Source organism: Blautia sp. KLE_1732_HM_1032, from assembly GCF_025147905.1.
In the GTDB taxonomy this organism is placed as follows: domain Bacteria; phylum Bacillota; class Clostridia; order Lachnospirales; family Lachnospiraceae; genus Blautia_A; species Blautia_A fusiformis.
This window is the reverse complement of record NZ_CP102266.1, coordinates 897,174-954,844: the sequence shown is the minus strand read 5'-3', so window position 1 is coordinate 954,844 and position 57,671 is coordinate 897,174. Positions and strand designations below refer to the sequence as shown.

49 protein-coding genes and 2 pseudogenes (1 of these 51 only partly in view) are annotated in these 57,671 nt (G+C 43.9%); 2 read left to right on the top strand and 49 right to left on the bottom strand.

What is annotated here, in order from left to right; all coding sequences use genetic code 11:
* From NQ489_RS04650 to NQ489_RS04620, 7 genes are all read right to left on the bottom strand, one after another.
* Positions 1 to 1,294, bottom strand: the 5' portion of a protein-coding gene (locus NQ489_RS04650; RefSeq protein WP_021652140.1) for a response regulator. Its footprint begins 323 nt before the window's first position; the window shows 1,294 of its 1,617 coding nt (coding positions 1-1,294); its start codon is at positions 1,292 to 1,294; its stop codon lies off the left edge, out of view.
* 248 nt (positions 1,295 to 1,542) lie between these two features.
* Positions 1,543 to 2,544: an aldo/keto reductase gene (locus NQ489_RS04645; protein ID WP_021652139.1), complete on the bottom strand. Its 1,002-nt coding sequence runs from the start codon at positions 2,542 to 2,544 to the stop codon at positions 1,543 to 1,545.
* A gap of 45 nt (positions 2,545 to 2,589) precedes the next feature.
* Positions 2,590 to 3,519 (bottom strand): 1-phosphofructokinase, encoded by a 930-nt coding sequence (pfkB, locus tag NQ489_RS04640; protein WP_044961880.1) that lies wholly within the window; start codon positions 3,517 to 3,519, stop codon positions 2,590 to 2,592.
* A gap of 1 nt (position 3,520) precedes the next feature.
* Entirely contained in the window at positions 3,521 to 4,573 is a 1,053-nt protein-coding gene (locus tag NQ489_RS04635; protein WP_021652137.1) for a galactitol-1-phosphate 5-dehydrogenase, read from the bottom strand.
* Positions 4,574 to 4,575: 2 nt separating this feature from the next.
* Positions 4,576 to 6,093 (bottom strand): xylulokinase, encoded by a 1,518-nt coding sequence (xylB, locus tag NQ489_RS04630; protein ID WP_021652136.1) that lies wholly within the window; start codon positions 6,091 to 6,093, stop codon positions 4,576 to 4,578.
* A complete protein-coding gene (locus NQ489_RS04625; protein ID WP_021652135.1) occupies positions 6,093 to 7,118 on the bottom strand; it encodes a LacI family DNA-binding transcriptional regulator in 1,026 nt (341 codons plus the stop codon). Before NQ489_RS04625 ends, xylB begins: the two co-directional genes overlap by 1 nt.
* A gap of 33 nt (positions 7,119 to 7,151) precedes the next feature.
* Positions 7,152 to 8,003 (bottom strand): class II fructose-bisphosphate aldolase, encoded by an 852-nt coding sequence (locus NQ489_RS04620; protein WP_015527310.1) that lies wholly within the window; start codon positions 8,001 to 8,003, stop codon positions 7,152 to 7,154.
* A 347-nt stretch (positions 8,004 to 8,350) separates the two neighbouring features.
* Here NQ489_RS04620 and NQ489_RS04615 point away from each other — a divergent pair, with 347 nt between their 5' ends.
* Positions 8,351 to 8,797 (top strand): RbsD/FucU family protein, encoded by a 447-nt coding sequence (locus NQ489_RS04615; RefSeq protein WP_021652133.1) that lies wholly within the window; start codon positions 8,351 to 8,353, stop codon positions 8,795 to 8,797.
* Between the two features lie 117 nt (positions 8,798 to 8,914).
* Here the strand turns inward: NQ489_RS04615 and NQ489_RS04610 are convergent, their stop codons facing one another.
* From NQ489_RS04610 to glf, 3 genes are all read right to left on the bottom strand, one after another.
* On the bottom strand, positions 8,915 to 11,818 hold the full coding sequence (locus NQ489_RS04610) for a C1 family peptidase (protein ID WP_049947009.1): 2,904 nt from the start codon (positions 11,816 to 11,818) through the stop codon (positions 8,915 to 8,917).
* A gap of 39 nt (positions 11,819 to 11,857) precedes the next feature.
* Positions 11,858 to 12,730, bottom strand: a complete 873-nt coding sequence (locus NQ489_RS04605; protein ID WP_021652130.1) for a hypothetical protein — start codon at positions 12,728 to 12,730, stop codon at positions 11,858 to 11,860.
* A 122-nt stretch (positions 12,731 to 12,852) separates the two neighbouring features.
* Positions 12,853 to 13,968 (bottom strand): UDP-galactopyranose mutase, encoded by a 1,116-nt coding sequence (gene glf, locus NQ489_RS04600; protein ID WP_326929015.1) that lies wholly within the window; start codon positions 13,966 to 13,968, stop codon positions 12,853 to 12,855.
* A 196-nt stretch (positions 13,969 to 14,164) separates the two neighbouring features.
* On the opposite strand from glf, the gene NQ489_RS04595 reads away from it, so the two are divergent.
* Positions 14,165 to 15,103 carry an Rpn family recombination-promoting nuclease/putative transposase gene (locus NQ489_RS04595; RefSeq protein WP_021652128.1) on the top strand — a complete coding sequence of 313 codons (939 nt, stop codon included), beginning with the start codon at positions 14,165 to 14,167 and terminating at the stop codon, positions 15,101 to 15,103.
* 67 nt (positions 15,104 to 15,170) lie between these two features.
* Here the strand turns inward: NQ489_RS04595 and NQ489_RS04590 are convergent.
* The 39 genes and pseudogenes from NQ489_RS04590 to cls all read right to left on the bottom strand — a co-directional run bounded on the left by NQ489_RS04590 (position 15,171) and on the right by cls (position 57,551).
* Positions 15,171 to 16,078 (bottom strand): annotated as a pseudogene (locus NQ489_RS04590) (sugar phosphate nucleotidyltransferase).
* A gap of 8 nt (positions 16,079 to 16,086) precedes the next feature.
* Positions 16,087 to 16,290, bottom strand: coding sequence for a 4Fe-4S binding protein (locus NQ489_RS04585; protein WP_021652125.1), 204 nt, complete (start codon positions 16,288 to 16,290; stop codon positions 16,087 to 16,089).
* Between the two features lie 6 nt (positions 16,291 to 16,296).
* Positions 16,297 to 18,165 (bottom strand): glutamine--fructose-6-phosphate transaminase (isomerizing), encoded by a 1,869-nt coding sequence (glmS, locus tag NQ489_RS04580; protein ID WP_021652124.1) that lies wholly within the window; start codon positions 18,163 to 18,165, stop codon positions 16,297 to 16,299.
* Positions 18,166 to 18,259: 94 nt separating this feature from the next.
* Positions 18,260 to 19,645: a phosphoglucosamine mutase gene (gene glmM / locus NQ489_RS04575; RefSeq protein WP_021652123.1), complete on the bottom strand. Its 1,386-nt coding sequence runs from the start codon at positions 19,643 to 19,645 to the stop codon at positions 18,260 to 18,262.
* A 5-nt stretch (positions 19,646 to 19,650) separates the two neighbouring features.
* Positions 19,651 to 20,436, bottom strand: coding sequence for an acyltransferase family protein (locus NQ489_RS04570; RefSeq protein ID WP_021652122.1), 786 nt, complete (start codon positions 20,434 to 20,436; stop codon positions 19,651 to 19,653).
* Between the two features lie 139 nt (positions 20,437 to 20,575).
* Positions 20,576 to 22,192: an IS66-like element ISRgn2 family transposase gene (locus NQ489_RS04565; protein ID WP_021650231.1), complete on the bottom strand. Its 1,617-nt coding sequence runs from the start codon at positions 22,190 to 22,192 to the stop codon at positions 20,576 to 20,578.
* Between the two features lie 150 nt (positions 22,193 to 22,342).
* Positions 22,343 to 22,687, bottom strand: a complete 345-nt coding sequence (tnpB, locus tag NQ489_RS04560) for an IS66 family insertion sequence element accessory protein TnpB (protein WP_009246070.1) — start codon at positions 22,685 to 22,687, stop codon at positions 22,343 to 22,345.
* Positions 22,681 to 23,094, bottom strand: a complete 414-nt coding sequence (tnpA, locus tag NQ489_RS04555) for an IS66 family insertion sequence element accessory protein TnpA (protein WP_198013380.1) — start codon at positions 23,092 to 23,094, stop codon at positions 22,681 to 22,683. Before tnpA ends, tnpB begins: the two co-directional genes overlap by 7 nt.
* 110 nt (positions 23,095 to 23,204) lie before the next feature.
* Positions 23,205 to 23,351 (bottom strand): hypothetical protein, encoded by a 147-nt coding sequence (locus NQ489_RS17945; protein ID WP_442863929.1) that lies wholly within the window; start codon positions 23,349 to 23,351, stop codon positions 23,205 to 23,207.
* Between the two features lie 133 nt (positions 23,352 to 23,484).
* Positions 23,485 to 24,459 carry a Coenzyme F420 hydrogenase/dehydrogenase, beta subunit C-terminal domain gene (locus NQ489_RS04550; RefSeq protein ID WP_021651292.1) on the bottom strand — a complete coding sequence of 325 codons (975 nt, stop codon included), beginning with the start codon at positions 24,457 to 24,459 and terminating at the stop codon, positions 23,485 to 23,487.
* Positions 24,460 to 24,461: 2 nt separating this feature from the next.
* A complete protein-coding gene (locus NQ489_RS04545; RefSeq protein ID WP_021651291.1) occupies positions 24,462 to 25,874 on the bottom strand; it encodes a lipopolysaccharide biosynthesis protein in 1,413 nt (470 codons plus the stop codon).
* Positions 25,875 to 25,887: 13 nt separating this feature from the next.
* Positions 25,888 to 26,997, bottom strand: a complete 1,110-nt coding sequence (locus NQ489_RS04540; protein ID WP_021651290.1) for a polysaccharide pyruvyl transferase family protein — start codon at positions 26,995 to 26,997, stop codon at positions 25,888 to 25,890.
* Positions 26,994 to 28,292, bottom strand: a complete 1,299-nt coding sequence (locus NQ489_RS04535) for an O-antigen ligase family protein (RefSeq protein ID WP_021651289.1) — start codon at positions 28,290 to 28,292, stop codon at positions 26,994 to 26,996. The genes NQ489_RS04540 and NQ489_RS04535 overlap by 4 nt, the downstream gene beginning before the upstream one ends.
* Positions 28,289 to 29,248, bottom strand: coding sequence for a glycosyltransferase family 2 protein (locus NQ489_RS04530; protein ID WP_044961433.1), 960 nt, complete (start codon positions 29,246 to 29,248; stop codon positions 28,289 to 28,291). Before NQ489_RS04530 ends, NQ489_RS04535 begins: the two co-directional genes overlap by 4 nt.
* A gap of 20 nt (positions 29,249 to 29,268) precedes the next feature.
* A complete protein-coding gene (locus tag NQ489_RS04525; RefSeq protein ID WP_021651287.1) occupies positions 29,269 to 30,090 on the bottom strand; it encodes a glycosyltransferase family 32 protein in 822 nt (273 codons plus the stop codon).
* Positions 30,091 to 30,121: 31 nt separating this feature from the next.
* Positions 30,122 to 31,192: an acyltransferase gene (locus NQ489_RS04520; RefSeq protein WP_198013387.1), complete on the bottom strand. Its 1,071-nt coding sequence runs from the start codon at positions 31,190 to 31,192 to the stop codon at positions 30,122 to 30,124.
* 11 nt (positions 31,193 to 31,203) lie between these two features.
* A complete protein-coding gene (locus NQ489_RS04515; protein ID WP_021651285.1) occupies positions 31,204 to 32,181 on the bottom strand; it encodes a glycosyltransferase family 2 protein in 978 nt (325 codons plus the stop codon).
* Between the two features lie 4 nt (positions 32,182 to 32,185).
* The gene (locus NQ489_RS04510; RefSeq protein ID WP_021651284.1) at positions 32,186 to 33,202 is read right to left on the bottom strand and encodes a glycosyltransferase family 8 protein; all 1,017 of its coding nucleotides are present in this window, start codon (positions 33,200 to 33,202) and stop codon (positions 32,186 to 32,188) included.
* Between the two features lie 18 nt (positions 33,203 to 33,220).
* Positions 33,221 to 34,156 (bottom strand): NAD-dependent epimerase/dehydratase family protein, encoded by a 936-nt coding sequence (locus NQ489_RS04505; RefSeq protein ID WP_021651283.1) that lies wholly within the window; start codon positions 34,154 to 34,156, stop codon positions 33,221 to 33,223.
* Between the two features lie 15 nt (positions 34,157 to 34,171).
* Positions 34,172 to 34,735: a dTDP-4-dehydrorhamnose 3,5-epimerase gene (gene rfbC, locus NQ489_RS04500; RefSeq protein ID WP_021651282.1), complete on the bottom strand. Its 564-nt coding sequence runs from the start codon at positions 34,733 to 34,735 to the stop codon at positions 34,172 to 34,174.
* 2 nt (positions 34,736 to 34,737) lie between these two features.
* The gene (locus NQ489_RS04495) at positions 34,738 to 35,109 is read right to left on the bottom strand and encodes a hypothetical protein (RefSeq protein WP_021651281.1); all 372 of its coding nucleotides are present in this window, start codon (positions 35,107 to 35,109) and stop codon (positions 34,738 to 34,740) included.
* Between the two features lie 169 nt (positions 35,110 to 35,278).
* Complete coding sequence (gene rfbG / locus NQ489_RS04490) at positions 35,279 to 36,340, bottom strand: CDP-glucose 4,6-dehydratase (RefSeq protein ID WP_420314486.1); 1,062 nt, start codon at positions 36,338 to 36,340, stop codon at positions 35,279 to 35,281.
* Positions 36,341 to 36,345: 5 nt separating this feature from the next.
* Complete coding sequence (gene rfbF / locus NQ489_RS04485) at positions 36,346 to 37,125, bottom strand: glucose-1-phosphate cytidylyltransferase (protein WP_021651279.1); 780 nt, start codon at positions 37,123 to 37,125, stop codon at positions 36,346 to 36,348.
* 692 nt (positions 37,126 to 37,817) lie between these two features.
* A pseudogene (locus NQ489_RS04480) lies at positions 37,818 to 38,078 on the bottom strand (UDP-glucose 6-dehydrogenase); the annotation flags it as partial.
* Positions 38,079 to 38,465: 387 nt separating this feature from the next.
* Positions 38,466 to 39,701 (bottom strand): zinc ribbon domain-containing protein, encoded by a 1,236-nt coding sequence (locus tag NQ489_RS04475; protein WP_044961428.1) that lies wholly within the window; start codon positions 39,699 to 39,701, stop codon positions 38,466 to 38,468.
* 151 nt (positions 39,702 to 39,852) lie between these two features.
* The gene (locus NQ489_RS04470; protein WP_021652266.1) at positions 39,853 to 40,962 is read right to left on the bottom strand and encodes a tyrosine-type recombinase/integrase; all 1,110 of its coding nucleotides are present in this window, start codon (positions 40,960 to 40,962) and stop codon (positions 39,853 to 39,855) included.
* A 348-nt stretch (positions 40,963 to 41,310) separates the two neighbouring features.
* Positions 41,311 to 42,327, bottom strand: coding sequence for a UDP-glucose 4-epimerase GalE (gene galE / locus NQ489_RS04465; protein ID WP_015527335.1), 1,017 nt, complete (start codon positions 42,325 to 42,327; stop codon positions 41,311 to 41,313).
* A 92-nt stretch (positions 42,328 to 42,419) separates the two neighbouring features.
* Complete coding sequence (locus NQ489_RS04460) at positions 42,420 to 43,343, bottom strand: sugar phosphate nucleotidyltransferase (protein ID WP_021652265.1); 924 nt, start codon at positions 43,341 to 43,343, stop codon at positions 42,420 to 42,422.
* Positions 43,344 to 43,486: 143 nt separating this feature from the next.
* Positions 43,487 to 44,842, bottom strand: coding sequence for a sensor histidine kinase (locus NQ489_RS04455; protein WP_021652264.1), 1,356 nt, complete (start codon positions 44,840 to 44,842; stop codon positions 43,487 to 43,489).
* Entirely contained in the window at positions 44,839 to 45,513 is a 675-nt protein-coding gene (locus NQ489_RS04450; RefSeq protein WP_044961949.1) for a winged helix-turn-helix domain-containing protein, read from the bottom strand. Before NQ489_RS04450 ends, NQ489_RS04455 begins: the two co-directional genes overlap by 4 nt.
* Before the next feature lie 158 nt (positions 45,514 to 45,671).
* On the bottom strand, positions 45,672 to 47,492 hold the full coding sequence (locus NQ489_RS04445; RefSeq protein WP_021652262.1) for a Na/Pi cotransporter family protein: 1,821 nt from the start codon (positions 47,490 to 47,492) through the stop codon (positions 45,672 to 45,674).
* A gap of 286 nt (positions 47,493 to 47,778) precedes the next feature.
* The gene (gene greA / locus NQ489_RS04440) at positions 47,779 to 48,279 is read right to left on the bottom strand and encodes a transcription elongation factor GreA (RefSeq protein WP_015527340.1); all 501 of its coding nucleotides are present in this window, start codon (positions 48,277 to 48,279) and stop codon (positions 47,779 to 47,781) included.
* Complete coding sequence (locus tag NQ489_RS04435) at positions 48,276 to 48,419, bottom strand: hypothetical protein (protein ID WP_158526432.1); 144 nt, start codon at positions 48,417 to 48,419, stop codon at positions 48,276 to 48,278. Before NQ489_RS04435 ends, greA begins: the two co-directional genes overlap by 4 nt.
* On the bottom strand, positions 48,416 to 48,949 hold the full coding sequence (locus NQ489_RS04430) for a CarD family transcriptional regulator (protein ID WP_022427065.1): 534 nt from the start codon (positions 48,947 to 48,949) through the stop codon (positions 48,416 to 48,418). Before NQ489_RS04430 ends, NQ489_RS04435 begins: the two co-directional genes overlap by 4 nt.
* 216 nt (positions 48,950 to 49,165) lie before the next feature.
* Complete coding sequence (locus NQ489_RS04425; protein ID WP_021652257.1) at positions 49,166 to 52,180, bottom strand: translation factor GTPase family protein; 3,015 nt, start codon at positions 52,178 to 52,180, stop codon at positions 49,166 to 49,168.
* Positions 52,181 to 52,264: 84 nt separating this feature from the next.
* Positions 52,265 to 53,134: a patatin-like phospholipase family protein gene (locus tag NQ489_RS04420; RefSeq protein WP_021652256.1), complete on the bottom strand. Its 870-nt coding sequence runs from the start codon at positions 53,132 to 53,134 to the stop codon at positions 52,265 to 52,267.
* A 121-nt stretch (positions 53,135 to 53,255) separates the two neighbouring features.
* On the bottom strand, positions 53,256 to 54,812 hold the full coding sequence (locus NQ489_RS04415; protein ID WP_021652255.1) for an ABC-F family ATP-binding cassette domain-containing protein: 1,557 nt from the start codon (positions 54,810 to 54,812) through the stop codon (positions 53,256 to 53,258).
* Between the two features lie 223 nt (positions 54,813 to 55,035).
* The gene (gene bsh, locus NQ489_RS04410; protein ID WP_021652254.1) at positions 55,036 to 56,025 is read right to left on the bottom strand and encodes a choloylglycine hydrolase; all 990 of its coding nucleotides are present in this window, start codon (positions 56,023 to 56,025) and stop codon (positions 55,036 to 55,038) included.
* 17 nt (positions 56,026 to 56,042) lie between these two features.
* Positions 56,043 to 57,551 carry a cardiolipin synthase gene (gene cls, locus NQ489_RS04405; protein ID WP_227945641.1) on the bottom strand — a complete coding sequence of 503 codons (1,509 nt, stop codon included), beginning with the start codon at positions 57,549 to 57,551 and terminating at the stop codon, positions 56,043 to 56,045.
* Between the last annotated feature and the right edge of the window lie 120 nt (positions 57,552 to 57,671).

The window sequence follows — 57,671 nt, the reverse complement described above, 5'->3', positions numbered from 1 at the left end:
GTCCGCTGGAGCTGTTTGCATCGGAAAGTGTCTGGAAAATCTCTCCGATATGATTCCTGACCAGTTCAACAGCACTGTCAAAAGAATTCTGCTCCGTAACCTGCTGCAGAAGTGCTTCTCTTTTGGAAAAAAGCCTGTTGTCCGGAACCATATCCTCACAGGTCTCATCTGCTGCACGGATGATCTGCTGAAGATACACGCAGGCACGACTCTTATCCACCCGCGCTTCCTTGATCTCAGAAGAGATCTGTTCCAGAATATGCTCTGCGTTTTCCTTTTTACCCGCTTTCAGAGCAGCTGGCAGCTTCTCTACATAAGCTTTAATGGAAAGATTTTTTTCCTCCAGCTGTTCTTCCATATCAATAAGAAGGCTTCCTCCAAGAAGATAACGATATTCAATAGCTTTCTCTGCAAGTTCATGGGATGCACGAAGCTCCTGCTGAGTTCTGGCCCAGCTTCCCACACCGATAGAAATATCCAGCGACATCAGTTCCTTCAGCTTATCCTGGATCGTCCTGCAGATCTCCATGATCTTGTGTTCAAACTCTCTGGTACGGTTTCCCATGAAAAGAGCACCGACCTTGTTATTTCCGGCCTGATATGCCACTCCTGCTTTTTCTTTGCTGATGATCTCATCACTGATATTAAAAAGGACAAAAGACATCAGTGCACTCTCCTGGCGTTTCTCCGCAGTAAGCTGACTGCCGTCCGAATACAGATCCAGATCAAAAACAGCCACACGATAACATGCTGCCTCAAGATCGATTCCCAGTGCTGCAAGCTCTTCCAGACTTTCCTGCCGTGTCTTGATATTATCCACAAAGCCTTGCAGCGCTCTGGAACGGATCACAATGGCGTTTTTCTGATAATTCTCGGAAGTCTGTGTCAGACGTTCCAGCTTCTCTTTTTCTTTTCTTTGCTGGTCCACCTTCTCCTTCATTTTTCCGATAACATTTCTGAGTTCCATGGCGGTCACCGGCTTCAGCATATATTCACTGACACCATACTGGATCGCCTTCTTGGCATACTCGAATTCTCCGAATCCGCTGAAGATCACGATCACGATGTCCGGATAATTATCATGGAGAAAACGGCTCAGTTCCATACCATCCATATATGGCATAAGGATATCTGTAAGCACGATATCCACCGGATGGTTCTGTACAAATTCCGCTGCTGCTTTCCCGTTATCACAGTCTCCTACCAGCTCACAGTCCATTGCTTTCCAGTCAATATTCTCCCGGATCGCATCTCGAACAAGTATCTCATCATCTACCAGTAAAATACGATACATAATTTCTGTTGTCCCCCTCTGATCAGTTTCTGTTGTTTTTATTGCACATCCCCCTGACAGATCCTTCCCCCCGTCTCTGTCATTTTCATTGGTAAGATTACTGTCCTTTCTGTGAACAATAACTGTTAATTCTTTTTATATGTTAACATGTTTGGTTAAAATTTACAACGGAGTTTCTTAGTCCAAATTAAATACAAAGAAATCCCGCATCCAACATATGGAACACGGGATTTTCCTGCATATTTTTATTATTTTACGATAACGCCATCCTCATCCCAGAGGTCATGCCAGTCATTTGCACCATGCCACAGGAATACCTGGCCTTTTACAAGACGGTTGCCTTTTTCCAAAGTTGCGATGGTTGCCATTTCCTCATCTGTAAGTGGATCCTCTGTGACACATTTCAGGTTGCTTGCATAGTTGTGGACAGAGAACGGAATGGAGATCTCGCCTCTCTGATGTGCCCATTTCAGAGCGATCAGAGCCGGGTGAACCCCATGTGCTTTTGCGATTGCCTGCATTTCCGGTACTTCCAGATCTGCAACATCCTCCGGGCAGATATCTCTCTCCGGTCTGCGTGGAGAACCGATTGGCATATAGCCTACCGGCTGGATGTTATGCTCTACCAGATAATCATAAAGCTCCTGCTGCTGGAAGCATACATGAAGCTCAAGCTCACAGGTTGCAGGTTTGATCTTCATAAGCGGAAGAACTGCCTCAAGCTTCGGAATGGTCATATTGGAAATACCGATGTAACGAATCTTTCCTTTTTCTACCAACGCCTCACACTGGCGGTATGTATCCATAAACTCCTCCACACTGAAGGGTTTGGAATCCGGATTTCTGGAATCCACATCACATCCCGGTGCATGATAGTTCGGGAATGGCCAGTGGATGAAATACATATCCACATAATCGCACTGAAGATCCTTAATGCTCTTGTCACAGGCTTCCTCTACTCTTCTGTGCATGTCGTTCCATACCTTTGTCATGATAAAAAGATCCTTACGCTCTACAACACCTTCGTCAAAAGCGTCCTTAAATACCTGGCCGATCTCATGCTCATTTCCGTAGCATGCGGCACAGTCAAACATACGGTAGCCACTGCGGATCGCGCCTGCAACAGCTGCAGATACATCCTCTGCGGATACACGGTCGGAACCGAATGTTCCCATTCCGACACACGGAACCTGCTCGCCGGAAGGAAGTGTCACTTTCGGCACAATTGCCGGATTGATAACTTCTGCCATCTTTACATCTCCTTTTTTATAAAATTTTTTTATTATAAGCTTATCTTATAAACGCCTGATCTCGATCTTCGGAAGAAGAGCCTCCATATCCTCCATCACAAAGAAGCCCGTTTCCTCGCGCATGGCTGCCGCCGCTGAGATCGCACTGGCTCTTTGCAGAGTCTCTTCCAGGGAAAGTCCCTCACTTAATCCAAGGGCAAAGCCTGCGATCATGGAATCTCCGCAGCCTACGGTATTTACCGCATCGATCTTCGGAACCACCGCACGGAAAATCCCTTCCTCTCCGACTGCCAGGGAACCATCTGCTCCAAGCGAGACCGCCACGATCTCCACACCACCGGCATGGATGGCTTTCGCTGCTTCAATGACATCGTTGATATCGTCACAATGCTTGCCTGTCAGCATACGGATCTCATCAATGTTAGGCTTGATCAGTGTCGGTGCTGCCTTGATCCCCTCTTCCAGAAGCTTGCCGCTGGTATCCAGGATCACCGGTTTTCCGGCGTCTTTCACAATCTTCACAAGGCGCTGGTAGGCACTTCCGTCAAGTCCCTTCGGCACGCTGCCGGACATCGCCACAACAGAAGCGTCTTTTACAAGCTGGCGGAATTTTTTCTCAAAGCCCTCAAAATCTACCTCTGTCAGTGTAAATCCCGGCTCCAGGAATTCGGTCTGTACATGATTCACCTCATCCCAGATGTTGATACAGGAGCGGCTCTCCGCCTCTACATGGTAAAAAGCACTCTTAATGCCAAAGGGTTTCAGGGCAGCTTCTATATAATTGCCTGCGTGGCCGCCTACAAAGCCGGTGGCAACCACTTCAGCACCGTAAATGGACGCCGGCTTGGAAACATTCAGTCCCTTTCCGCCGGGAACGTAGGTACATTCACGCACACGGTTCACTTCGCCCACTTTAAAATCATCCACTACATAACGCTTGTCAATGGCAGCGTTTAAGGTTACTGTCAGGATCATATCAGTCTTCCTCATTGGAAAGAAGGATCTTTCCTTTTACAAGGCCCGGTGTCTTGAACAGCTGGAAGGCCTCCTGTGCCTGGCTCATCGGGATTTTCTTATAGATGAAGCCCGGGTCAAACTTCAGCTGGCCAGTTGCAAAATAATGCGCCGTCAGATCCCACTCACGTCCCGGATATGGGGCACTGTAGGACATCCAGGAACCGGTAAGCTTGAACTCCTTACGGTTCATGTTCTCCCACTCCTTCGGTGTAAAGGCAAGGTTTTCATGAGGAGTACCAATGAAGCATACATGTGCCTTGTTTGCTGCAAGCTCAAATGCCATATGCATGGTAGGAACCTGTCCGGCTGTCTCAAATACGAAGCCGTAGCCCTTTCCACCTGTAATGGCCATGGCTTTTTCCATATATCCCTCTTCCTTTGTGTTGATCACTTCATCTGCGCCGAGACGCTTTGCAAGAGCAAGTCTCTCATCGCTGATATCAAAGACCACTACCTTCTTGGAGCCGAAGATCTTTGTCCACTGCATGGTGAACATACCAACTGTACCGCCGCCAAGGATCGCCACATACTCACCGCCGTGGTAATCGTTCTGGAATACACCGTGGATAGCTACGGTTGCAGGCTCAAACATGGCTCCCTGCTCATATGGAACATTATCTGCGAATGGTACTGCATTCTGCTCAGGAACCACTACATAATCTGCGTTTGCTCCCTGCTCTCTGGAACCGATGAAGCTGTAATGCTTGCAGAGAGAGAAATTACCCTTCTGACAGTCGTCACATTTCATACAGGGAAGAAGTGGTGCACCGGATACACGGTCGCCGACCTTCACCTTGGTAACGCCTTCTCCCACTTCCACCACATCGCCGGAAAATTCATGTCCAAGCACGATGGGATAAAAATGTACGCCGTGATTTAATACACGCGGGATATCAGATCCGCAGATCCCGGAATATCTTACCTTGATCTTCACATGGCCCGGTGTTACCTGGGGTTCTTCCACATCCTGATATTGAACATCCTCATTTGCTACTACTACTGCTGCTTTCATGATCACTTTTCCTCCTCATTTCTCATCATAGGTTCAAGAGATTTATAGAGATTTAAATAGGTTTTATAGGTTTTCTCATAAACGTCCCGGTTTTCCGGGTTCGGTTCATGTCTTCTTGTTTCCTTTACCGTAAGACGGATGGCCTCATCATAATCCTGATACATTCCAACACCAACACCTGCCAGAATCGCTGCACCAAGTGTTGTTGCCGTATCAGAGGACGGCACTACGATGGGTTTTCCTGTGATATCGGATTTGATCTGTGTCCAGAGAAGAGAATTTGCAGAGCCTCCCATTGCACGGAGAACTTCCACATCTGCTCCTGCTTCCTTTGCCACCTCAAGGTTGTGTTTCAGAGAAAGTGCTACGCCTTCCATACAGGCACGTACCATATGTCCCTTGGTCTTGGCAAAATCCAGTCCGTAGAATACGCCCTTCGCATTAGGATTCCAGATTGGGGAACGCTCACCGGACATATATGGAAGAAATACCACTCCGTCACTACCTGGTGCGACCCTTTCCGCGATCTCATTGAGCTGGTTCAGAGAAGAGCCTTTTTCCCCTGCTACAGAGCGCTCATAATCTGCAAACTCACGTTCAAACCAGCGCATGACACCACCACCTCCGGTGGTTCCTCCCTGAAGGAGCCACTGTCCCGGAACCACGTGATAGCCAAGGATCAGTCTGGGATCTGCCTTGTACTCATCCATGCAGATGCTCATTCCGCCGGCCTGTCCTCCTTGCTCCTGTGTTTCACCCGGATGGATCACTCCGGCCCCCAGTGTTCCGCATGCCGCATCCAGACCACCGGCAACAACCGGTGTTCCCACAGCAAGGCCGGATTCCTCCGCCGCCTTCTCTGTAACAGTTCCCACAACATGATCACAGGCACAGATCTCAGGAAGAAATTCCATGGGAATCCCAAGCTTTCTGCACATATCCTCATCCCAGGCTGCCTTTCTCATGTCAAAGCAATGCAGGCCATAGCCCTGGGAAACATCCTGGCTCATCACACCCGTCAGCTTATATGCAATGTAGCTGTTAGACTGCAGGATCTTGTGGATCCTTTGGTACACCTCCGGGAGATTTTCTTTATACCAGAGGATCTTTGCAGTTGTGTAGGACGGCTGAAGGGAATTACCGGATACTTCAAAAATCTGCTCTGCCCCGATCTCTTCATTCAATCTGTCACAGATAGACTGTGCTCTGGTATCCATCCAGATCGGAGTGTTTGTCAGTACATTTCCGTCCTTATCCACGGCAATGGCTGACCAGCTCTGGCCGTCAATACCGATGCCTGCGATCTCCTCAGGTGCTATCCCCGCTTTTTGGATGGCCTTCTTTACCGCCTGACAGACAGCACTCCACCATTCTTCCGGATTCTGTTCTGCCCAGCCCTCCTTCGGATAGTAAACCGGATAATCGCCGTTGGCCGCAGCCACAACCGTTCCCGATTTTTCAAAAACCGCAACCTTACAGGCACTGGTGCCGATATCAATACCTAATAAATATGGTTTCATTATAGCTTCTCCTTCTCGTCCAGCACACGGACGGATTTTCCCATGATGATCTCTGCGCCAAGCTTCTCCGTGATCGGTTCTGTTTCTTCACTTGCAGCCCCTTCCAGCCGTTTCAGCATGATTCCCGCCACTTCTCCGGCAATCCCCTGTGTAGGTTGTGCCACAATGGTAAGCTTGGGATTGCATGCTCTGGCAAACTGCAGATTGTCAAAACCGATCATAGACAGCTGTTCCGGGATCTTAAGACCCAGCTCATTCATCCCGATCACCGCCCCCATGGTCATCTCATAGTTGGTAACAAACACGGCCGTCATATCCGGATTGTCCGCAACAAGCTTCTCAATTCCCTGCACACCGCCCTGAATGGTATAATCGCCGTGATAGATCAGAGATTCCCGTACCGGTATATTTTCTTTTTCATATGCATTGCGGTACCCCTGGAGACGTTCCTGAGCTGTGGAAATTTCCTCCGGTCCGCCAATGATCCCGATCTTACGGTGTCCTGCCTGAAAAAAAACTCTCATTGCGTCCTCAGCCGCCTTCTCGTTGTCTACAAGAACACTGTCACAGGAAAGCTCCCGGATCCTGCGGTCAATGAGTACGATGGGCTTTCCGGTTTTCTGGAATTTTTTCAGATGATTGCCTTCCGCATCCACCGGCATGCTGATGATCCCGTCCACACGCTTCCGGCTTAAAAACTCCACTGCATCCAGCTCCAGTCTCTTATCGGTACGGCAGTCACAGACAATAGTCGCATATCCGTGACTCCTTAAGACATCCTCCATTCCTGTGATGATCTCCGCGCAAAAGGTATTGTTAAGCTCCGGGATCACCACGCCGATGGTCTTGGTAGCATTAGTCTTAAGCCCTCTGGCCACCTCATTGACCTCATAATGCAGCTCCTGAATGGCCTCCTCGATCTTTATTCTGTTTTTTTCTCTTACGTTTCCGCCGTTAAAATAAGAAGAAATCGTTGCGAGCCCAAGTCCGGTCCGCCTGGCAATATCTTTCATGGTTGCTGCCATACTGATCACTCCGTTTCTGTTTTTTACAGAAGATCATTCTGCCTTTCCATCACAGCCGCAAACCTTCATACGCGCCTCAACCAGCTCCTTCACTGCCTGGATCGCTTTCTTTCCGTAGGCTTTCGGGTCGATGGTGTTCTCATTCTCTGCAAAGGTCTCCTTCACTGCCCTGGAATATGCAGCACGAAGCTCTGTTGCAAAGTTAACCTTGCAGATACCACGTTTTACACAGTCGCTGACATCCTCATCACTGAGTCCGGATGCCCCGTGAAGAACAAGGGGGATATCTACAACTTCACGGATCTCGCTTAAGCGTTCCTTGTCAAGAACCGGTGTTCCCACATAGAAACCATGTGCGGTTCCGATGGCCACTGCCAGGGAAGTAACACCTGTACGCTCCACGAATTCCTTCGCCTCCTGCGGGTCGGTGTTAGTGTCTGCCTCAGCCTCAAGATCATCCTCTTTACCACCGACCTTACCGAGCTCAGCCTCACATGGGATATCCAGGGCTGCTGCCACATCCGCAACTCTCCTGGTCTCTCTGATATTATCCTCAAAATCCAGCTTGGAACCATCGATCATCACAGAGGTATAGCCTGCATGCATTGCCTGCATTGCAAGCTCAAAGCTGCTGCCATGGTCAAGATGAAGGCATACCGGAACGGAAGCCTTGGCTGCCTCTGCTGCTACGATCGCAGCGTAAGTCTCAACCGTACCATATTTAACAGTAGAAGGTGTTGTCTGGATCATAACCGGTGCTTTCAGCTCCTCAGCTGCCTGGATGATCGCCTTCACCATCTCCATATTCTCTGCGTTGAATGCTCCTACTGCATATCCGCCCTTCTGTGCCTTTAACAGCATTTCCTTCGATGTAACCAGTGGCATAATCTTCTCCTCCTTGGAATCATAATCATTGTGTTTGTTTTGTATTATTTTCTCATTTGGTCCAGAAACCGAAACGTTTCCGTTTGAGTTCATCATAGCGCTCCATACGTTTTCTGTCAACCATAAAATTTTCATCATTTACAGGAAAATATTCCCTTGAAAAGAAGACCAAATACCGTTAGATTAATTAATAAGAGTTCTAAAGCCTGTGGCCGGGCAGGTCTGTCTGATACTACCGGCGTCATAACAGTTTCGGAAATCCATGTATCCTGTTCTGATCATCTGAGCCTGATGCTATAATTTCCGAAATGCTGTAAGTACACAATGATCTTAGGAGGATATAAACTATGTTAAAAGGAATTCCAGAAATCTTATCACCAGAATTACTGAAGGTTTTATGTGAGATGGGACACAGTGACCGTCTTGTTATCGCTGACGGAAACTTCCCTGTAGAATCCATGGGAAAAAATGCCATCACCATCCGTTGTGACGGACATGGCGTTCCGGAGATCCTGGATGCCATCCTGAAGCTCTTCCCGCTGGATACTTATGTAAAGCATCCGGTAAACCTGATGGAAGTAATGCCTGGCGATAATGTGGAGACACCGATCTGGGATACATATAAAGAAATCGTTTCCAAGCATGACGAGCGTGGCGAAAAAGCTGTCGGAAACATCGAGCGTTTCGCATTCTATGACGAAGCAAAAACTGCATACTGCATCATCTCCACAAGTGAGAAAGCACTTTATGCCAACATCATGCTTCAGAAAGGCGTTGTGATCAACAACGACTGATCTTTCTTTTGAACTGCCTGATATAATCATATATAATACACATATTCAACCAAAACATAAAACGCCCGGATCTGGAATGTTTCAAGCCAGATCCGGGCGTTTTATATTTTAACACTTTTATCTCTTTGCTGCTTTTGCGGCATATCCTCCGCAGAGTACTTTTCCACCGGAGGTTTTTATCCCTGCACGCACCGCATAGTAATACGTTGTTCCCTTTTTTGCGGTCTTATCCTCAAAGGAGGAGCTGCTGCCTCCGGAAACTGTACTGAGCTTTTTCCATGAACCCTTTCCGGTCTTACGGTAGATCTGATAGCAATCTGCTTTCTTCTGCGCTTTCCAGCAGATCTTCAGCCCCCTGGAGGTCTTCCTGACACTGGATATCTTCTGAAGTTCCGGATAGGACAGGATATAGCTGCTTGCCTGATATCCTCCGAAAACTTTTTTCCCGTCTACATTCTTATATGGCCTCACAGCATAAGCGTAGGAGGTGATTCCCTCAATCTTCACATCCTGCCAGGACAATACTTTGTTGTTAACGGTTCCGATCCGAACCCAGCTTTTCCCCTGGAGCTTCCGGTAGATATGATAGCCACTGGCTCCGGAAACCTTCTTCCAGGATACCCTGTTACATGGTCCGCTGACAGCTTCAGCCACTGCACGGGCCTTTCCCAGCTCCGCTTTTGCTGATAACGGCGAAGATGCGGCTCCATAAACAGTCTTCTTTCCGGAGCACACATAAGAAGCCCGGATACGATACGTATAAGTGCTTCCTGTTTTCACTGCAGTATCCTGCCAGGTCACTACATCTGCTGTCACGGTTGCCATTTTTTTTGAATTTCCGCTTTCATCCCAGCGATAGATAGCATAACGATTGCAGCCGGGAACTGCTTTCCAGGAGATCCGTATCCTGTTAAATGCCTTGGAAACCAGTTTTACACCTGTGGTCTGACGAAGCTTCACCGTAACCTTACAGGTAGCTCGGATTCCCCTGGCATTTTTTCCGTAGCAGGTTATGGTTGCTGTTCCCGGATTTTTTGCAGTAACAACGCCACTTCCATTTACAGCAGCCACACTGGTATCTGAGCTTTCCCAGACAATGCCGGAAGCAGCCATCTCGGATCTGGTAGCCGAAGCATTCAGTGTTTTCTGATCTCCGGAATACAGACTTATCTCAGACGAAGAAAGCTGCATTCTCGCAGCACTGCTCAGAGTCCTGGTATGCACCTTGATCCTCGGAGTTACCGATGGATTAAATTCAACTGCATCCATCCAGGTATCCTCTGCGTTATATCGCAGAAAGCTCTGACCGGATACGATAGACGGAGAAAAGCTGCACCAGCCATAACTGACCTCTGCCTCCACACAGTATTTTATATATGTGCTTCCTGCATTTGTCACCACAATAGAATACAGACTGTTCTGGCTGAGCAGAACCTCCGGAATCTGAAAGGTCATAACCCCAGCCATCGGCTGACTGCAGGAAACCGGTGTGGAATATGCCGGTGTTCCACTGGTAGGATCACTGGCATCCTTCAGATTTGTGTATACCTGCACAGTATAGGAATTATTGGCAGACATGGAGCTAAGAGTCACCTCGCCAAGCGATTCCGCTTTTCCGTTTCCTGCACTGGCACGAAAAACCGAAGACAGCTGTTCCCCTGCATACATGCGGATAGAACCAAGACCCGACGTTCCGTCATAAAAATAATTGTTGCTATATTTCGGTGTATTGACAGCCGTAGCCGCAACCAGCTCACTGACAGACTTATCCTCATAAGACATATAAAAATATCCGGATTTTCCCCAGCCTGTACCCCAGCTGTTCTTAACGATCCAGGCTCCGTCTCCCTTTACCTTGGAAGATGCCCGGAAATTCTTCGCAGAATAATTGTCATCCCACCCCACCACTGTAACTACATGATTCACGTTCTTGGTGCTGGTAGGATAGGAATAGGCCGCTGTACTTGCATTGTAATAGGCATTCTGTGCATTATACATCACAGTGACCGAATTATTTGCAACCAGAAGCTTCTTCATGGCATTTACGGAATAATCGGAAAAATAGGCATTTTTCAGATAAGCAGCTGCATTGTACGCCTTGGATGCCGCCGGAGTCACACCGTTTTTCTGTGTATGCGTGGAATCTGTTGCCAGCGGCACATCCCCTTCTGTTGTCATTCCGGACCAGGTGCTCAGAAACATGGAAGCCAGAAGATCATTTCCGCCCTCATGATAATCTGCGTTTCCTTTATCATCTGTCCCCATATGCTTATTGACATCCCCGTAGGTATTTCCAAGCGGGTCATTCTTTCTGTTTGCAAAAAAATACGCCAAATGCTCTTCCGACAGATCATAAGTCCCAAGGCCCTGGGTCAGAAACGAAGTTTCCAGAAGAGAGGCCATTCCAAATGCCCAGCACATACCGTAGGGCTCCTGATTCTTTACGGAAGTGACATATCCCTGATCCGTTGCATTATAATAAGACGGATAGGCCGCAGCTCTTCCCATCGGTACCTCATCCACATCATTTCCGATCTCCACGGCGGTGGAATAAGAGGTCAGATTATCAAAGGGTGCCAGCTGTTCCTGCTCCTCTTCCTCCGTAAGCGGACGGCCCTTGATATATTCGATGCCGGACTCACCACTGTCTGAGGCATCCCCGAAGCTCTCCTCACCGTCACCAAAGGTATCCTCCTGGAAATCAGAGGACGATCCTTCTGATGTTTCGGGAGTCTCTGTATCCTCCTCGGAGCTCTGCAAGGCTATATCCTCGGTATCCCCGTCGGCTGTCTCTGCAATATCCTCGGTCTGTTCATCCGGGATACCGGTGTTCTCTGTGGTATTCCCTTCTGCGGTCTCCGTCGTATCCTCTGCTTCCGCTGACTGCGCCTGTGTATCTTCTGACCATTCTTCATTGAAGCCTTCCACATCGGCTGCCATGACCGGAACCTGGCTGCCCGCAACTGCCACACACAAAAGAAGCGGCAGTAATTTCTTCCTGACAAGCTGTAATCTCTTCACAAAATTCTCCACTTTTCTTATATTGATCTGGTTTATCTGTTAACGTTTCTTCAAATGATAACCCAGAATTCCGATTACTGCAAGTACTGTTGCGATCCCGATCCAGATAAACGGACTTTTATACCAGGAATTTTCTTCTTTAAAAGATGTCGCAGCTGTGCCATTGACCGGCTTGGTGACAGCTTCATCCACAGATCCCCCACCTTCTGTTGTTCCATCCGCTGCAGGCGGTCCCTGGACCTCGCCGCTCTGAGCCTGAGAACTACCTGTGTTGGCCGTCCCTGCAGGTGGCCCCTGAACCTCACCTCTCTGAGCCTGAGATTCATCTGTGCTGGCCATCCCTGCAGACGCTCCCTGTCCTTCGCCATTCTGAGCCTGAGAGCTGCCTGTGCTGGCCGTCCCTGCAGACGTTCCCTGTCCTTCGCCATTCTGAGCCTGAGAGTTGCCTGTATTGTCCGTTCCTGCTGCTTTCCCCTGAGTCTCGCCGGCTGCGGAATCCTGCGTATCGGATGCATCTCCCTGATTCACTGCAGAAGTCTCTTTCTCCGTGCTCCCTGCGATTCCGGCCTTCGCCAGCTCCGCATCCTTTGAGGGCCGCAGCTCCTCCAGCGGCACATAACCGTATCTTCCATTATACTCTGTATATCCCCAGGTCTCACCATTCTTCTCTGTCTCCCCTTCGATATGCAGGACAGTACCATCCCTTACCGTCTTATCATTGAGCTTTTCACCTTTTCCGTCGGTGGACGGATAGATATCCACACCAACTCCACCGGAATCCACAGTCATATAATAATCTGTGGTATCTGCCGGAGCTTCCACCTTCACCACAACCGACTTGTCCGCATACACCGGAACACTCATACTCAGCACCAGCATTCCTGCCAGAAGCACACCTTTGCACCTTTTCATTGCTCTTTCCTCCCTCAAAAAATCTCACTGCCATTCTATGCATAAAATCCCCTTATATTTCTCTTTTGCCTTGGCTCCGAAATATAAGAGGATCTTATCATTAGTTATATCCGGTATCTTTTTTATGCAAGCTCCCGCTCACACATATCCAGCGCAGAAGCGATCACCGCATCCATGTCATAATATTTATATTCGCCAAGACGGCCGCCGAAGATCACCTTCGGTTCCTTCTCTGCAAGCTCCTTATATTGTCCGTAAAGCGCTCCGTTCTTCTCATCATTGACCGGATAATACGGCTCATCTCCAGGCTTCCACTCGGAACTGTATTCCCGGCTGATCACCGTTTTCGGAAGATCATTCCCCTCCTCATCCTTTCCGAACTCAAACCATTTATGCTCGATGATACGGGTCCATGGAGTCTCCACATCCGTATAATTCACTGCTGCATTTCCCTGGAAATTAGGTTTATCCAGTGTCTCATTCTCAAAACGCACGGAACGATACTCCAGAGTACCCAGCTTATAGTCAAAATACGCGTCGATGGCACCTGTGTAGATCACTTTCTCCGCCATTGCATCGTACTGCTCTTTTTTCTCCAGATAATCCTCATTCAGCCGTACCTCGATACCGTCCAGCAGATTGGCAACCATCTTCGTATAACCACCCACCGGGATTCCCTGGTACAACGCATTGAAATAGTTATTGTCAAAGGTCAGACGCACCGGAAGCCTCTTGATGATAAAAGCAGGAAGCTCCGTACATGGACGTCCCCACTGCTTCTCCGTATAGCCCTTGATCAGCTTCTCATAAATATCCGTACCTACAAGGCTGATAGCCTGTTCCTCCAGATTCGAAGGTTCCGTGATCTCTGCTGCCTGCCGCTGCTCCTCGATCTTTGCCGCAGCCTCCTCCGGAGTCACCACGCCCCACATCCGGTTAAAGGTATACATATTAAACGGAAGACTGTACAGCTCCCCGTGATAATTGGCAACCGGACTGTTGGTAAAACGATTGAAGGTGGCAAACCGGGTGATATAATCCCAGACCTTCTTATTATTTGTATGGAAAATATGTGCACCGTATTTATGCACGTTGATCCCTTCCACCTTCTCTGTATATACATTTCCCGCAATATGCGGACGCTTGTCGATCACAAGCACTGACTTCCCGGCACGCTTCGCCTCCTGTGCAAAAACCGCACCGTAAAGACCGGCACCTACGATAAGATAATCGTACATTGCTTTCATTCTCCCTGTTCTTTCATTGATGCTGTTATTTTAACACCGGAAAAGGGTAGCTGGCAAGAAGCCACTGTAAAATCCCGATAAAATATCAGATATCCGCTTCTCAAACACCAAAATGTATGATACCCTGTAACTGGATCAGATAATAAACTACTCTGATCACATAAACAGATCGAAGGTGGTGAAACCTATGGGTACAAAGGATACCATCACCAAAGATTACATGGCTGACAACCGCGTTTTTGCGGATGTGTTCAACCATATGCTGTACAAAGGAAAAAACGTCATAGACCCTGACACTCTTCATCCACTGGATACCACAGCTCTCGCTGTCCCCTACGGATCCGGCACTTCAGAAGTTCCCGTCCAGAAATTCCGGGACGAATTCAAATCTCTTAATGTTATGCACGATGATTCAAGGATCTATCTTCTCCTGGGGATTGAAAATCAATCGGAAACACACTACGCAATGCCGGTCAAAAACATGGTCTATGATGCATTAGAATACGCAGGGCAGGTAGAAAATTCCGCCAGATCACGCAGAGAAGCAAAGCAATGGCCTTCTACATCCGGAGAATATCTCACCGGCTTCTACAAGGATGACCGGCTCATCCCGGTCATAACCACGGTCGTGTACTTCGGTTCCGACACCTGGAACGCTCCCAGGAGCCTCCACGAAATGCTCTCTGTCCAGGACCCCGAAATTCTTTCCATGGTCCCGGATTACCGGATCAATCTCTTCTCACCTGCCGAGATAAAGGATGAAGAACTTGACAAACTCCAGAGCAATCTCAAAGAAGTCATGCTCTTCATCAAATATTCCAAAGATAAACGGAAGCTTCAGGAGCTTACCTCACAGAGTCTCGGCTTCCGGTCACTCGAGCTCAAAGCAGCCCGGGTCATCGACTCCATAACCGGTATCAACTTACGTTTCACAGAAACAGAAGGGAGTGTTAATATGTGTCAGGCTGTTCAGGAAATGTGCGATGATGCGCGTGCCGAAGGCCGCCAGGAACAAGCTATGCTGACAGCACAGCGTATGCTTCAGGATTCACGATTCTCCCCTGAAGACATCTCCAGATTTTCAGGCCTTTCTCTTGAGGACGTGCTGAAATTACAGAAGAAATAGTTCGTATTGAAAATGCTCAGATCCTTTGTGAGGGATCTGAGCATTTTGCTATTTTACAATACCAATATTACTTTATATCACAGAACAGTTCTTCTTTATAAACACCACGCTCCAGCATACCACGAAAACTCTCTTTTACAACCGCAACATCCTCTTTATAGGTCATGCCATACCATGTATCATTAGTCCGCAGCACCTTAACAGACATCTTATCCTCTGCCAGAAGTTCACCGATAAAGATTGGAATCAGATACTCGGCTTTCTGAGGATTACCCGGTACTTCTTTCTCGAAGAACTCTTTGAAGCCCTCTTCCAGCACATCCAGAAAATCAGGAGTCAATCCCCACACATATTCATAGATACCAGAGAATTCACATCGACAGCCACACCGTCTGCTTCTGCTCCGGTTGCTGTCTTTACAATGTTCTTTGTTTCCACAACCTCTGTCAAGTTATTTCCCTCATCCATCTTGCAGATACCACGGGTCACACCACCGTTATCGGACAGTGTGTTCTTCAAGACAAAACCTGCCATGCAAGACTCACCGCCATCTACAAGATACTCGTGGACGGCCTTGAAGCCTTCCTTGCCATAGTAATCATCTGCATTAATCACAATGAACGGGGTCATGATTACCTTCTTCGCTGCAAGCACGGCCTGCCCAGTTCCCCACGGCTTTGTACGGCCTGCCGGAAGTTCTCCCGGAATATCGTTGATATCCTGAAAAGCGTAGTCCACAGTTACATTATGAGAGGAACAAATGGAGGCAATGCGATTGCCGATGACCTCTTTGAACTCTTTCTCGATATCCTTACGGATAATAAATACCACATGATTGAAACCAGCCTCAATCGCATCATGGATTGAGTAGTCCATGATGATATGGTTTGCATCATCAACCGGCTCCAACTGTTTAATTCCTGTTCCAAATCGGCTGCCTATTCCGGCCGCCATGATAAGTAATGTTGTGTTCATATCTCTCCTTAATGTGCTCGTGTTGCTTTAATTGGGCATACCTTAATGCACTGATAGCAACGAACACATTTACTTTCATCTATCTGTGGATACTCAAAGCCTTCTTCATCCTCTACCATAGAAATAGCTTCTTTCGGGCAGATGGCATAACAGGCCGTGCAACCACAGCATTCTTCTTTTCTTTTATATAGTACTGGTATTTCTCTTTCCATATCCAATCACTCCACCGTCACACTCTTTGCAAGGTTTCTCGGCTTATCCACATCGAGGCCCTTTGCCACAGATACATAGTATCCCAGCAACTGCAGCGGAATCACGGTCAGACTGCCAATGAAATGCTCGTCTACCTTCGGGACATAGACTGTGAAGTTCACCTGATCTTCAATCTCGTACTTGCCATAAGTAGTCAGTCCCATCAGATAAGCCCCACGGCTCTTGCACTCCAGCATATTGCTTACAGTCTTCTCATACAGTTCACTCTGAGTTAACACACCGATGACCAGTGTTCCCTGCTCAATCAGGCTGATGGTGCCGTGCTTCAGCTCACCTGCTGCGTATGCCTCGGAGTGGATATAGCTGATTTCTTTCAGCTTCAAGCTGCCTTCCAGGCTGACTGCATAGTCGATACCACGACCAACAAAGAACACATCATGAGCGTTGGCGTACTTTGCCGCGAACCACTGGATACGCTCTTTGTCTTCCAGAATCTTCTGTATCTTCTCCGGGATAGTCTGCAGTTCAGAAATATAATAGCTGTACTGCTCATCCGTGATTTTTCCTCTGACCTTCGCAAACTGCACTGCCAGGCAGTACATAGCGGCAAGCTGTGCACTGTATGCCTTTGTCGTAGCAACAGAGATTTCCGGTCCAGCAAGTGTGTAGAACACTTTATCAGCTTCACGCGCGATGCTGCTGCCTACCACATTAACGATAGCCATTGTGGTGATGCCCTTTTCTTTTGCAAGACGCAATGCTGCCAGTGTATCCGCTGTCTCACCAGACTGGCTAACAACGATCACCAGTGCTTTCTGATTGAGCGGCATCTTACGGTAGCGGAACTCAGATGCAAGTTCCACACGCACCGGGATGTCTGCCATATCTTCCAGCACATACTGAGCAGCCATGCCCACATGCCATGCAGAACCACAAGCAACAATATAAATCTGCTCGAAATTCTTAATCTCATCTTCGGTAATCTCCACGCTGGACAGATTGATAACTCCGTTCTTGATTACGGAATTAAGAGTATCCTGGACAGCTTTCGGCTGCTCATGAATCTCTTTCATCATGAAATGCTCAAAGCCGCCCTTTTCAGCCGCTTCTGCATCCCACTTGATCTCGGTGGTCTGCTTTTCGATTTCATCACCATTCAGGTCATAGAAATGAGCCTCACCCGGAACAAGTTTTGCAAACTCAAGGTTTCCAATATAATACACATTGCGAGTGTATTTCAGGATTGCCGGAACATCCGAAGCCACATAAGTTTCACCATCCGCAATACCGATGATCATCGGGCTGTCCTTACGCGCTACCCAGATCTCGCCCGGATAGTCACGGAACATCAGCTCCAAAGCATAGGAACCACGGACACGAACCATTGTCTTCGCAATGGCATCGATGGGGCCAAGGTTATACTTCTTATAATAGTAATCAACCAGTTTAACAACTACTTCCGTATCGGTCTGGCTGTAGAATGTGTAACCGTGCTTCAGCAGTTTTTCCTTCAGTTCAGTATAGTTCTCGATGATACCGTTATGTACACCGACAACCTCAGATTCGACTGGACCGGAACCAGAACAAATGCAGTTGCCGGAAACATGCGGATGGGCATTGGTCTGGCTCGGCTCACCATGTGTTGCCCAGCGAGTATGGCCGATACCGCAAGTTCCTTTCAAAGCATTACCGTTATCCGTTTTCTCGATCAGATTAGACAGGCGACCCTTTGCTTTCACGACTTGTGCCAGATTCTCTCCATCACGGACAGCCAGTCCGGCCGAATCATATCCTCTATATTCCAGTTTCGACAGACCATCCAGCAGGATCGGTGCTGCCTGTCGGTTTCCTGTAAAACCAACGATTCCACACATAGGTTTATCCCTCCCGATATTTACTTCTCTCGTCTATTATACTTTCCCTCTTATGCAAAACGACTCCGGGTAATTGCCAGAGTCGTCATTGACTTTACGCCTTATATCCCTTTTCGCAGATCACATTAACCACTTCGTCAACATACTTCTGGCAAGTATCATGATCTGGTGCTTCCACCATGACACGCACCACAGGCTCAGTGCCGGACTCACGCACCAGAATACGACCAGTATCGCCCAGTGCTTCATCAACCTTAGACACAGCTTCCTGAACAACAGGATCATTCTGTGCAGCCTTCTTATCGGTCACACGGACATTTTCCAACACCTGCGGATAAATTTTCAGCGGTGCTGCCAGCTCACTCATCGGCTTCTTCTTAGCCAGCATGACTTCCTTCATTTTCAGGCTGGTCAGAATGCCATCACCAGTGCTCGCATACTTGGAGAAGATGATATGGCCGCTTTGCTCACCACCGACACGGCAGCCGTTCTTGGCCATATACTCATAAACATACTTATCGCCGACAGCGGTCTTAGCGTAACCGATACCTTGCTCATCGAAAGCCTTGTAGAGACCAAAGTTGGACATAACTGTGGTGACAACAGTATTATTTAACAGCTTACCACGTTCCTTCATGTAGCAACCATAAATGTAAAGGATATGGTCGCCAGTGATAACATTGCCCTTTTCGTCCACACACAGGCAGCGGTCGGCATCACCATCGTAAGCAAAACCAACATCCAGATGATTTTCCACAACAAACTTCTGGAGACCCTCGATGTGAGTGGAGCCAGCATTGTTATTGATGTTCAAGCCATTCGGTTTGTTGTTAATAACATAAGTGTCCGCGCCAAGAGCATCGAACACGGACTTTGCGATATTCCAGCTGGAGCCATTGGCACAGTCCAGACCGACCTTGACACCCTTGAAGGAGTATATACCCAGAGAGATCAGGTAGCCCATGTAGCGGTTACGACCGGAGATGTAATCCACAGTACAGCCAATATGCTCACGGTGGGCAAAGGGCAACTCCGGCCAGTCCTTATCAAAAACATGGAGCTTGCCGTCGATGTAGTCTTCCACCAGCAGCAGAGTCTCCTCAGGCATCTTCTCACCGTAGCAGTCGATCAACTTGATGCCATTATCGTAGTAGGGGTTGTGGCTCGCGGAAATCATAATACCACAGTCAAAGTCATCCACGCGAGCGATGTACGCCACGGAAGGAGTGGTGGTGACGTGTAGCAGACAAGCATCTGCTCCAGAGGCCATCAGACCTGCAACCAGACTGTACTCGAACATATAGGAGCTGCGACGGGTGTCCTTGCCGATGACGATATGAGCAGGATTGTTGTCACCATTGCGCTCACGCAGTGCATTATAATACCAGCCGAGGAAGCGACCCACTTTATAAGCATGGCCTGCTGTTAATGTAATTCCGGCTTCACCACGGAAGCCATCGGTTCCAAAGTATTTTGACATTTTAACTATTTCCTTTGATTATTTTTTACTAAAAGCGATTTAAGTCTACACATAACGATTAAGAACGTTAATGTTGCACAATAAGTCACAATCGGTGCAACGCATCTGTAAATCGATTTTATGCCGAGCTTACCTGTTGCGACTGAAAAGGCCGTAATGAAAATCGGATGAATAATATAAAGCCATGTGGAACATTTCCTTCCAATTACAGCCAATCCTTTATTATGCCAATTGCTCTTGAGAGTATATACAAAAAGACAGATTGCCAAGAAAGTCGTACTGAGATAATGATCTCTTGTTGCATTCAATCCTGCACTCACCAAAACAAATCTTTCTGCAAGACTGGTTATCGTAAAAACTACAATCAGCACCTGAAGTATTTTTCTATTCCATTTTTCAGAGCACCGTTTTTCTCTGATGAGATTTCCAATACAAAAATATGGTATTCCTACACAAAGGAAATTTCTAACTAATATGTACGGAAACTCCCGATGGAAAATGAGCAGCGAATACTTTCCAAACACCAAATCTGCAATGAGCAGAACCGGAGTTAAATAGTATAAAACCTTTTTGCAGTTAAATCTGTCCACCAGCAGAACAATCACTAGCACATAAAGAATTGCTCCTAAATACCAAAGGTGCCCTGCCAACGGTGATTCATTCAATACCAAGAACTTCAGAATGCTCTTTCCAGTAAAAATTTTCCGGACATAGGTTACTATGCTATCTCTTTTGAGGATACCGAGCGCAATATTCCAAATAAAGAAAATTGAATTTGCCCTTACAACCAAGTAGAATATTTTCCTGATCTGTCGATTTTCCTTATGCCGTGCAACAGTATCCCCATAAAAGGTAAGCGCAAAATATTGCTACGCTGCCCATGAATCACGCTTGCACCAAAATGATAGATGCAAGCGTTTTACTCTATGTTTAGTTTTGACAGTTCGCTTTCGCAGTCTCGCTCCATGGGGCAAGCTGTTCCAGCTGTTCATCTGACATTTTAGCGTCTGGCCGCTGTGATAAGAGGTATGTCAGATATTTGTAGGTATTCAGGTCATTCGCTTTTGCCATCTCAACCATTGTATACACAATAGCGCTAGAGGCAGCTCCCTTCGGACTGGCACTGAACAGCCAGTTTTTCCGGCCAACAGTGAATGGTCTGATTGCATTCTCGCTAAGATTATTGGATAAACTGCAATGACCGTCTTCCAGATAGGTCATCAGGGTGTCTTTCCGATTTTGGGCATAGTTCACCGCTTTCGCCAAACGGGTTCCCTTATTTGGACGCTGTTGATCCAGCCAATTCCAGAATGCCTCCAGTATCGGCTTCTCCTTTTCAAGACGGAACTGTTTTCTCTGCTCCGCAGTATGATTTTTTGCTTTTGAGTACCGCTCACAATCAAACAGCTTGGAGCAGAACTGTACTCCCTGCACTGCCGGAAGGCTGTAATCATACTCTTTCCCTTTCGGTATGGCATCTGTGAAGTAACGTCTCACATGTGCCCAGCAAGAGCAGCGTTTGATATCCGGCAGATTGTTATAACCCTGGTATCCATCAGTCTCCAGATATCCGCTGAACCCCTGCAAGAAAGATGCTGCATGGAACTTTGCCCTTGTCTCTGTGTAATGATAGAGCAGGATCGGCGGAAGCCCATCTTCTCCACTGCGGAAGAGCCACATCCAGGAACCTGTTTCAGGATTGCGCTCCGGCTCATTCAGTACCTGAACCCGGGTTTCATCTGCCATCAGATATTTACGCATCCGTAACTGACGGTGAAAATAATCATAAACATGACAGAGGTAATTCTCGGCACAGTAAATGATCCAGTTAGCAAGCGTAGCCCGGCTTAATGGGACACCCAGCTGCTTCCATTCCGATTCCTGCCGGTTTAATGGCAGGCCATTCTGGTACTTCTGGTGCATTGCCCATCCTACAACGGATTCCGATGCATAACTTTCTGGGATCAATGGTTCCTGGACAGGCGCTTTGACAAATGTCTGATCATCCGGGTGTTCCTCTGATATGGCACATTCCGGGCATTTATAGGTTTCACGATAGATATTTACTACTTTCCCTTTGGCAGGGGTAAACCGGAATTCATGGCGGACGAATTCTTTCCCAATACATTCCATCTGTGTTCCGCAGGTTGGACAGTTCCGCTCCTCCTCCGGAAGAGAAATGATCTCGTCGCAGGAAGGAACATTTTTAAAGAGATCTGCATGTGTCCGTCGTGCTTTTCGCTTATGTTCCGGAACAGTGATGTCATCAGGAAGTTCCTGTTTCCATGTCGGATCTGCTTCCTGCTCGGCTTCATCAAAAAGATTCAGCTGACCATCGATATCTTTCCGTTTTTCACTGGAAGTACCAAAAAGCTTCTTCGTGAGATATTCAATCTGCTGACGAAGGTTTTCTTTTTCCAGACGGTCTGCTTCCAATGTTTTTTGTAAAGACTGGATCAGTTCTGTCTGTGTGGAAATCGTCTTATTCAGTTGGTTGATCAGGTCCTTGTACGCGAGGATTTTTGAATCTTTTGAATTACCGGCCATATGTTTTCTGCTCCTTTTTCACTGCTCTTATTATACCATAAAAAGCAATGAAAAAGAAGCAGAAAACCCAGTATTTACAAGGGATTTCAGACATGATATAGGGTGAGAACCCCCTCCCTTTCTGTTGGTTGGCATAGATGTTTTACGCGATCATTCCGTAGGTTTGAATGCCTTTGGCTGTTCGATTTCAAGCCCGGACATGAGCCAGTCGAATTGCTGCCAGGTCAGTTGCTTTACTTCCAGCTGATTTCTGGGCCAGCGGAACCTGCCCTGGACTTCCATGCGTTTATACAGCAGCACAAATCCGTCAGACTCCCAGAGCAAAGCTTTGATCCTGTCACAACGTTTTCCACAGAAAAGATACAGGGCACTTCGCCTTGGATCCATATGGAGTTGATCCTCTACAATAGCACACAGCCCGTCAATGGATTTCCGCATATCCGTTCTGCCTGTTACGATATAGATTTCATCGGCGGCTGTGATATCCCCTAACATTCCAACTCCTTCACAATGCGGAGCGTTTGAGCCAGAAGCTGAGGATCTGTTCCATTTGGTATTGTTAGATGGAAGCTTCCTACAGACAGCTTCATTGGCTCTGCTACGGAAAGGTTATTTCTTTCCGTAGCTACCGGAATCACATTGAATGGCTGTTCATATGGGAGCGGGTCAGTATCATGAAAATCCATTCTGACAACTTCCTGGCTTTCCGGTGCACGATAGCTGCGTCCGGTTGACGCTGGCAAATCCACACAACCTTTCTGACGCAGCCTTTTTACCCAGTTGTAAAAAGTCCCCGGTTTGATGTCGTGTTCCACACACCATTGATGATCGGTCAATCCACTTTGACGGCATTCCATGATGAGACGGTATTGTTCTTCGGCAGGTATTCTTTTGCTTCTCATGAGCACACCTCCATAAATCGGATAGAGTAAAATGCTCGCATCTATCATTTCTGGCAAGAGAAGATAAAGTGAAATGCTTGCATTTTCTAATGATTATTATGGAATGATTTTTAGGGCAACACAATCCGTCGAATTATTTTGCGCTTACCATAAAAGTATCCCGTAATCATAAAGAAAATGGGAACCGCTACTCTAGTCAGTGTCGTAAAATATGCACCGAACTTTCCCGGAAACGGAGCATGAATACAAACAATCAAGAAAGCACATATCGCTTTCAGAATGTCAATATTATCTGCTCTGCTCTGCTCTGCTCTGCTCTGCTCTGCTCTGCTCTGCTCTCAAGATTATCTTCCCCTCTGCAGCTTTGTCAATAATCAACATACCCATATTTTATTTTCTAGTAACTTTTGAATAAATATATTTAATTTTTCTCTTGATTCGAAATGGAATACCTGCTGGTGAGTAAAAAGAAATACAATATCCTATTCCCTTTTTCTGAAAGTCTCTCCAAAACGCATTAACATTCTTAGGAATAACAGAATGTCCCTTTAAATTTGGTTGCCGCACCGCGTCGGTAACAGAGATTTCTTGATATTTTAGCATTTCCTTAAATGAATCAAATCGTTCAAGTGCACGATCATTATTAAAGAATAAAAGAGAAACTCCTTTATTGTCATCAAATTCAGGCAAAACATCCTGAACGCCCCAAAAATCACCTACAGTAAAATCACCGCATCTTTTTATCGTTGAAAAAGGACATTCACCGCACGATCTTCTTAATGGTAAATTAGTATAGAATAATTGCGTGTATCCATCTCTATATTCTATCTTGCCATTTTCATATATTATTTTTTCCACGTGCTTGTGCCACCCCCCGATTTTATCTCGAAAGATGAATTCTTTAATCTTACTTTTCATTTTTCTTTCCAAATAGTGTAAATAGCTATTATATACCCTAGGACTAGGCACGCCATGGCAGATTAAATCTACTGTATAGAGATTATAATAAAATTTGCTTCTCGAAAAGTATTGTTTTACAGCCATTACATAGCACGGAGTTCCAGAAAATAACACTATCCTTCCCAATTTCAAATCAGCTTCAATACCTGCGTAAGTATTTCCCAATTTAGCCTGAACGTATTTTGAACCTTTTATTTCTTCAAGCTTTTCTATATGATCTATTCTTTTATAGACTGCCTGATTTGAGTTATCCATTTCGCAGCCATAAACAATTCCACCGCACTTTAAAAACGCAGTTGCAATTGCAGTAAAGGCGCCACCTGACTGACTTGCCATCAATTTCTCAGTGTCTTTTAATTTACAGCAAATTACCTTTTTAGGGGATTGCATATTATTCTCTTCCATAACTAATTCCCCTCTTTCTTATATTTTCTAATTTCAGCAAAGAACATTTTGATTAGCTTCCAATTTATTCCAACTGCATATATACAAGCAATCACCAGGGCGGCTACATTAAGAATAGTAATATTAAAATAGTAAGACAATGTAACAAATACAACAGCAACACTATTGAGTAATATATTTTTGACATTTACTTTAATTTTAATATACTTTCTGATATCAATTCTTCTATATAAAGCCGTACTAGCATAAGATACTAATGTTGAAATAGATGCTGCGTACAAACCTATAAACCTAATTAGTGCCAAGTTGACTAGAACATTTATTATTGCTCCTGCAATTGTTGTTCTAGCAATAGTGCTTGACTTCTTTAATGCAATGTATATAGCGCTATACAAACCTACAAGAATTTGGAAGATAACTGCAATCAGCAAAATCGGAATCTGATAATAAGCATTTCCATACTGTTGATTTACCATGACCGGAAATACAAAAGGCATAATTGCAATAATTCCAACACATATCGAAACAAACAAGTTAGAAACTGTCTCCATCATGTCACCGATAAACTCGTCTCTATCACTGTCATTATAGTGTACTGAAACAGTCTCCACCCAGGCCAAATTAAAAAAACCGTAAAAAGTGCCCACTAAATTTGAAAATTTATTTGCGACAGAATATACTCCATTCTCCGCAACACTTAAAAATTTTGCAATGATTGTTCTGTCAGAAGCACTTAAAATCCAGCCAGAGATTTGATTAGGCACAAGTGGCAATGAATAACCACAAACTTCCTTAATAAGCGATAAATCCACTAGCTTGGGCTTGTAATATTTCCATGCTTTTAACTTAAAGAACAAGTATATACAATTAATTGCACTTCCGCACATAGTAGCTATAAACATGCCATGTGCTCCTAATTTTAGAACCGCGACAAAAACAACATTAAGAACCACTGTACTTGCAGCGGTTAAAAAGCTACTCACGGAATATGCCAGCATATCCCCCAATCCGCGGGCAAATTGCATTAATAAACCTGAAAAGATGTTTAAAACTACACCAATCAACAAATAAATCTTATATTCTGATGAGCTGAACGGTTGTAAGCATAAATAAATCAATACCACTGCAAGTGCTTGAACAACATTTACTGATGTAATACTTGAGAATAATGCCTTAGTCTTTGTCTCATCTTCTCTGCAGTCTATCATAAAACGAAAAATTCCTTGATCTAACTGCCAACAGACCAAAGGCAAAATCAATGCTATATATGTTGTAAAAAGATCAACAATTCCGTATTCTTCTGTAGATAATAAAGCTGTATATAAGGGCAAAAGTAAAAAACTTACAAACTGGGTACACATTTTGCCTATTGTAAGAATTGCCGTATTTTTTACAAGTTCCTTACTTCTACTCACTATTTTACCCCCATTACTTTTCTATCAAGTCTACTACAGACCGCAAAAATTTGTATGATTTTTCTTTTTCTAAATTCAGACGAACATCAACCTTTGACCAATCTATTTTTCCTTTAAATGTGTTCTCCTTATTAATACCACGATTAATCGCGTGATCCTGCAAGCCAGTCAAATTAAGGATATTTTTTATTCTTCCATTTCTCTTAAGACCGATTTCAGAGTAGAATTCACGATGGAAAATTATCGAAAACGCAGTTGCATGAAATGAATTTGTAACCACATAACTTGCATTTCTAATATACCCAAGAAATTCACATGGTGATGCAGCTCCACAATGGTGTAATTCTCGGTGCTTATACCATATGTCTTGATTAGACAAATAAAGCAGCTCCATGTTTTTCTCATTAGCAAGGTTCTTTGCAAATTCTAATGTTTGATCTAATTCATCATTATATCCTACGCAGAAGAATAGAACATATGGTTTCCTGACAATAGAACTAGCCATTGTATTCCATTCGTCTTGCTTTAAAAGAAAAACAGGATCAACAACAGAACATATTTTTTTCTCTGAAGCAATTTTTTCAAAAATCGAAACCAGTTCTTTTTCCCGAAAAGAAATAAGGGCAAATCTATCAATCAATTGTTTGTAATTTTGTAATTCTTCATTTGAAAATGCAGAACTGCCTATACTTGCAGCATATGAGCAGCAAATGGATTCTGGCATTGCAAAATCACAAAAAAAAGTTTTGTCATTTCCCGTAAGAGTTATATTCCAAACCTGATCTGAACCAACAAGATATAGGTCATACTTGAGAGATGACAGATCTTCCTTTTTAATTTCATTATCTGCTGTCAAGTATTTATTGACAAATTTAGAAAACACTTTATCTAATTTCAAATAATATGGTGTCGTCAAAAGATTGCGTGCAAGTTCTTTTATGACATTGTTGTTGAACAGACTCTTCCATCTTGATTTTTCTTTTTCGATTTGTTCGTTCTTATAATTTACAATTTCAACAGTGCAATTGGAATTTTTCTGCAAATACTCTTTAAGCGCATAAGCCTGTAAAACCGCTCCGAAATTATATGCATTATGAAATGTTAATATTCCTATCTTTTTCATTCTAACCTCTGCTTATCTATCCTAAAATTAAGTGCGCCAGTTATAGCCATTGCAATGATATATAAATAAAATGTCATATCATAAAGACAGTTTCCAGACAAACTGTATAACAAATAAAAAATCTGAAAACAGAATGACAGCATTGCAGCATACTTATACTGATACTCTTGTGTCTTTGAGAAATATTTAAGTGCTTTAATCGTATACTTAAGTAAAAGAATAATGGCACCAGTATATAATACAAATCCAATAATACCCATTTCGCACAAAACCTGAATATATACATTATGTGCATCCAGACGCCGATACGATGAAATATCTGTTAGATCACGAATAAACTGTGCCGCCAAATTTGTGCTATATTGTTCTCGAAAATTCAAAAATCCAATACCTAGCAGAGGAGATTTGGTGAAATTCAATATTGCAAGTCCCCACATTGCAAATCTATCGGTTGAACTATTATCAGAGCCCAACTCTGAAAATCTCTCTACAATAAAATTCAAAGAAGGTATATTCTCAACCGCAAATTGAAGAAGGACGACGCTGACACAGGCTATAATAATCAATCTAGTAACAAATTTTGATTTTTGCTCTGTCGAAACAAACCATGTCAAGATAATTGCGACAATACACCAAACCAGAGTACCTCGTTTACCATTTAGCAGAAAGGCCAGAAAAGCTATCCCAGCAATTATTAGTCTTAACCTATTTGTATATCTACTTTTTTTTCTTGCTGATTCAGCAAGAATCAGAGTTACAAGCGTCATGATAAAAACAGCAATAAATATACCGTTTTGTGAATAATGAGCTGTTATTCCTGCTCTATATCCGTATTTTAACTGTCCAGTCCCAGGAGGATAATATCCATAAAAATCAACAACATAGCTGTATAAACTCGGAATCAGCCAAAAGAAAAAGGTAAAAAAAACGGCGCTTCCTGAAAAAAGCAGCAACATCTTTTTTAAATTATTTATCCAGTCGTCTTGTGTTGCAAGAAATAGACAAACAATGATTCCAAAAAGTATACGAAAAACAACCATTTTTTCACTATGTAAAAGTCCATACAAAAAAAACGGAATCATCATTATCCACATCAGTGTGTATGGATAGACTTTTTTCGAATAACTTATTCTTCCGTGCACTGATGCAGCCATTATAAAGCATAAAGTAATACCAATTTGCAACACTATTAATAATTGTGTCCCCAAAAGAGAAATTGGCGTTTCAAAGAAATAGAGTGCACAAAGAAGAAAAACTCCTATAAAATTATATATATCTCTAATCTTAATCTTCAATTTCCTCTCAACCCCCTTATTGAAACTATAAAGCCTTTAACAAGCCACTTTAAACCTCCAAACGGAAGATTTACAATGATAGTATTCAAAAATCCCCACTTATATTTATCAACTGCTTCTTTCAAGTTGGATTTACGTTCTCCATCAACGTAGTCATGGAACAGAAAATCTAAAGCTAAAGTGACAATTTTATATTCAGTAAAAGCTTTATACTTCCTATCAGATGCCTCACCTAGCAGCCTTTCGAGAGCAACTATATATTTTAATCTCGAATCATTTGTAAACAATCTATCTTTATTATTTGTTGCACTCTCTTCATTTATTATGTAATGATAAATAGGATATCCTACAATAACAGCTTTCAAGTTATTCTTTTCTACCAACTCTGCATTAAAAACCAAGTCTTCGCAATATTCTAGTTCCGTTAAAAAAGAAAAATCCCTTATACTTTCAGCTCGATAGAACTTGTTACAAACGCTACCCAGAATACGCCCATCATTAAGAATCATGTTATATAGTAAATGACCTTCAACATTTCTTTGTCTATTATGAGAGTGAGTTTCTTGAACAACAGTATTTAAACTATCCTTTTTTGAGTAATAAAATCCACCGATTACAATATCTATATCTTTATTCTCAAAAAACAACCTTACCTTTTCAAAAACATCTTTCTCATAAATATCATCAGAATCACAGAATCCTACAACATCCCCAGTACTGTGTGATAAACCAGTATTTCTGGCCGCTGATACACCCTTACCATTAGTTCGATAGAGTTTGATTTCAGTATATTTTTTCTTCAACGCTAAGCATATTTCATACGATCTGTCAGTTGAATAGTCCTCAACCAAAATTAACTCTATCTCGAATTTTGTCTTCTGGGTTATAATACTATCTATACAATATTCAATTGTTTTTTCTGCATTGTATACTGGTACTATAATACTGATTTTCATAATAATATTGATATCCCGTCTCACTTCATTGTCATTTTACCAAATCCAATTTTTAAAGCCGAAACAAATCCAACATTTCTTACTTTACGTACAATTCGTAAAGGAAGCATTAAGATTTGCCCCAAAAGATATCTGCCTTTTCCTCCATTTCCAAACTTTCTTTCAATTTTTAATATAGCCCAATCCAAAGGCGTAAACCAGCTCGCAACAAAATGATGTATGGAATGTGTATTTTCGGTTGTTGTGAGGACTCCGGTATTAAAATCTAACGGGCAAAAGAAATCTGCCGGATAAACTGTTATCCCAGCTACTTGCTGTATGATATTTGCATTAACCATACCATGTTTTTTCAAAATTTCGGTAGTATAATCAACAATTGTTTTAATATTCTGACCGCCATTTCCAGTGACGAAATGTAATTGATGGTAAAACTCGATTATCTCTTTGAAAACTTCAACCCCCGGTTCCGAACCCAATCCCAGTCCTGGATTCACCTCATACTCCATACCATGTACAGTTTTCTTCCCAGGTTGTAGCCCCATAAATGTTCCTTTAGAAACAATATCATCAAAAGATTTTACTAATTCAACATCTGTATCGAAATACAATCCTCCGTATTTATACAAGATTTCAAAACGTGCATAATCACTTACAAATGCCCATTTTTTTGCTTCATATGCCTCTTTTACATATGCGCAACTATTCATGTCAAAATTATCTTCATTCCACTCTTTGATTTCATAATCTGGGCAAAATTTTTTCCAAGATTCAATGCATTGTTTTGCCTTCTCCGGCAGTTCACCTCTGCCAAACCAGCAATAGTGTATTGTTTTCGTTATCACAATCTATACTCCTTTAAATTTACTAATTCTCTTATAAAAGATCTTTCAAGCCCGGAATCTTTAACATTATAAATGTTGCTCCCCAAGAGAGCAGAAACACAATAAACCATAACAGCGGAATAGCAAATCCTATTCCTAACAGAGGAAAATTAGTAGGGGTAATGTCCACCATCTTATATAGAAGATTGATAAAGAACGGATGAATCAAATAAATGCCAAAACTACACCTACTGATTGATTTTGCTAGTCTTCCCACATGTATACTGTCCATGTATTTTTTGAACAAACAGAATACTGACAGTGCCTGGATCATAGTAAATATTCTATCTCCCAGAATCAATGCAGAGCCCTCTCCGCATCTCATAACAGCAGCGTACTGTATAATAATTTTTATTACAGAGGCAAACAGCCACAATCCGAGCTGTACCCCTCCCCGGTTAGTGATGTTATCTATTGCTTTTTTCTCTCTGCCATTATCCTCAGCATGGAGTCCACCAATAATGTAACCGAGCAAAACATATGTTACATACTGCGTAAACAGCATATAATTTTCTATCTTCGTACCAAAGGCAATATTAATTGTTGGGATAACAAAGTTTCCAAAAATTAATATCGCCGTAAATATGCAAATTTCTCTATTACTTGAATTATCGATAAATCTCTTCAAAGGAATAAGAATCAAGTAGATACCAATTAGAATATATAAATACCAAAGATGCGACCAACTTTTCTGTTGAAGAGTCATCAGCACTGAATTTGGTAGCATTCCTATTTCTAATGTTTTTCTTTCAAATACTTGTTCCAAAAGAGCAAAGGCACTGCCAAATAAAAGTAATACCGCTCCCATTCGAAGGCTCATTTTCTTTACCTTTGTAAATGCCAGCTTATTTGAATGCAAAAGCAAATTACCGCTGATCATCAGAAAAACCGGTACTGCCCACTGAATCAGCGTATATACACATGTAAGTATGGTATAATTGCTCTTTCCAATCTCCTGCACTGAATAATTATTTGGCTGTGTCATCGTTATATGAATTCCAATGACTGCAATAGCACTAATTATTCTCAGCCAATCAATATATTCAATTCTTTTTCTTTCCATAGCTTCCACACCTATTTCTTTATCTTGACAAAAAAGCATAATGCTCTTCTTGTTAACGAATATCCAATATATTTTTTTAATTTTTTAACTTTCTTGACTTTTCTACTAATGTCATAATTCAATAAAATTTGCAGATTCTTAACTTTACTCAAGAGTTCCCTATTCTTTACTCCTGAAGATACCCCTAGAAGAACAGAATACTCATATGCATAATAAGAAGCAAGCAATTCAGTCTTTTCCTTGTCCTCCAGCTTTAGTGCCTGTCTATAACCTTTCTCACACATATAAAGCTTATCGGAGATTAACTTTTCAGCTTTTCCAGCAGTAATTGAACCATTCCGTTGTTGTCTATACGCATAGAATGGATTATCATAAAAATCAAACCGTTGCGCATAAAGAAGGAGATCTCCACACCAATCCATGTCCTCACTAAGATATCCGTCTTTAAATCTCATCGAATAGCTGTCAATAATAGATTTTTTAACCACTTTATTCCATGCTGCTGCTCGATAAATATTATTTTCAATCATATAACGGATTGATGCATTAACATCTTTATCTATAATCTTCGTCCTGTCCACGTCTGAGGTGATGATATAAGTATATTTATCTTCACTCTCATAGTATCTCTTTGCAGTGAATACAAGTACGTCAGCATCCGTTTCTGTAAGGTTAATGTGAATGTGCTCAAGAGCACTAGCATCATCCCAAAAATCATCACTATCAATAAAGATGACATACTTACCGGTGGCAATATCCAATCCTGCATTTCTTGCACTTGATAACCCACCATTTTCTTTATGAACTACTTTTACACGTGTGTCTGACGAGCTATACCTATCACAGATTTCTCCACAGGTATCTGGTGAACCATCATCAACCAGTATTAATTCAAAATTACAAAAAGACTGTCCAATAATGCTGTCAATACATATCTCTAAATACTTTTCAACCTTATATATTGGGACAATAATACTAAACTCTGGCATCTTCTCACTCTTTTACTCTTTCTTGCATTCGTTTATAGTTCTTCTCAGGAATTATGACACCATGCAGCACAGATGCCACTTCACAAAGTACAAATCGTGGTGCTTTACGAATCATCGTAGTTCTAAACTTAACCAAACCACTTCTCTTATCCTCCTGAAGTGGAATATCTCTCCACGGTGACATTTCTTTATACTTTAAGAAAGTTTTTAAATATGGATGTTGATTTCCTTTTATCCAAGGCCTTAGACCATCCAAAAAACATGTTGTAAAGTGTACTAAGCCGGGGTTTGATATGGCTTCTGAAAATTCTTCTTTACTGTAAAAATCTTGGCTTTTCGATCTCCTGATTTTTAGCACCTGCTCATATGTAGCATAAAAATAAATCGAAAGCGTGTTATAACGCATAGGAAGTTTTACTTTCTTCTCTTGTTCCACAACACCATTCAAAACATCCTGATCTAAGTATGCTAGACTGCTACCGTATTTTGTAATGTAATCCGTGAATTTTCTTTCGTAATTCCCAACACGTACTTCGTCGAGATTCAAAAACACAATACCACCATTCAAATAATAGTCGCCATCATTTTTCCCCACATTACGTCTGTAACGGTCATTAATACATTCCAGCATTCCACCAAATACTTTTCCCGTCATATCCGTATTCCACAATGGTTCAATAGTATCTACAATAATAGTATCACAGTCAATATTCAGAACTTTATGTACTGTTTCAGGCAATGCACTTGCCATATATAACCGGCCAAAAGTACTGATATTCCATCTTCTTGTGTCTATTTCTTGTCCGGTAAGTTCTTTCATGTCAGGCATCGGAACAAAAGAGATGTCACGCCGATACTCCTTAACAACTTCAATCAATTTATTTTTATTTATATCTGAAATATGATTATCCATAATATAAATATGGATAGCATCACACTCTCTATTATTTTCTAACAATGACAATATTGAAATACCTGTCAAAAAGGCATAGCTGTCACTACTTGAGTACAAAATATCCATCTTCCCACCGTATATCCTTTACATTCCTTCATCTTCTTTAATCCATCGAGCTGTTCGCTCAATCCCCTTCCTAAAAGGAATCAAGGGTTTAAATCCAGTATCTTTATAAAGTTTAGTAACATCAAATGTTGTTATCGGTAAAGAAATGACATTTGATGTTATTTTTCCAAACCCTAACTCAACTGGCTCACCATCGTGTAAATCATTAGCAACTTGTCCAACAATCTTTAAAAATTCCTTTAACGGTTTTGCATCACCGGAGCCAATCGTATAATTAGTTCCATCCACGCCTTTTTCTGCAATTAGAATAAGAGCTCTGGCGACATCCGAAACATGAACAAAATCATAATACTGATTTCCTGCTGATAAATCAGGCGACTCTCCATGAAGAACTTTACGAATTATTGTGTTAACAAGCCGAGCGGATCTTTCCTCTTCGCCATATGTATTAATCAAAGGCCAGAAAAAGCGAATTCCATAAGTTCCACATTTTGCCTTTCCAATCCAGTGAGCCGCTGTTTTTGTTGCCTTATACATATACCCAAGGTTCGAAATCACTTTATCTTCATTCATCTCAACCAGCGACTCTGCTTCATGCATACTTCCGCAACCAATAAAGCAGCCAATTCTCATAATATGCATAGCATCAATCAAATCAAGTGTTGACTGTAAGTTCTGCATCTGAATCGCTTCGTTTCGAGCATCCAGATCAGATACTCCCTGCCAGGCAATATGAAAGACAACGTCAATATCTCGATCAGCAATCATATCAGGCAGCATATGATAATCTGCAATGTTGCACTCCACTATCTTTACCGGCAAAGCATTGATCGTATTAAGATTTTTTGTTCCCCGTCGCACAACTGCAATGACTTCCACATTCTGTTTCACAAGTTCTCTTACGAGAAATTTTCCAATAAATCCTGTTGCTCCTGTTACAATTGCTTTTTTCATCACTCCGCTCCTCCGTTACTTTCTTAATTCAATATATTCAGCTAATGTTGGCCAATTTTTGTCTTTCTCGGTTGCAATAATATGTTCTACCCCATATTCTTTAAGCGGCCATGGGATATTTAATTCCGGATCATTCCAACGAATACCTCCACACGCTGACGGAACATACCTTCCCGAACACTGATAAGAGAAAATCGTATCATTAGTAAGCGAAATAAATCCGTGAGCAAATCCCTCCGGGATATATGTTACAAATTGATCTTCAGCCTTTAAAAGCTCAGTATGGTATTGACCAAAGGTCGGAGAATTCTCTCTTAAATCAAGAGCTACATCAAATAAAACACCAGATATGACGTGTATAAGTTTTGCTTGCGAATCCACTGTTTGATAATGAAGCCCTCTTAAAGCTCCCTTTTTAGAATATAAATCACTGCTTTCTGTAAATTCACATGTTATACCATTCTCTGCAAAAATATTTTTTTCATAATATTTTTTATACAAACCGCGCTCGTCTGGATACATATGTGGCTTTATAAGCATTAAACCCTCAATTTCGGTTTTCTTAAATTCAAAAGGCATTACTAATCCCCCTGTTCTAAAATCTTAGTTATCGTCTCTCGATAAAAATCTTGAACCGGAAGGAAATGTTCCGGTATATGATTAAACCAGCCAAGATGACCTTTTATTTCTTGGTTGTCAAGCAGTCGAAGTTGAACTTTATCTACAAGCACACACTGATAAAGGAACGAAATAAAATGGGTTCGCCCCCTATCTCTTTTTGGCTCAATATTCTCCGTAATTAATACGGGTTTCATATCACAGAGAACATCTGTACCAAGTTCACTTTTAGCACAGACATGAAGTCTTTGTTCTAAGGTTTCTTTTAATCGGACACATCCTCCTGGCAAATGCCATCCAGCTCCGCATTGTTCATCATCTCTCCATGAAAGCAAAACCTTTCACTCTTTAACAATAAGAATGTCAACGTTTACAATAGGAGTCAGTGATGCCACAGCTAAAAACAATTGATCCCCCAGTCCTTCAGCGGGATCAATTTTTCTTCTTTTATTTTCAAAAGTAATTCATTTATAACCGCTGTAAGACTCATGCAAATTTTACCTTTTAACTTTCCATAAATAATTTAATTTCGTTATCCATGCAGGCACGAATATCTCCACCTTCTACCCAACACTTGCTCCATTCCACGACCATCTCAATTGCCGTATCAAGGTTCCAATGGGGCTTCCAGCCAAAGGTGGTCTTCAACTTGGAGCAATCCAGCTTCAAGAAATTCGCTTCGTGGGGACCACCGTCATACCGGTTGACCCATTTCATACCATCGCCCCACTTGCTCACAAACAAATCGACTAAGGCCCCCGTCTGGAAGCAATCCACATCATCGGGGCCTACATTATAATAGCCTGCATATTTAATGTCCTGATACTGCATTGCTGCAATCATCAGATACGCATACAGCGGCTCCAGAACGTGCTGATACGGACGGGTCGAGAACGGATTTCTTACCACAATATCCTCATGCTTGATTGCAGCACGGATACAGTCTGGAATAATGCGGTCATTCGCAAAATCGCCGCCACCAATCACATTACCTGCACGAGCCGTAGAAATTGCAACATGATCATCGTTAAAGAAGCTGTTTTTATAGGAGTGTGTAACCAGCTCAGAACAGGACTTAGAGTTGGAGTACGGATCATAACCGTCCAGTTCTTCATTCTCCCGATAGCCCCAAGCCCATTCCTTGTTTAGATAGACCTTATCAGTCGTCACATTCAGGAAAGATTTCACGCAACTGCTGTTACGCACACATTCCAGAATGTTCACTGTACCCATCACATTCGTTTCGTATGTATAAGCAGGGTTCTTATAGCTGTCACGAACGATGGGCTGTGCTGCCAGATGCAGTACGATTTCCGGCTGTGCTTCATCAAATGCGGCCTTCAATGTTTTAAAATCACGGATATCTCCAATTACAGAATGCACGTCCTGCTCAATTCCGGCAATCTCAAACAAAGAAGGACTAGTCGGAGGATTGAGGGAATAGCCAGTAACAATAGCTCCAGCGTTAGCCAGCATCTTACACAGCCAAGATCCTTTAAAACCGGTATGTCCTGTTACAAATACTTTCTTTCCTTTATAAAAGTCCAAATCAAAATTCATGTTTATTTTCCTCAGTCTTTCCAAAGCTTCCACGGGGCGTTACCGTCTTCCCACAATTTTTCAAGCTTTTGTTTTTCTCTTAAAGTATCCATACACTGCCAAAAGCCTTTATGAACATATCCTGCGAGTTGCCCATCTTCAACCAGCTTCGTGAGCGGTTCCTTTTCAAAGATCGTGCTGTCTCCTTCAATATAATCAAACAGAGCAGGTTCAAAAACCATATATCCGATGTTAATCAAATCACCGTCAAAATCGGATTTCTCTCTAAATGCATTAATGATTCCATTGTTGCCAACATCAACAATACCTTTTGTCTGTCCAAAATTATACATTGACATTGTTCCGATTTTACCGTGTGCTCTATGAAACACAAGTAATTCGTCAATGTTAATATCACCAACCGCATCACCGTAGGTAACCATAAATGTATCATCGCCAACAAAGTCTTTAACTCGCTTGATACGTCCACCAGTTTGTGTATTTAATCCAGTATCAACAACCGTTACCTTCCATGGCTCAGCATGCTTATTGTGAATAATCATTTCATTGCCTTTTGTGAAATCAAAAGTAATATCAGATGTATGGATAAAATAGTCTGCAAACCATTCTTTAATCACATGCTGTTTGTATCCGGCACAGATAATAAATTCATTAATACCATAAGCTGAATATTCTTTCATAATATGCCACAGTATCGGCTTTTCCCCAATTTCAATCATTGGTTTTGGTTTTAAATGAGACTCCTCAGATATCCTTGTTCCAAAGCCGCCTGCTAAAACAACAACCTTCATAGTATTTTTCTCCTCTACCCCTAGTAGGGCTCATACCTTATTTTTATATCTATCTACACATCCATATGGATGGTATTTCTCTCTAATTCCTCGTGTGTTCATCACACACTCGGCTAAGTGTTTTCTTATGCTGTCGTATCCAAATACCACAGCAATCATATTTTGCCTGTTTTCTACTCCATAAAACATCCGTTGAGTACACTCGTCTCTATTTCTCTATAGCCGAAGTGTTGCTTTATATAATCAAACCCCGTATACCCTGCAATGACGTTTTTTCTAAGTGTTGGATTGTTGAATCGAACACTGTCGGCGCATGAGTTTTGTTAAAACTGTATATATCATCCAGTCCAATTTTCGTCATTCATTGTTCCTTATGAATAAATCATTCACTCTCACCGCACAAAATCTGTATTTATCATCGCCATCCATGCTCTACTCAACAGCAGTTTCAGACGTTAATGATAAACTCATGGATTTTTGTTGTTTTATCCTGTTTTCCGCCATTTCCTCATAACTTCCCAAAAAGTTGTGCCAATTTTGTGTCGCAGGGGTCAAAAGTTCAGCGTTTTGTATGAGTTATTGGCATTTTCAGTTCATACAGCTGTGAAATATAACCAATTTCAGTACCCCATATAGTGTGCAAAACGAGTTCTTTTCGACGATGCTACGTCAATACGGTTTGTTGAGTAGACATTTGTAGGAGCAACAATTACTACAAAGTCAGCATCGGCGTATGCGGTCTTAGCATCCAGAGTTACAGTCAAGTTCAGTTCCTTCTCTGCAAGATACTTTTCAATATAATCATCCTGAATCGGAGACTTCCGGTTGTTGATCATCTCGACCTTCTCCGGAATGATATCCACAGCGGTCTCATGATGATGCTGAGAAAGCAATGTGGCAATTGACAAGCCCACATAACCAGTGCCCGCAACGGCGATTTTGTACTTCTTCATGTTATTTACTCCTCCGATTCTCATCGGGCATATCCTCTAATTTTTGCACCTATGTACACATCCTGTATTTCAGGATGGTATTTCATTTTCATAATCTCCTGTGTCATATCTCACAGTTCTATTAAAAATAACTTCGAATACACTCCCCAGCTTAAAGCCGGCACATTCTTCGCCGTGCCCACACCTTCTTCAGGTACACACACGACAGGCGGTATTCAACCCGACGGTGTTTATCACTGATATACACCGTGTTTTGCTTTCGCTTTCTTTTTGTCAGCACGGCAAAGCCGATGCACTGACTTTATGACATCTGTTTTCTGACATGCCATAAGGTCAATCCACCTGCTCGCTTTTCATACTGATATTCTGTTTCCTTTGTTCTTCCCTTCATGCTCTGCGTCCAAACTGTGTCAGGCACTTTTTCCCGAGATTTCTCACAGCATTCAGATATCGGTTCGTCTGATGTCCATTGGCGCAGCAGCATAGTTCTGTTCTGGTGTCAGTCCGAATGATTTCTGCGCCGCACTTTGCACAGATTTTGCTGATGCCGGTGGCGTGGACTTCGATAACGATGATTCCGTTTTTCCATGCTTTGTAGTCCAGATACTGGCGGATCCTAGTGCTTAAGTGGAGCGGGCCCCAGTTTCCTGAGCCTTTCATGACGTTTCTGGAATATTCCTGGTTGTAACGTGTAAGTACGATCACAGAAACGTCCTGCTCTACGGCAAAACGTAAGATTTGGCTTGTGACCTGGTGTCCATAGTGTTCAGAAAGATGTTTCAGATGCATCCAGTATTTCTGATCAACTCTGCCTGTCTGTCTGCCTCCGGTTGCTTCCTGGGACTTCTGGATCTTTTCCAGAAGTTTTCTGCAATAGTGGCTATATTCTTTTCCGCCTTTCCAGAACTTCACTGCGATCTCCTGACCGGTTCCGTCCAGAACAACGCCTACCGCAAAGGCATCACTGTTTGTAAACTGAATACAGAGTATCCTGCATCCTGCCTGCATCCTCTGACGTACGGTTGCTGTATTTTCATTGTTCTGACGTACTGGAACATGCAGCATGTCATATTTGTATTCAAAAACTACGGATGGTGACATGAGTCTGGCGTTTTCCGGAAAGTCTCTGCCTGACAGCCGGCAATGCATCCAGGTCCATGTTTCTCCTGTCCAGACACGCAACGTGATCTCTTTAGCGGAAAAATCCTGATACATTCCTTTGTAATAAGTAACTGCTGCATTTAGTTTCTCTGCTCTGCCGATCTTCTCATCCTGGGCAAAACGGCTGAGATAGCTTTTGGCTGAAGCAATTCCCTCATTGGCTGCTGCTCTTCGAAAATACAGCGGAACCTTTTGCCAGGGGAGGGGATCTGATGGTATGCGTCCGCCTCGTCCCGGAATGCTCATGATCTCCAACTCGCGTAAAGTCTGCTGGCTTCCCATTTCCCAGAGATCCGTATGATCCAGAAGCAGGTTGTAATAAAATTCAGCGATCCGGTTATAAAATTCCTGTGTGGTCCGCAGCCATTCCGGATGTCTGCACCAGAGATGCAGTCGCCAGGTTGTGATGCTGTAGCCGCTTTTTCCGGTGTTTTCTTTTTTGCCGGTTTCCGGTTCTTTCATTTTGGTTCTCCGTTTTTTGCAAAGAAAAGTCATTATAATATAACTTATCTAAATTATTATTTTTGTCACTTATCATTTCCATAAGCGACAAGCAGGCCGGAAACCCGTATAAATGCGGACTTCCGGCCTGCTTTGACCATAATTCTGACTGCTAATAGTTCAGCTTTTCCATGCACTTCTGTTTTTGTTTTATGCTGCTGTGCACATAAATATCCATGGTGATCTTGACGGACGAATGTCCCAGAATTTCAGAAAGTGTCTTACTGTCAAATCCCATTTCCGTACAACGGGTGGCAAAAGCATGCCGGAGAGAATGAATGTTGATACTGGGGATTTCACATTGCTGAAGGAGCTTCTGGAATTTACGCTGTATATTTCTGGGCTCCATACATTTACGATTCGTACCCGTCAGCAGGTATGAATCAGGTTCAGCAGCAATCCGCTTCATTTTTTTCAATAAAAAATCAGGGATTGGAATATCCCTGATGGATGAGACTGATTTAGGAGGACCTATCATTAAAACGGTTTTGGGTTCGTCATCAGATTCACCAGAATAATCAAGATTTTTTATCCGTGAGATCGTTCGCCTTATATGTAGCAGCTTTTTATCAAAATCAATATCTTCCCAACGGATGCCGCTGAGCTCGCCAACGCGGATCCCTGTATAAATACATAGCAGGATGCCGATGGGAAATTCTGAGTCCTCAGCAGAGAGAACTGTGATCAGCTTTGTGAGATGTTCATGAGAAATAAGCTGAAAAGGACTGGTATTTATTTTAGGATACCGAAATTCAAGCTGTGAAAGATTCAGATACCCCTGTTTTTCACCATAGCGTAAAATACTGTGGAACAGAATCAGAAGATTTTTGATGGTACGTGGCGAAAGCCCCTGCTGTTTCAGTTTTTCAGAGAAGGCATATACAGAAGCAGAAGAGATGTATCTCAGCGGCATATCACCAAATTCCGGAAGGATATGTGTATCAAGAAGTGTTTCGTAGCAGGCATAGGTGCTGAGCTTTACAGCATAACGCATGGATAACATCCATTCTTCACTGAGGTTTCGAAATACATAACACTTTCCCGGAGAGTTTTGAAGATTATTCTGACATAAAACAGCCAGCTTTTTCTTTTTTACAGCCTCGTATGTACGACCATACAGATATCCGTACTGGATACGTCCATTCTGGTCACGACATTTTTCATAGCGTGCTTCCCATCTGCCATCTTTTCTTTTTCTGATATTTTCCCCTTTTCTAGGCATAATCGTAGTCTCCTTTTCGCACTATTATAGCAAAAGTCTGACCATTTTTGTGACCACTAATAAGCGAAAAAAAGGAAAATTTGTCGTATATAAGAAAAATCAACCGAAAAAACCTGCATTTTTGGTCGAAAGTGGTGCATTTTTCGTGTCTTGACAGTGACAGTGTGCAATGCTATCATTGATTAGGATTCAAAAACTATGCAATTTGAGAGAAAATCACCTGTCGCTTATGGAAATGATAAGCGACTTTTTTACCCTCAAAAAAACAACACGGCAGACATCCCTCCGGGGCTGTCTGCCGTGTTTTATATCGCTTTTATGTTTTTATGTAATTAAGCTTTCTGTTCCTTAAGCCTCATATCCATTAGGGTTCTGGCTCTGCCATCTCCAGGAGTCTGCACACATCTCGCGGATTCCGTTCTCTGCTTTCCAGCCGAGTTCTTTCTCTGCCTTGGTTGCATCGGAATAGCAGGTTGCGATGTCGCCTGGGCGGCGTGGTTTGATCACATATGGGATCTTGACGCCGGTAGCTGCCTCAAAGTTCTTAACGATATCAAGAACACTGTAGCCTTTTCCGGTTCCAAGGTTGTAGATGCTTAATCCAGAATTGTCTTCCAGCTTCTTAAGGGCTTTTACATGGCCCTTGGCAAGGTCTACTACGTGGATGTAGTCACGGACACCTGTTCCATCCGGTGTATCGTAATCGTTTCCGAATACGCCAAGCTCTTTCAGCTTGCCTACTGCTACCTGTGTGATATATGGCATCAGGTTGTTCGGGATACCATTTGGATTCTCACCGATGGTTCCGCTCTTATGAGCACCGATCGGGTTGAAGTAACGAAGAAGAACTACGTTCCACTCCGGGTCTGCCTTCTGGATGTCTGTAAGGATCTGCTCCAGCATGGATTTGGTCCAGCCATATGGGTTGGTACACTGTCCCTTCGGGCACTCCTCGGTGATCGGGATCATTGCCGGATCTCCGTATACGGTTGCTGAGGAAGAGAAAATAATATTTTTAACATTATGTTTTCTCATCACGTCTACAAGAGTAAGGGTTCCTGCGATATTGTTCTCATAATACTCCCACGGCTTGGCAACAGATTCACCAACTGCTTTCAGTCCTGCAAAATGAATACAGGAGTCGATCTCTTCTTTGTCAAAAACTTCATTTAATGCTTCGCGGTCCAGAATATCTGCTTTATAGAATTTCACCGGTTTGCCTGTGATCTTGGATACTCTGTCCAGAGCCTTCTCACTGGAATTGCATAAATTGTCAACTACTACAACATCATATCCTGCGCTCTGCAGCTCTACAACGGTATGACTTCCAATGTATCCTGCTCCACCTGTTACTAAAATTGCCATAGTTTTTCTCCTCCTCTATTGGATCTAACTGTTCCTGTTTATTTTAGCACTGTTCCTTTGTTTCCACAATAGCAGAAAACCAGGTTTACTACTTAATCCCAGAGTCCCTGCGGATAAAGTCCCTGATCCTTCAGATTCTGGATCGCGGCTACCACTACCGGTTTGTCCTCTTTATAGGTCACTCCGTACCATTTATCCTGTGTGGTAAGGACCCTGACTGCTGCCTTTTTTTCCTGGAGGAGCTCGTCAACTACAAACGGAAGGAAATATTCGCATTTCAGAGGATTTTCCGGAATGCTCTTTTCAAGGAATACCGGGAAGCGTTTTACCAGCTCTTTCATAAATCCGCCGGTGAAGCCCCACATATTCATGGATACCGGAGTCTCTCCTGGGAGACTTGTCCAGGTTTTTCCATCGTCCTCTGTGTAGGCTGCTCCGCCGTCACGTTTCTCAATGTGTGTTCGCTCATTGATATCTGCAAGATATCCATTTTCATCTGTCTCACAGACACCTCTGGAAACGTAGCCATTGTCTGTCAGGGTATTCTCAAGACGGTAGCCTACCATCATATACTGGGCAGGTACGGTGTCCTCCTGGGCCTGGATCAGGAAATCATACGCCATCTTAAAGGCATGGGTTCCATAATAATCATCTGCATTGATCACCACAAACGGTCCGTCGATCTCTCCGGCACAGCTTAATACCGCATGTCCGGTTCCCCATGGCTTCACACGGCCTTCCGGAACCTGGAAGCCTTCCGGGATGTTGTTAAGATCCTGATGCACATAAACGATCTCCACCTTGTCACTTAAGCGGTCGCCGATGGCATCGCGGAAATCCTGTTCATTCTCTTTTTTTATGATGAATATCACTTTCTTAAAGCCTGCACGTACGGCATCATAAATGGAAAAATCCATGATGATATGACCTTCCTGATCTACAGGATCGATCTGTTTCAGTCCGCCGTAGCGGCTTCCCATTCCTGCTGCCATTACTACCAGAACCGGCTCTTTCATAATCTTATTCCTCCTGATTTTTAGAAATACAGGGATTTTTTCCCATACATAGTTTAAGCCGGTCAGATTCTCATCCGACCGGCCTTTGAACCTTTTTTTATTATACTACACTTCACCGTGAAATCCTACTGATTATTTTCAGTTTATTTTCGGTCAGAAGTATTCTCCGGGAAAACGATCTCCATCCTGGTTCCAACTCCCTGTTCACTTTCCACGTTGATCTGTGCATGATGAAGCGTTGCTCCATGCTTCACAATGGAAAGCCCCAGACCTGTTCCGCCGGTCTGTCTGGAATGGCTTTTGTCTACCCGGTAAAAGCGCTCAAAGATCCTTCCCTGTTCACTTTTCGGGATTCCGATCCCGTCATCTGCCACACAGTAGAACGGATGCCCTTTCCGGTTGCCTACCATGATCCGCACATGACCATTCTGTTCTGTATAGCGAACTGCATTGTCTGCAATATTAAAAAGCATCTCATAGAGTACATGGCGGACACCCTTGATCTTCTCTGCACTTCCGGCAAGCTCAAGGAAAATATTTTTCTTTCCGGCAGGATGTCTGAGATTATTTCTTACGTCTTCCGCAAGCTCATAAAGATCCACCTCTTCAAAGGGAACCTCACTGTTGCTTTCATCCAGTCTGGAAAGCTGGATGATATCCGCTACCAGATTGGAAAGTCTTATTGATTCATGGTAGATCCTTCCGGAAAATTCCCGTATATGATCTGCCGGAACCATGCCGTTCATCATAAGCTCCGCATAACCGGAAATGGACATCAGCGGGGTCTTCAGCTCATGGGAAACATTTGCAGAAAATTCCTTCCGGATCTCCTCTGCCTCCTTCAGTTCTTTTACCTGCTGCCGGATCTGCCGGTTCTGTTCATCCACCCGCACAAGAAGGGGACGCAGCTCCTCATAGCACACATTGTTCAGCGGATGCTCCAGATCCAGATCGTTGACCGGACGGATCAGCTCTCTGGTCTGTCTCTGTGCAAAAACAAACTCCAGGATCAGTACCAGGAGCATCAGAAGTCCCAGCACAGCAAGACTTGAGATCCATGTGGAATATATAGAGTCTACGGTTTTTCCTACACGGAGCACGTTTCCGTCATCCAGCTTCACCGCATAATAAAAGGTCTTTTTTGCAAAGGTTTCTGAATAACGGATACTTTCGCTTTTTCCATTTTTTTCTGCCTGTATAAATTCCGGACGATCACTGTGATTTGCCAGTTTTTTCGGAGAGGCCTCAGAATCGTAGAGAACGGTTCCGTCTTTACGGATGAGAGTCACACGACTTGATGATACTGTCCGAAGCTTTTTTGTGAGAAAGGAATCTCCATACTCATCCATGGCAAGGCAGATATACTGCGCTTCCTCACGGACTCCCCGCTGCATGTATGTGTTTAATTTACTGTAGGTGACCACACTTGCTGCCAGAAACGTGACAAGAACAGCAAAAATGATCATAATGCTTGTATGATGCAGAATTTTCTTTTTCATACATGATCTCCGATCCGGTATCCCACGCCACGCACTGTCTCGATCAGATTTCCGGCTTCCCCCAGCTTTTGTCGGAGAGTCCGTACATGAACATCTACAGTCCTTGTTTCTCCGTCAAAATCATAGCCCCACACATGGCACAGGATCTGGTTTCTGGACATGACCAGTCCTTTGTTCTCCATAAGATATTCCAGGAGCTCGAATTCCTTTCTGGTCAGCTCCTTCACCTCACCCTGATAGCTGACTTCGTGACGGGACACATTGACACGAAGACCCTTACAGTGCAGCTCCCTCTCTTCGCTCTGCCTTGCGCAGCGCCGAAGGACCGCTTTGACCCTGGCTACAAATTCCATCATCCCGAAGGGCTTGGTGATGTAATCATCTGCGCCGCCCTCCAGACCTTTTACCTTGTCAAACTCCGCTTCTTTGGCTGTGACCATGATCACCGGGATATCCCGGGTCCTGGTATCACTTTTCAGTCGTTTCAAAATATTATACCCATCTTCACCCGGGAGCATGATATCCAGCAGGATCAGTTCCGGCATATTTTTTTTCATGGCTGTGTCAAGTTCTGCCCCGGTTTCAAAACCTTCTGCCTCAAAGCCTGTTGTCTCCAGGGTATAGACAAGAAGCTCTCTGATATTTCTCTCATCTTCCACACAGTAGATCATTCTATATCCTCTCTGTTCGTTTTTTTGCCGTTGGCACTTCATAATCGTCTGGTCTTTTCTGTTCCATGCCTTCAGTATAACTGCTTTCTTTTTACTGCACAAGCCCTGGCCGTCTGCTGATACAGATAACCAGGGCATAGCATTATTTCGATATCTTTTTATTGGCTGCCTGCCGCTGCCATCTGGGCTGCCGCCGGCTCATCCTTTATTTCCGGAAGCTGATACTGACTCCGGATCACCTCCAGCGCACGGTAGAAGGTTTCGTCCGGCCCATGTTTGATCTGCTTCAGGTGCTGATGTGTATCAAAAGCATCTTCATGAACCTGTGTCACACAAACACCGATATTGGAACAGTGATCTGCCACACGCTCCAGGCTGGTAGTCACATCGGACAGGATGAATCCCATTTCAATAGTACATTCTCCGGCGCGAAGTCTCTGGATATGCCGGTACTTCAGTTCCTTGCTGAGTTCATCGATCACTTCCTCCAGTGGCTCGATCTCTCTCGCAAGCTGCACATCCTGATTTTCGTAAACCTTGTAAGCAATATCAACAATGTCTTCCACCGCATGCTCCATGACACGTAACTCTTCCAGCGCCTTATCCGAAAACTTCAGGCCTTTTTCATAAAGCTCCTGTGCGGATTCCATGATGTTCACACCGTGATCGGAAATCCTCTCGAAATCACCGATACAGTGGAGCATGATGGAAACACTGTGACTGTCATGAACGGAAAGATCCTTCTGGTTCAGTTTTACAAGATAGGTTCCAAGTTCATCCTCATAACGGTCTACCTTTTTCTCTGCTTCTTCCACCAGAGCCTTTCCTTCTGCGCTGAAATTCTTCAGAAGGTCCAGGGCGGTAAACAGAGTTCTGTGAGAATCCTCTGCCATTTTTTTCGCTGCATTCCTGCTCTGCTCAACTGCAAATGCAGGTTTCTCCAGAAAACGGCTTTCCAGGATCATGAAATCCGGATCTGCTGCCACCTTCTCCTCCTCTTCCTTCCTGTCGCGGATAGTAAGACAGGCAAGCTTCTCCAGAGCCTTTCCAAACGGAAGAAGAACAAGAGTTGCCGTGATATTGAAGGCACTGTGCAGGATCGCGATCCCGGCCGGAGTCGCTGCCTGTGCCATAAATGAAAAATGTACTGCTGCATTTATCGCATAAAATACTGCCATGAACAGCATGGTTCCGATCAGATTGAAATACAGATGGACCATAGCCGCACGTTTTGCGTTTTTGCTGGCTCCGATGGCTGAAAGGATCGCAGTGATACAGGTACCGATATTCTGTCCCATGATAATAGGAAGTGCTGCACTGAACGGTACCATTCCGGTAAGGCACAGTGCCTGGAGGATACCAACCGATGCGGAGGACGACTGGATGATCGCTGTCAGCACTGCTCCGGCCACAACTCCAAGGATCGGATTGGAGAATTTCACCAGCATTCCGGTAAACTCCGGTACCTCTGCAAGAGGTTCCACAGCTCCGCTCATGGCATTCATTCCATACATCAGGATCGCAAAGCCTACAAAGATCGCTCCCACGTCCTTTTTCTTCTGGCTTTTTGTAAACATGATCAGAACCACGCCGATCAGTGCCAGGATCGGTGAAAATGACGTCGGCTTAAAAAGCTGGATAATAAAGTTATCACTCTGGATACCTGTAAGACTTAAGATCCATGAGGTTACGGTAGTACCGATATTGGCACCCATGATGATTCCCACAACCTGGGACAGCTTCATGATTCCCGAGTTTACAAAACCAACGACCATAACGGTAGTTGCCGAGGATGACTGAATCACTGCAGTCACACCCAGTCCAAGAAGAACGGCTCTGATGGGATTGGAGGTAAGTGTCTCCAGGATCCGCTCAAGCTTTCCGCCTGCAACTTTCGCAAGCCCGTCTCCCATTAAGTTCATTCCATAAAGGAAAATAGCAAGTCCGCCAAGCAATGCCAGTACGCTGAAAAAGTCCATAATACTCTCCTTCACTTTCTCTTTTTGATATGTTTGATTTCCTTTTTTCTCATTTCAACGATTTTCATAATAGCGGCCTATTGTAAAATTTTCCCCACTGGAATGTAAAATCTGTGTAAAAAAAATAAAACAGAGGATCCTGTTACGGGAAACCGATTTCCCGTCAGGATCTCTCTGTCCTATATATCGTACAGTGGTTTTTATCCTTATGATGTGTTTTGTGCTGCGGATATTCTCATTCCGCTGAGCTGCATGCTCACGAGCAGAGCTGCCCTGCGATCTGTGATCAGAATCCGCGGATCTCCTCATCCTCAGATCCGGTCTTGTCGATGGATTTTATTACAAGGTAATAGCTGTAATCATCATTGACCTTTACTTCCACCCGGTCTCCTACACGATGACCGCGCAGTGCCTTGCCGATAGGCGATTCAATACTGATACGGTTTTCCATGGAATTTCCGCGGATGGAAGTAACCAGCTTGTACTTCTCCACCTCATTATCTTCTTCAAAAAGGACTTCCACGATATCGTCCATTCCCACTTCGTCAGATCTGGAAGCATCGGATACAATGGATGCCGTCTTCAGCATCCTCTCCAGATAACGGATGCGGCTCTCGTTCTGATTCTTATGCTTCTTGGCTGCATAATACTCAAAGTTCTCACTTAAGTCTCCCTGGGCACGTGCCTCCTTGACCGCCTCAATGGCTTCCTTACGTACTACCAGTTTACGGTGTTCGATCTCCTGCTCTATTTTTTCAACATCCTTGCGGGTAAGCTGTTCTCTCATTTCTCTGGCATCTCCTTTTCTTTATAACATTCAGACTGATCCTGGATCTGTTCTCCACTTCCTGTGAAGCTTCTGTCACAGATACAGGATTTCTGGAAGGTTACCGGAAATACCATAGCAGATACGCTCTGCTTTGTCAAACAGCGCATACCTGTTCTTCGGCTTCCTTCTGCTGGTGTACTCGCTGTTCAATATAATCTGCCATATGTTCTTTGGGGATATCCAGTAACATGGAAAATTCAGAATAGAGATGATCCTCTGCAAGCTTCAGATACCGCTCGTCTGTAGCGGTTGTTTTTTTGCCATGAGATAATCTGGCCTGTTTTCTGACGTAGATCGTCTTGATGATCCGAAGAAGATCTCTGCATTCACAGGTACGGATGCATTTCTTGTAGCTATCCTCCCGGAATTTCTCATTCTCAATACTCAGTGTCTCAATGGATGGGATCTCATCGATAAGCCTCTCCGCTTCTTCCCTCGTAATGATTCCGCGAAGCACCTGCTTTCCACCTTCCACCGGTGTAAATATCTTCCCATCTGTCTCTCCTCCGGGCCTCAGTACATAATAAAGTTTCTCGCCGGAGGAACCATCCACCCTCATTGTGGTAACTCCTGTTACCTGGCAGATGCCGGTACGACCATACACAACATATTCGCCTGTTTCAAACATTTTTCCACTTCCTTTCATTTTTTTACTTTTCTTTTGTTATCCTGGCGCTTATTGTGCTCTAATGAAAGCTCCCTGCCAGGTTATATATCCAGACAAGGAGCTTCTCACTGAGGATTCTATCCTTATTTTACTACTTTTCCCATTTATTTGCAAAAGAATTCAAAAAGTTTTTTTATTTTTGTGAAATATGCCCACAATGAGGGCATATATTTTTTGTTATAATTCTTCTTTTTTCTTTCTTCCCAGACGGATGTCTTCCATATGAGATTTCAGTTCCGGTGTCATACTGTCAAAGAGATAGGTTTTGCTGTTGTCCCTGCGCTCCTGCCATTCTTCTCTCATCTGCTGTTTTGCGGAAGCGATCTCATCTTTGAATCCGCGCGCTGAGATCCTGGCGGCTCCCTGTCCCATAATGATGATCTGCTCCAGTCCGTCTGATGTGGCAACTGTCACGTTATGCTTCCGTCCGATTTTATGGACAGTGCGTTCAATATACTGGTCTGCAGTTTCCGCTTCTTTTGTATAGACAACATGAATGTTATGATACTGGAAGGTTTCCTCCGGATGGCCCTCCACACGGTAGGCATCAAATACCAGGATCAGGATGCAGCCCTTGATCCCCTGATAATCGCTTAATATGTCCATTAACCTGGACTGTGCCGCATGAAAGTCTGCCTGTGCCAGATCTCTTAAATCCTCCCAGGCAAATATGATATTGCAGCCGTCCACCAGCAGATAGTCCTCTCTGTGGATGGCCGGACTGCTGTTTCTCCAGGCGCCGTGACCGGATTTTGCCGGAAGGCCGGAATCTGCTGCACCTTTGCCTCCCTTCCCGGAAAAGCTGCTTCCGCTTTCCGGATTTCCGAAGCTTCGGCTGTTACTGCTGTATCTCTTTGAGCTCACCGGACCAAAGGTTTTCTCAAAGATTGCCTTCAGTTCTTTTTCCTCTTCGTAGCTTCCATACATGGAGGTATATTTTCCACGGCCGGCATTGGCTGTTCTGCGATCCGGACTGTTTTTGGCTGTTCCCTGAACTGCACGCACTCCTGCAAAGCTGTTGTCGGAATCCTCATAGGCATCATTACTGTCCGGAAACTGAGCTCCTTCCAGATGCATATATTCTTCTACCTCATACCAGGGAACCACGAAGCCTGCTCCATGGGCACAGAATACAGAGCCTGTAGGATTCTCAAGATCTCTCTCGGAATCATATCCGATCTCCTCTGCGATCTGCTCCTGATCCTGGCAGGGTTCATAGCCCTTCAGCGTACAGGTCAGATGACCTCTGCCTCTTGTGTAGGAAACTACCTGACTCTGATAATCCCTCATTTTTGCCACCGGCGCACTTCCTGTGATCACCGACAGCTCTCCCTGGGTTTCCGGCCCCTGAAAGGTTCCCTGCATCCTCTGGATATCCGTCATGGCACGTCCTACATTTTCTGCCGGAACCTCAAGTCGGAAGCTGTAATAGGGTTCCAGAAGAACTGTCTCCGCTTTCTTGAGGCCCTGGCGCACAGCACGGTAGGTCGCCTGCCGGAAATCTCCACCTTCCGTATGCTTCTGATGTGCCCGCCCGGTGAGAAGTGTGATCTGCATATCAGTGATGGGTGATCCGGTAAGGACTCCCAGATGCTCTTTTTCCTCCAGATGTGTCAGGATCAGCCGCTGCCAGTTCCGATCCAGCTGATCTTCATTTGCCGCAGTAAAAAACTGCAGTCCGCTTCCTCTCTCTCCCGGTTCCAGAAGAAGATGCACCTCTGCATAATGACGAAGCGGTTCAAAATGTCCCACGCCTTCCACCGGTGCGACAATGGTTTCTTTGTATACGATATTACCGGTCCCAAATTCTACTGCCACATGAAAGCGCTCCCAGATCAGATGCTTCAGGATCTCGATCTGTACCTCGCCCATCAGCATGGCGTGGATCTCTCCCAGCTGCTCATCCCACATGATATGAAGCTGCGGTTCTTCCTCCTCCAGCTCCTTCAGGCTTTTCAGCATCCTGTGGGCGTCACAGCCCTCCGGAAGGATGATCTGATAATTCAGTACCGGTTCCAGCACCGGCATGGCAGAATCCGCCTCAATGCCAAGTCCCTCTCCCGGATATGTTTCGGTAAGACCTGTAACTGCACAGACGGTTCCTGCCTCTGCCTCTTTGAGCATTTCAAATTTTGCACCGGAATAGATACGGATCTGATCTGCCTTTTCCTCCCAGATCTCCTCTGCCGGAATACCATTTCTTCCTGCATTGGTCAGCGTCTCCTTAACCTTCAGGCTACCGCCGGTGATCTTCATATAAGTGAGACGGTTTCCCTGCTCATCTCTGGCGATTTTAAAGATCCTGGCTCCGAATTCCGCGGGATAGGACGGTACTGCCATGTAGGTCTCCATTCCATGGATAAAAGCATCTACGCCTTCCATCTTCAGGGCAGATCCAAAAAAGCATGGAAAAAGCTTTCGCTCCAGGATCAGCTCTGCCACGTCCTGTTTTGCGATCGTTCCTGTTTCCAGGAAGCTTTCCAGAAGGTTCTCCTCACACATGGCGATATTTTCCAGAAAATCATCAGTTCCATTTATTTTATCAGAAGCGCCCTGCGTTCCGGATATATTCTCTTTTTCTGCTTCACTGGCGTTGTCTTTCAGCTGCATTCCTTCAGCTGACGGAGATTTCCCGGAGTTATCCACAGGATTCTCCTTTTTCCCTGCTGCTTCTGCACCGGAGCATTCCAGTTCTCCACTAAAATCCACACAGCATCCGCTTAATTTCTTCTTCAGCTCCTCAAGAAGTCTTTCCCTGTCCGTTCCTTCCTGATCCATTTTATTTACGAAAAGAAATGTTGGGATCTTATACTGTGTCAGCAGTCTCCACAATGTCTGTGTATGCCCTTGCACACCATCTGCTCCGTTGATCACCAGGATCGCATAATCCAGCACCTGCAGGGTACGCTCCATCTCAGCAGAAAAATCCACATGCCCCGGTGTATCCAGAAGTGTCACTTCCATATCCCCCATGGAAAAAACTGCCTGCTTTGAAAAAATGGTGATTCCTCTCTCCCTCTCAAGCTCATAGGTATCCAGATACGCATCCTTGTGATCGACTCTTCCGATCTTCCGGATCCTTCCGCATTTAAAAAGCAGGCCTTCCGATAATGTCGTCTTTCCTGCATCCACATGGGCAAGCACGCCCAGGCTTATATGTCTGTGTTTTATATTCTGAGGTTTTTCTCCCATTGAAAATACCCCTTTCTGTTGTAATGATATCCACTATCATAACATAGAAAGGGGTATAAGTCGAATTTTGTTTCGGTCTGTGATTCAGGAATCCAGGTAGGCTTTCAGCTTCTCCAGATCCTTTTTCATATCTGCTCTTCCTGTCTGGTAGATCCGCTCCAGATTGCTCTCATCACGCTCGATCATCGCCGCCTGGATGGGACTGCTCGGACGGATGATATGAACGCGCCCCTCTTTTTCCAGAGAAGCCAGTTCCTCCAGTGTTTCATTATAATGGATATGCCGTTCCTCCAGATCCTTCAGAAAAGCCGGATATTTATGTAATACTGCCTTCAGAAAAAGCTGCATCTTCGGGTTTGCTTTTTTTCGGTACTTCACATCTCTGGTAAGCACTACTACGTTTTTTTCGTATCCCCGGGAAAGCATCCACTTAACCGGGATCGGATCAGACACACCACCGTCCAGAAGTCTCTTTCCCCCAAGCTTCACCGGTCGGGAGGCTACCGGGATCGATGCAGACGCACGCATCCATTCAATATCCTCCACATCTCCGTTGGGACATTCATGATACACCGGTTTTCCTGTATCCAGGTCCGTACACACCACTGTAAATTTCATGGGATTTTCTGCGTAGGTCTGACGGTCAAAAATATCCAGCTTCCAAGGCAGTTCATAATATCCGAATTCCCGGCTGTATACATCTCCTGTGGTGATCCAGTTCCGGATGCTTGCAAGTCTTTTATCCTTGCAGTACTTTTTGTTATAGCGAAGAACTCTTCCGATCTGCCTGGACTTATAATTGCATCCAAAAACAGCTCCAGCCGATACGCCCACCGCACTGTCCGCATAAATCTCATTTTCCATCAGAACATCGATCACGCCGGCGGTATACAAGCCTCGCATACCGCCGCCCTCCATAACGATACTGAATTTTTTCAATTGTGTTTCTTTCATTTATTTGTCCTCTGTATTCTGTCTGGCAGACTCTGCTGCCCTTATACTGTCATCTTTATGTCCCATTTATTGTACTTTTTAAATTATATCTGTCTTTTCTGCCATATATCTATATCCATTATCAGAATATCTTGGTTGTCCACTTGCTCATATCCCAGACTTCATTTACCACATCCTGGTAAAATTCCGGTTCATGGCAGATGAGAAGAATACTTCCGCGGTATTCCCGGAGAGCTTTTTTCAGCTCGTCTTTTGCATCTACATCCAGATGATTGGTAGGCTCGTCCAGAAGAAGAATATTGGTGTCACGGTTCACCAGCTTGCAAAGACGCACTTTTGCCTGCTCACCACCGCTTAAAACTCGTACCTGGCTCTCAATATGCTTGGTCGTCAGGCCGCATTTTGCCAGTGCGGAACGCACTTCATACTGGGAAAATGACGGAAATTCCTGCCAGAGCTCTTCGATACAGGTAGTTCGATTCTCACCTTTAACTTCCTGCTCAAAATATCCGATTTCAAGGTTCTCGCCCTGCTCCACGCTTCCGGAAAGAGGCTTGATCAGTCCAAGAAGGCTTCGAAGAAGTGTTGTTTTTCCTATTCCATTGGTTCCCACCAGTGCGATCTTCTGTCCTCGCTCCATAGTAAAATTCAGTGGCTTGGAAAGCGGCTCATCATAACCGATCACAAGATCATGGGTCTCAAAAAGCATCTTTCCTGGTGTTCGGCCATAACGGAATTTGAACTCCGGCTTCGGCTTCTCTGCTGCCAGCTCGATCACATCCATCTTGTCCAGCTTTTTCTGGCGGGACATAGCCATGTTTCTTGTGGAAACACGGGCCTTATTCCTTGCTACGAAATCCTTCAGCTCACTGATCTCCTGCTGCTGTTTGCGATAAGCAGCCTCCAGCTGTGCCTTCTTGACCGCATAGACCTCCTGGAAATGATCGTAATCTCCTACATAACGGTTCAGTTCCTGATTTTCCATGTGATAGATAATGTTAACTACAGAATTCAGGAACGGAATATCGTGGGAAATAAGGATAAATGCATTCTCATAATCCAGAAGATATCTTTTCAGCCATGCAATATGCTCCTCATCCAGATAATTGGTAGGCTCATCCAGAAGCAGGATGTCAGGCTTCTCAAGAAGAAGCTTCGCAAGAAGTACCTTGGTTCTCTGTCCGCCGCTTAGATCCGTAACATCACGGTCAAGCCCCAGATCCAGAAGGCCCAGAGCTCTGGCAACCTCCTCCACTTTGGCATCGATCGCATAAAAATCGTGAAGTGTCAGTTCGTCCTGGATCGTTCCAAGCTCTTCCATCAGACCATCCATCTCGTCAGGATCTGCAGTTCCCAGCTTGTCGCAGATCTCGTTCATCCGTTCTTCTTTTTTGAGAAGAGGATCAAAAGCGGATTTCAGCACCTGGCCGATGGTCATCCCCTTTTCCAGAACTGCATGCTGATCCAGATAGCCTGCGTGGACATTTTTTGCCCACTCTACCTTGCCCTCATCCGGCATCAGTTTTCCAGTCACGATACTCATAAATGTGGACTTTCCTTCGCCATTAGCGCCTACAAGTCCGATGTGTTCTCCCTTAAGAAGCCGGAAAGACACATCTTCGAAAATCGCTCTGTCTCCAAACCCGTGGGTCAGGTGTTCTACATTTAAAATACTCATTTGTTATATTCCTTTATCATTGTGGTTTTTCTGTTTTCCCGGAAGGGATTTTTAATAATGCTATAGTATTATACTTGATGTTTTTCTCTGCTGTAAAGTCAAATCTCTGTATACACTACGATCGGCTAACTGGCAGCTTTTTTGTATTACCGGTTAAGCTGCTGAATACTATTGAATAATTTTTCATCTTCCTACCTCATTATCTGCTGTAAAAATCCTGTTCTTATTTATTATGCCATCGGATCTCACCGTTTAATATGATCGGATAACGGATCAGCTTGTCTGAATCAAGGTTTTCCGCATACATATCTACTGCGGTTATCTGGTGATTATCATATGTGGTATAATAATAGATTCCCTTTGTCGTGTTGCAGCATGAAGTATAGATCGTGATCTCATATGCGCCCTCTGATACCTCACAGCAGCCCCGCTGCTGATCAACAGAGCCTAAAATATGGAAAAACTGGCTGACACTTTCGTTTTCCCCATCTCCGGATATTGCGTTTAATTTTGTAAATGCAACCTTTACAAATCTTGACTGGCTTGAAAGATCTCCCGGAATTCCCATTCCGCCCATTCCTCTGCTGTATGGATCCAGCTCCAGCACTCCTGCAAATGTACTTTCCGGCTGCTTTCTGGATACACCCGCATAATTGTTAAGTGCAAACATCTGACCGGGGAATGGAGGATTATTTGTAAGTACGCCAACAGGATCGTCATAGATGTGCATTCCGTCTTTCATGGATTCTACAACGATGCATTCCTCCTTGTCTGCGATCATCCAGTGAAGCTGTGCCGTTGGAAGCTGTTCACTGAAGGGTGTTCCCATAAGCTTCATATTGGAAAGCATCCTCCTTGCTTCAGCCACCGAAGCACATTGGGTAAGTATCCATGGAATAAATTCATATTGCGCCACCTGGACAAGATCCTTATCTGCCTCTGTCGCTTCATCTGCATATGCCGCATTCCCCACAAAGTTAAGTCCTGCCATACCCAGTCCCTTTTCATTAGCCGCATCATAATAAAGCGGATAATCTCCTGCTACAAACGCCATTCCTATGAGAGCATAATGTGTTTTTGCTTTTCCTGCATATCGGAAATCGAACTCATAATTTCTTGGGGTTATGGTCACCTCTTCCCCATAGGAAAACTCATAGTCAAGAGTTCTTCCCATATAAAAATCCTTTGTCTGATACGTTGCTGCTGTACACATAGATTTACACCTCTTCCTTACAATAATCCTGCAAACAATCTCATGAAAAGCTGTCCCAGACGAAGATATGCACTGCGTCCTGTACGGTATTGTTCTGTTACTTCCCGACATTCCTTCATTGTTTCTTCCAGGTCATTTCTTATGGATAACACAGCCGGACTGTCTGCCATAAAGCATCCGTTTTCAAAATGATGATAAAGACTTCTGTAATCCAGATTTATAGTTCCGCAGGTTGCCATACAGTCATCTGCCACGCTCATCTTGGCGTGACAGAAGCCAGGTGTCCACTCGTAGATCCGCACTCCATTTTTAACCAGTCCATGATAAAAGGAACGTGTAACACTGTAAATCATTTTTTTATCCGGGATACCCGGTGTAATGATCCTGACATCAATCCCCCGCTTTGCAGCAAGACACAGCGCATGTGTCATTTCATCCGTAATGATCAGATATGGCGTTATAAACCAGCAGTATTTTTCAGCTTTGTTGACCATGCTGATATAAACTTCCTCTCCTACCTGTTCATCATCCATTGGACTATCTGCATAAGGCTGTACAAATCCGTTCTGATCTGCCTTATATTCTGATCTTATAAAATATTTGCTGAAATCCTCATTATTATTCCTGTCATTGGCTGCATTCCACATTTCAAGGAATGTTGCTGTCAGCGACTGAACTGCATCGCCTTCAAGACGAATCCCGGTATCCTTCCATTGTCCGTAAGGATTGGTGTAATTAAAATATTCATTTGCCAGATTATAGCCGCCTGTGAAAGCTACTTTTCCATCGATCACAGTTATTTTTCGATGATCACGGTTGTTCAGAAATACATTCAGACCCGGCATAAACGGATTAAATACCCGGCAGTGGATTCCGATCTGCTCCATCTTTTTTACAAAATCCGTATTAATAAAGCCAATAGAACCCATATCATCATAAAATACTCGCACTTCCACGCCTGCCTGTACACGCTCCTCCAGCACTTTCTGGATCTTTTTCCAGGCCTCTGCATCTTCTATCGCATGGTATTCCATAAAAATAAACTTTTCAGCCTTTGACAGTGCCGATAATTGTGCTTCTAATCCCTTTACCGCCTCATCATAATAAACAATATCCGTATTCTGGTATACGGGATAACCTGCATTTTTCCAAATATACTCACTGATATTTCCTGCTTTGGGGATTTTATTTTTGATATTTTCCAGTTTTTCCCGATTGTCCGGCAGAAGCGGCAGAAGCTTTCTGTCGATATCCGCATATCGTTCTCGCATTTTATGGGTTCCGCCATTTAATCCGATCAGCAGATACAGCGCTACACCCATGATCGGAAACACAAGTATCAGAATGATCCACGGCATTTTCATGGAAGAGGTCTGATCGGATGCATATAGTGCCAGAACCAGAATTCCTGCAAAGACTCTAGTCAGCAGATTAACGATCTCCGCATATTCATTCAGCCTTGTGATCACGATAATGATAAAAGCTGCTTCCAACAAAATACAAAGCACCGAAAAACATAATCGAATGACACCGTTTTTCGTTTTTGCTCAGCCCTCCAGTGTATCCTGCTTCATAAAACCGCCCCTTTCTGCATTGAATGAGAATTTTCTGTTGTGCGTAAACCTAACTGAATATTCCTGTTGCGT

Excerpts from the sequence above, each read along its gene's own strand:
- NQ489_RS04565 (WP_021650231.1), bottom strand. The coding sequence starts at position 22,192 with ATGGCCGGTAATTCAAAAGATTCAAAAATCCTCGCGTACAAGGACCTG.
- NQ489_RS04455 (WP_021652264.1), bottom strand. The coding sequence starts at position 44,842 with ATGAAAAAGAAAATTCTGCATCATACAAGCATTATGATCATTTTTGCT.
- NQ489_RS04415 (WP_021652255.1), bottom strand. The coding sequence starts at position 54,812 with ATGAGTATTTTAAATGTAGAACACCTGACCCACGGGTTTGGAGACAGA.
- rfbC (WP_021651282.1), bottom strand. The coding sequence starts at position 34,735 with ATGCCTTTTGAATTTAAGAAAACCGAAATTGAGGGTTTAATGCTTATA.
- NQ489_RS04625 (WP_021652135.1), bottom strand. The coding sequence starts at position 7,118 with ATGGCAGCAACCATGAAAGATATTGCCAGGCGGACCGGACTTGGGCTC.
- bsh (WP_021652254.1), bottom strand. The coding sequence starts at position 56,025 with ATGTGTACAGCAGCAACGTATCAGACAAAGGATTTTTATATGGGAAGA.
- NQ489_RS04450 (WP_044961949.1), bottom strand. The coding sequence starts at position 45,513 with ATGATCTACTGTGTGGAAGATGAGAGAAATATCAGAGAGCTTCTTGTC.
- NQ489_RS04420 (WP_021652256.1), bottom strand. The coding sequence starts at position 53,134 with ATGAAAGAAACACAATTGAAAAAATTCAGTATCGTTATGGAGGGCGGC.
- NQ489_RS04585 (WP_021652125.1), bottom strand. The coding sequence starts at position 16,290 with ATGGAAAGAGAAATACCAGTACTATATAAAAGAAAAGAAGAATGCTGT.
- glmS (WP_021652124.1), bottom strand. The coding sequence starts at position 18,165 with ATGTGTGGAATCGTTGGTTTTACAGGAAACCGACAGGCAGCACCGATC.
- rfbF (WP_021651279.1), bottom strand. The coding sequence starts at position 37,125 with ATGAAGGTTGTTGTTTTAGCAGGCGGCTTTGGAACAAGGATATCTGAG.
- glmM (WP_021652123.1), bottom strand. The coding sequence starts at position 19,645 with ATGTCAAAATACTTTGGAACCGATGGCTTCCGTGGTGAAGCCGGAATT.
- xylB (WP_021652136.1), bottom strand. The coding sequence starts at position 6,093 with ATGAAACCATATTTATTAGGTATTGATATCGGCACCAGTGCCTGTAAG.
- galE (WP_015527335.1), bottom strand. The coding sequence starts at position 42,327 with ATGGCAATTTTAGTAACAGGTGGAGCAGGATACATTGGAAGTCATACC.
- NQ489_RS04430 (WP_022427065.1), bottom strand. The coding sequence starts at position 48,949 with ATGTTTGAAACAGGCGAATATGTTGTGTATGGTCGTACCGGCATCTGC.
- NQ489_RS04445 (WP_021652262.1), bottom strand. The coding sequence starts at position 47,492 with ATGGACTTTTTCAGCGTACTGGCATTGCTTGGCGGACTTGCTATTTTC.
- NQ489_RS04540 (WP_021651290.1), bottom strand. The coding sequence starts at position 26,997 with ATGAAAAAGATAGGAATATTAACATTTCATAATGCATATAATTTCGGA.
- NQ489_RS04510 (WP_021651284.1), bottom strand. The coding sequence starts at position 33,202 with ATGGATATTTTGTACTCAAGTAGTGACAGCTATGCCTTTTTGACAGGT.
- NQ489_RS04470 (WP_021652266.1), bottom strand. The coding sequence starts at position 40,962 with ATGCCTAGAAAAGGGGAAAATATCAGAAAAAGAAAAGATGGCAGATGG.
- NQ489_RS04460 (WP_021652265.1), bottom strand. The coding sequence starts at position 43,343 with ATGAAAGAGCCGGTTCTGGTAGTAATGGCAGCAGGAATGGGAAGCCGC.
- NQ489_RS04605 (WP_021652130.1), bottom strand. The coding sequence starts at position 12,730 with ATGAAAAGGTGCAAAGGTGTGCTTCTGGCAGGAATGCTGGTGCTGAGT.
- NQ489_RS04520 (WP_198013387.1), bottom strand. The coding sequence starts at position 31,192 with ATGGAAAGAAAAAGAATTGAATATATTGATTGGCTGAGAATAATTAGT.
- NQ489_RS04530 (WP_044961433.1), bottom strand. The coding sequence starts at position 29,248 with ATGAAAATCAGTATTATAGTACCAGTATACAATGCAGAAAAAACAATT.
- NQ489_RS04620 (WP_015527310.1), bottom strand. The coding sequence starts at position 8,003 with ATGCCACTGGTTACATCGAAGGAAATGCTGTTAAAGGCACAGAAGGGC.
- tnpA (WP_198013380.1), bottom strand. The coding sequence starts at position 23,094 with ATGAGAAGCAAAAGAATACCTGCCGAAGAACAATACCGTCTCATCATG.
- NQ489_RS04505 (WP_021651283.1), bottom strand. The coding sequence starts at position 34,156 with ATGAAAAAAGCAATTGTAACAGGAGCAACAGGATTTATTGGAAAATTT.
- NQ489_RS04425 (WP_021652257.1), bottom strand. The coding sequence starts at position 52,180 with ATGGGAGAAAAACCTCAGAATATAAAACACAGACATATAAGCCTGGGC.
- pfkB (WP_044961880.1), bottom strand. The coding sequence starts at position 3,519 with ATGATCCTGACAGTAACCTTAAACGCTGCCATTGACAAGCGTTATGTA.
- NQ489_RS04515 (WP_021651285.1), bottom strand. The coding sequence starts at position 32,181 with ATGCCAGAGTTTAGTATTATTGTCCCAATATATAAGGTTGAAAAGTAT.
- NQ489_RS04475 (WP_044961428.1), bottom strand. The coding sequence starts at position 39,701 with ATGAAAGAACCGGAAACCGGCAAAAAAGAAAACACCGGAAAAAGCGGC.
- greA (WP_015527340.1), bottom strand. The coding sequence starts at position 48,279 with ATGAGAGAACAGCTTACCCGCAAGGATGTTGAAAAAATAGAGCAGGAG.
- NQ489_RS04550 (WP_021651292.1), bottom strand. The coding sequence starts at position 24,459 with ATGGAAGAGAATAATATGCAATCCCCTAAAAAGGTAATTTGCTGTAAA.
- tnpB (WP_009246070.1), bottom strand. The coding sequence starts at position 22,687 with ATGTTAGGGGATATCACAGCCGCCGATGAAATCTATATCGTAACAGGC.
- NQ489_RS04615 (WP_021652133.1), top strand. The coding sequence starts at position 8,351 with ATGTTAAAAGGAATTCCAGAAATCTTATCACCAGAATTACTGAAGGTT.
- NQ489_RS04595 (WP_021652128.1), top strand. The coding sequence starts at position 14,165 with ATGGGTACAAAGGATACCATCACCAAAGATTACATGGCTGACAACCGC.
- NQ489_RS04635 (WP_021652137.1), bottom strand. The coding sequence starts at position 4,573 with ATGAAAGCAGCAGTAGTAGTAGCAAATGAGGATGTTCAATATCAGGAT.
- NQ489_RS04645 (WP_021652139.1), bottom strand. The coding sequence starts at position 2,544 with ATGGCAGAAGTTATCAATCCGGCAATTGTGCCGAAAGTGACACTTCCT.
- glf (WP_326929015.1), bottom strand. The coding sequence starts at position 13,968 with ATGTACGATTATCTTATCGTAGGTGCCGGTCTTTACGGTGCGGTTTTT.